The organism is Flavonifractor sp. An306 (assembly GCF_002159455.1).
GTDB lineage: Bacteria > Bacillota > Clostridia > Oscillospirales > Oscillospiraceae > Flavonifractor.
This window is the reverse complement of record NZ_NFIQ01000022.1, coordinates 1-52450: the sequence shown is the minus strand read 5'-3', so window position 1 is coordinate 52450 and position 52450 is coordinate 1. Positions and strand designations below refer to the sequence as shown.

Below are 52450 nucleotides of genomic sequence, written 5' to 3'. Positions count from 1 at the left end.
ACGGTACACATGGCCCGCTCCCCCAGCTCGATGGCCGCCCCCGCCCCCTGGCGGGTAACGGTGAAGCGGAGTCTGGTGGCCTCCAGCCACTCCACGTTCCAGAACAAAATCCCCCGCTGGGCGCACAGGTTGAGCAGCCGCTCGGGGAAGGCCCCCTCCACCTCCAGCCGCACCTTGCCCCGCAGGGCGTTGGTCAGTCGATTCAGCATGGCCCGGCCCTCAGCACAGTTCCACGCCCTGGATGGTCCCGGTGATGAACAGCTGCCCGGCGTTCATGGCCCGCAGCTCCAGCCCCCGGCCCCGCACCGTGATCTCCAGCTTTCCCCCGGAAATGCGGATCTCCTCCTCGCCGTAGGCCAGTATCCCCTTGTGGTTCTCCATCCGCAGCTCCCGGTTGCCCGTCAGCTCGATGTGGGGCAGACCGGCCAACACATCTCCCGGCAGATCCAGAGCCTCCGCCGTCCGTTCCAGCAGTCCGCGCCGATATTCTTCCATGGTCCTCCCCCCTTGTCTCCCATGCTTATGAGAGTGAGGGGCCGTTTTTGCCTGTCCCACGGGATTTTTCCACCAGCTCCAGCAGCTTCTCTCGGGTATTGTCCGCCGGATGGGCCAGAATATGGGCCGCCAATTCCCGCTGAACCGCTCCGATCTCCTTCCCTTTCAGCCCCAGGGCGGCCAGCTGGCCGCCCGACAGGGCCAAATCCTTTACAGCTTCCCGCTCGGGGTGGAGCACCCCCTGCCGCAAAGCCCGCTCCACCGGCAGGCGCTCAATGGGGAAGCCGGTTTCCCGGCAAAACCCCCGCCAGCGGGGGACGGGCTCAGGGGGCAGCTCCCGCAGCCGGGTCAGGTCGGGACAGGTTGTTTCTGGGTAAAGGTGGGCCAGCAGCCCCAGCCGCACCGCCTCCCCCGCCCACTCCGGCCGGGGGGAGAGGAGGGTCTTTTCCAGCTCTATTTTGATGCGCTCCCCCGACACCAGAGCGGCCCGGCGGGCGTTGCGGCCGATGGCGGCCAGGGTATTTTCCTCCACGGCGAAGCCCAGCTGGGCGGCAAACCGGAGGGCCCGGAGCATCCGCAGTGCGTCCTCGGCAAAGCGGGTGTCCGGGTCCCCCACGCAGCGGAGCACCCCCGCTTTCAAATCAGCCTGCCCTCCAAAGAGGTCGATGACCTCCCCTGCCGGGTCCAGGGCCATGGCGTTGACGGTGAAGTCCCGCCGGGCCAGATCCTCCCGCAGCCCCACGTCAAAGGCCACCCCGTCCGGGTGGCGGCCGTCGGCGTAGCCCCCCTCCCGTCGGAAGGTGGTGACCTCCACCGGCCCGTCCCCGGTCAGCACGGTGACGGTGCCGTGCTTCAGGCCGGTGGGGACGGTCCGGGGAAACAGGGCCATGGTCTGCTCCGGCCGGGCGGAGGTACACAGGTCAAAGTCCCCCGGCGTCCGGCCCAGCAGCAGGTCCCGGACGCAGCCCCCCACCGGGTGGGCGGCAAACCCCGCTCCCCGGAGCACCTCCAGGCAGCCCGCCACCCCCTCCGGCAGGACCCAATTCCCCATTTTCTCCACCTCCCAGGGTATTTTTTCCTTGCTATTCGCCTATAATGGTTTATAATATAATGTTACTGTTATGGCATTCATTATAATCTGAAGTAAAGGGTGTGTAAACCCCATGGCAGAGGCCAATATTCACGACTACATCGCCCCCGGACGCCGGGCCCACCTGGCGGGCATCGGCGGGGTGTCCATGTCCCCCCTGGCGGAGGTGCTCCACAAGATGGGCATGGTGATCACCGGCTCGGACATGCACGAGAGCGCCACGGTGGACCACCTGCGGTCCCTGGGCATCCCGGTGGCCATCGGACACCGGGCGGAGAACGTGGGCGACGCGGAGCTGGTGATCCGCACCGCCGCCATTCACGACGAAAACCCCGAGATCGCCGCCGCCCGGGCCAGGGGCATCCCGGTCTTTGAGCGGGCCCAGGCCTGGGGCTCCATCATGCGGGGGTACAAAAACGCCCTGTGTATCTCGGGCACCCACGGCAAGACCACCACCACCTCCATGTGTACCCACATCATCATGGCCGCCCAGCTGGACCCCACGGTGATGATCGGCGGCACCCTGCCCCTGCTGGGCTCGGGCTACCGGGTGGGCCACGGCGACACCATCATTCTGGAGAGCTGCGAATACTGCAACTCCTTCCTGTCCTTCTTCCCCACGGTGGCGGTGATCCTCAACATTGAGGCCGACCACCTGGACTTCTTCAAGGATCTGGAGGATGTGGAGCACTCCTTCCGTGCCTTTGCCGACCGGGTGCCGGAAAACGGCCTTATCGTGGCCAACGCCGACGACGCCAACACCATGCACACCCTGGAGGGGGAGACGCGGCCGGTGCTCACCTTTGGCCTGGAGCAAGGTGACGTCCACGCCGCCAACCTGACCTGGCACAACGGTCTGCCCTCCTTCGATGTGATCTACCGGGGCGAGGTGTTCACCCATGTGGACCTGCGGGTGCCGGGAGAGCACAACGTGAAAAACGCCCTGGCCGCCGCCGCGGCCTCCATTGCCCTGGCGGTCTCCCCCCAGGCGGTGAGCGAGGGCCTGAACGCCTTCCGGGGCGCCGGCCGCCGGTTTGAGCACAAGGGCACCTTCCACGGGGCGGAGATCTATGACGACTACGCCCACCACCCCGGCGAGCTGCAGGCCCTGCTGTCCGCCGCCCGGGCTCTGGGGTATGAGCGGATCATCTGCGCCTTCCAGCCCCACACCTACACCAGAACCCACGCCCTGTTTGACGATTTTGTGGAGGTGCTGAAGGAGCCGGACCTCACCATTCTGGCGGAAATCTTCGCCGCCCGGGAGGTCAATGAGCTGGGCATCTCCTCCAAAGACCTGGCCCAGCGGATCCCCGGCAGTGAATATTATTCCACCCTGCCGGAGGTGACCCAGCGGCTGCGGGAGCTGGCGAAGCCCGGCGACCTGATCCTCACCGTGGGGGCCGGGGACATCTATACCGTGGGGGAGGCCCTGGCAAAGGGCTGAGGCCTCCTTCTCCGCAGAAAATAAGCGGCGCACTGCGTCCGCCAAGGAAAGGAACTTGATTGTCTATGGTCGAAATCATTTTTAAGCCCACCCTGCACCAGTTCCGGACCTGCCTGGAATTCGCGGAGGAATTTCAGCTGACCGCCCAGGACCTGATCCTGACCAACGAGTACATCTACCAGCCCTATTTTGGGCAGACGAACCTGGGCTGTCACGTACTCTTTCAGGAGAAATACGGCTCCGGCGAGCCCACCGACGTGATGGTGGACGCCATTCTGGCCGACGCGGCCAGGACTGGCTGCAGGCGGGTGGTTGCCATCGGCGGCGGCACGGTGATCGACATCGCCAAGGTGCTGGCGGTATCCGACGGCGAGGGTGTGGACGCCCTCTATGACAAGGCTCCCAACCTGGAGAAAAAGCGGGAGCTGGTTATCCTCCCCACCACCTGCGGCACCGGCAGCGAGGTCACCAACATCTCCATCATGGCCCGCACCCGGCTGGGCACCAAGCTGGGACTGGTGAGCCCCGCCATGTACGCCGACCACGCGGTGCTGATTCCCCAGCTGCTGGAGGGTCTGCCCTTCGGCGTGTTCGCCGCCAGCTCCATCGACGCGCTGGTCCACGCGGTGGAGTCCGCCCTGTCTCCCAAGGCCACCCCCTATACCAAGCTTTTCGGCTACAAGGCCATTGAAATGATCATCCGGGGCTATCAGAAGATCGCCGCCGAGGGCCGGGAGGCCCGCATCCCGCTGCTGGAGGATTTCCTGCTGGCCTCCAACTATGCCGGGCTGGCCTTCGGCACCGCCGGCTGCGCGGCGGTCCACGCCACCAGCTACCCTCTGGGCAGCAAGTACCACGTGCCCCACGGGGAGAGCAACTACGCCATGTTTACCGGCGTGCTGAAAGCCTACATGGAGCTCAAACAGGACGGGGAGATTGCGGTGATGAACCGCTATCTGGCGGACCTGCTGGGCTGCGGGGTGGAAGCGGTCTATGACAAGCTGGAGGAGCTGCTGGACCAGATCCTTCCCAAGAAGCCGCTGCACGAGTACGGGATGACAAAAGAGGATATCGACGAGTTTGCCCACAGCGTCATCACCAGCCAGGGCCGCCTGATGGCCAACAACTTCGTCCCCCTGGACGAGGACCGGGTGCGCAGGATCTACACCGAACTCTTTTAAGCCGCTCCTCTTTCTTTAGGTAAAGCAAAAGAGTGAAATTATAGCATAAATATCCGCAGTTGACAAGCCCCCAAAAGCGACGTACAATAGAGGCAGCCAATCTGTTTCCATTTTTGTGCTTATTCACAACATAAAATTGAGGAGTGGAATCGAAATGGACGAGAAGAAGTATACCTCGATGATCCGGCTGCGCATGTCTGCCAAGGACGCTCACTACGGCGGGAATCTGGTGGATGGCGCCCACATGGTCCATCTGTTCGGCGACGTGGCCACCGAGCTGCTGATCCAGTGTGACGGTGACGAGGGCCTGTTCTGCGCGTACAACAACATTGAGTTCAAGGCTCCCGTTTACGCCGGTGATTTCATTGAGGCATACGGCGAGATCACCCACATCGGCAACACCTCCCGCAAGATGCGCTTTGAGGCCCGCAAGGTGGCTATCCCCCGCCCCGACATCAGCGACTCTGCCGCCGATTTCCTGGACGAGCCCATCGTCGTGGCCATCGCCGAGGGCACCTGCGTCACCCCCAAGAAGTGCCAGCGGAAAGAGCATTAAGTACATAGGTAAAAAAATGTCCCGGAGCATGGCTCCGGGACGTTTTTTTATACAGTGGGACCGCCCGCCCGTTCCCGCAGGATCCTGGGGAAGAAGTGGAGGAACAGAATGGTGGTAACGGTGGCGGCCACCGCGTCGGCGATGGGCTCGGAGAGGAAAGTGGCCTCCGCCGACACCAGGGCGGGCAGCAGCAGCAGGCAGGCCAGAAACACCGACTTGCGGAACAGGGAGCAGAACAGGGCCAGCCGCACATGGCCCAGGGCGGTGGTCTCGTCCACCAGGGGATACTGCACCGCCAGGGGGAGGATCATGGCGGTAAACACCTTGATGTAACCCACCGACCGCTCCAGCACCTCGGTATTCTGGGTAAACAGCCGGACGAACAGTGGCGAGAGGGTGTGGGTGACAATCATCATAATGGCGCAGAAGGCGAGGCACAGCCCCACGATGGACTTGATGGCGGTCTTGATCCGCTTGGCGTCCCCCGCGCCGTAGTTGAAGCTGACCACCGGCTGGGTGCCCAGGGTCAGCCCACCCATGGGCATGGTGATGAGCAGCAGATAGCTCTGCACGATGGTGGCGCAGGTCACCAGCGTGTCCCCCAGCTCGGGGCCGCCGTACCGCTGGAGCACGGTGTTGAGCACGATGAGCAGCACGCTGTCGGTGGCGATGATGAGGAAGGGAGACAGGCCAAAGGTCACCACCTGCCGCATGATCCGGCTGCTGAAGCCCCCCCACCGCAGAGGAACGGGCATACGCTTGCGCAGCAGGGCGCACAAAACAAAGGCGCAGGAGGCCATCTGGGAGAGCACCGTGGCAATGGCCGCCCCCGCCACCCCCAGGCCCAGCAGGAAGATAAACACCGGATCCAGGGCGATATTCAGGGCCGCCCCCAGCATCACCGTGGCCATACCCAGTCCGGAGAAACCCTGAGCGATCAGAAAACTGTTCATCCCGGTGGCCATCAGGGCGAAAAAGGTGCCGGCGGTATAGATGGTGAGGTAGGTATTGGCGTAGCCGAAGGTGGCCGGGCTGGCCCCGAACCACCACAGCATATGCTCCTTCAGCAACAGGAACAGGGCGGTCAGGGCGGCGGAGAGCACCAGCAGCATGAGAAAGCTGTTGGACAGCACCCGGCTGGCCTCCTTCTGATTCCCCTCCCCCATGCGCATGGCCAGAATCGGCGAGCCGCCCAGGCCCACCAGGGTGGCGAAGGAGCCCAGCAACGTGACGATGGGGCCGCACACTCCCACCCCAGCCAGCGCCAGGTCCCCGATCTCCGGGATATTGCCGATATACATACGGTCCACAATACTATATAATACGCTGACCAGCTGGGCCAGCATGGTGGGAATGGCCAGGCGGCATACCAGGGGAAATACCCGGTCCCTGCCCAGGTCATTGGTCCGTGCCATACACATCCTCCTTCTCGATATCCTGGGCATTATACCTCTTTTTTCTGCCTTCGTAAACCCCCGTTATGATTTTAGCACTCTCAATTAAAAAGTGCTAATGTTTACAATTTGGACATAATTTGATGTATATTTGTTCACAGTCCAGCCCTATAATTTCAATCAGAAAACGAGATGAGCTTCGGGAAACCGAGGCGGAAAGAGGATGAGCGACATGCAATATCCGAGAAATTAGCAATACACAAGTTTGACTGCTAACCCCATTTCACCACAAAATTCTGATTTTACAAGGAGAGATTCTTTATGTTTGGTATGCTTCCTTTTGAGCGCAGCAACGACAACGTGTTCGATACCTTTGATAACTTCACCCGCAATTTCTTCCAGAGCAGCAACGCCAATCTGCCCGCCTTCCGCACCGACATCAAGGACGCCGGCGACAAGTTCGTGTTAGAAGCGGAGCTGCCCGGCTTCAACAAAGAGGACATCAAGCTGGATGTGAAGGACGGCATCCTGACCATCACCGCCGAGCACAAGGAACAGAACGACCAGAAGGACGAGAAGGGCTCCTACATCCGCCGGGAGCGGCGGTACGGTTCCTTCACCCGCTCCTTCGACATCACCGGCATTGATGAGGGCTCCATCACCGCCGCCTACCAGAACGGCATTCTGGAGCTGAATCTGCCCAAGGCCGTCCCCGTGGTTCCTGAGACCCGTCGGATCGCCATTGATTGACCTGGACACGCAGGAGCCGGTCAGCCTTGGCTGACCGGCTCCTCGCCATTTTTCACGGGAAAAGGCGCGCGCCGCGCGCCCATGAGAAAGGATGTGACGCGACATGAACGCGCAGAAATATACCCAGAAATCCCTGGAGGCGGTGCAGACCGCCCAAAGCCTGGCCACCGAGTACGGCAACCAGCAAATTGAGCAGCCCCATCTGCTGCTGGCCCTGCTGAGCGACGAGGCCGGCCTGATCCCCCAGCTGCTGGGGAATATGGGCATCACCGTGCCCTCCTTTGCCGCCGCCGCCAAGGCGGAGGTGGAAAAGCTGCCCCGTGTGTCCGGCTCCGGCCGGGAGCAGGGCAAGATCTACGTGGCCCAAGACGTGGACAAGTGTCTGAACACTGCCGAGTCCATCGCCGCCTCCATGAAAGACGAGTACGTGTCGGTGGAGCATTTGCTGCTCTCCCTCATTGACACGGCCAACAGTTCGCTGAAGGAGCTCTTCCGCACCTATAACATCACCAAGGAGGGCGTGCTCCAGGCCCTCACCGCCGTCCGGGGCAACCAGCGGGTGACCTCCGACAACCCGGAGGAGACCTACAACGCCCTGAAAAAGTACGGCTCCGACCTGGTGGAGCGGGCCCGGGCCAACAAGCTGGACCCGGTGATCGGCCGGGACGACGAGATCCGCAACGTCATCCGGATCCTGAGCCGCAAGAGCAAGAACAACCCCGTGCTCATCGGCGAGCCCGGCGTGGGCAAAACCGCCATCGCCGAGGGGCTGGCCCAGCGGATCGTGAAGGGCGACGTACCCGGCTCCCTGAAGAACAAGACCATCTTTGCCCTGGATATGGGCTCCCTGATTGCAGGCGCCAAGTACCGGGGCGAATTTGAGGAGCGGCTGAAAGCCGTCCTCAACGAGGTGAAGAAGTCCGAGGGCCGGATCATCCTCTTTATCGACGAGCTGCACACCATTGTAGGCGCCGGCAAGACCGAGGGCGCCATGGACGCCAGCAACCTGCTGAAACCTCTGCTGGCCCGGGGCGAGCTGCACTGCATCGGCGCCACCACCCTGAACGAGTACCGGCAGTATATCGAAAAGGACGCCGCCCTGGAGCGGCGGTTCCAGCCCGTCATGGTCAACGAGCCCACGGTGGAGGATACCATCGCCATCCTCCGTGGCCTGAAGGAGCGGTACGAGGTATTCCACGGGGTCAAAATTCAGGACGGCGCCATTATCGCCGCCGCCACCCTGTCCAACCGCTATATCACCGACCGGTTCCTGCCCGACAAGGCCATCGACCTAATCGACGAGGCCTGCGCCATGATCCGCACCGAGATCGACTCCATGCCCACCGAACTGGACGTGATCCAGCGCAAGATCATCCAGCACGAGATCGAGGAGGCCGCCCTCAAGAAGGAGGACGACGCCATCTCCCAGGAGCATCTGGCCGAGATCCAGAAAGAACTGGCCGAGATGCGGGACGAGTTCAACGCTAAGAAGGCCCAGTGGGAGAACGAGAAGAACGCCATCGGCAAGGTGCAGAAACTGCGAGAGGAGCTGGAGGCCGCCAACGCCGCCCTGGAGAAGGCCCAGCGGGAGTACGACCTGAACAAGGCCGCCGAGCTGCAGTACGGCAAGATTCCCGAACTGCGCAAGCAGCTGGAGGCAGAGGAGGCCATCGCCAACGAGGGCAAGGCCCGCTCCCTGCTGCGGGACAAGGTGACCGAGGAGGAGATCGCCCGGATCATCGAGCGGTGGACCGGCATCCCGGTGGCCAAGCTGATGGAGGGCGAGCGTGAGAAGCTGCTCCACCTGGAGGACATCCTCCACCAGCGGGTGGTGGGCCAGGACGAGGCCGTGCGCCTGGTGTCCGAGGCCATCCTGCGCTCCCGGGCTGGCATTGCCGACCCCGACCGGCCCATCGGCTCCTTCCTGTTCCTGGGCCCCACCGGCGTGGGCAAGACCGAGCTGGCCAAAACCCTGGCCGAGGCCCTGTTCGACTCCGAGAAAAACATGGTGCGCATCGACATGAGCGAGTATATGGAGAAGTTCTCCGTCTCCCGCCTGATCGGCGCCCCTCCGGGATACGTGGGCTATGAGGAGGGCGGCCAGCTCACCGAGGCCGTCCGCCGCCGCCCCTACTCCGTGGTCCTCTTCGACGAGGTGGAAAAGGCCCATCCCGACGTGTTTAACATTCTACTGCAAGTATTGGATGACGGCCGTATTACGGATAGTCAAGGCCGGACGGTGGATTTCAAGAACACCATCATCATCCTGACCTCCAACCTGGGCTCCCAGTACCTGCTGGACGGCATCGACCAAAACGGCGAGATCACCGAGGAGGCCAAGGGCCAGGTGCAGGAGCTGCTGCGCCACTCCTTCCGGCCGGAGTTCCTCAACCGTCTGGACGAGATCGTGTTCTACAAACCCCTGACCAAGGACAATATTACCCACATCATCGACCTGCTGGTGAACGAGCTCAACCAGCGGCTGAGCGAGAAGCAGCTCAAGGTGGTGCTCACCGACGCCGCCAAGCGGTATATCATCGACAGCGCCTACGATCCTGCCTTCGGCGCCCGGCCCCTGCGCCGGTTCGTGCAGCACGGGGTGGAGACCCTCATCAGCCGCAAGATCATCGGCGACCAGGTCCAGCCCGGCGACACCCTCACTGTGGACTGTGTGGACGGCGAGCTGACCGTGGAGGCCAAGACCGTCCTCACCGGCGAAATTGTGGAACAGTAAGACACAAGAAAACAGCGCCTGCCGCGTTTGCGGCAGGCGCTGTTTTTGTGCCCTTGTCCAGTCTTATTGGTTTTGCTCCAGCCACTTTTTCAGCTGTTCCGCCATGGCCGAGCTGCCCTGGTCCTCCTGCTGGGCCTGCTTCTGGAGGTAGCGGCGCACATCCCCCTTGCCGGCGGACTTTTCCGAGCGGCGCTTCTTGAAGTCGCTGAGCTTCTCCCGGTAGCCGCACACGCAGGCGAACATCTGCTTCTCCCCCTCGCCCCGCAGCTCCATCTTCTTGTGGCAGTTGGGACAGCGGGCGTTGGTGGTCTGCTTTACGCTGCGGCGGTAGCCGCACTCCCGGTCGGGACACACCAGCATCTCCCCCCGCTTGGTTTTCACCCGCAGCAGATACTTGCCGCAGTCGGGACAGGGAGAGCGGGTCTGGTTATCATGGCGGTAGGAGGCGTCGCTGGCCTTCACCTCGCTCACCAGACGGGAGGCAAAGTCCTTCATCTCCTCCACAAAGGAGGTCTCCTGCTCTTTGCCCTGGGCGATGTCCCCCAGCCGCTTCTCCCACCGGGCGGTGAGAGAGGCCGAGCGCAGGTCGGCGGGAGCCAGCCCCACCACCTGGATGCCCTTGGAGGTGGGCCACAGCTCCTTCCCCCGCCGCTCGATATAGAAGGCGGCGAACAGCTTTTCGATGATGTCCGCCCGGGTGGCGGGGGTGCCCAGGCCGCCGGTCTCCTCCAGGATCCGGCTCTGGTCCTTGTCCTTCACCTGGGCGGCAGGGTGCTCCATGGCGGTGAGCAGGGTGGCCTCGGTGTACCGCTTGGGGGGCGCCGTCTGGCCCGGCTGGGTGTTGGCCCACCGGACGGGCAGTTTATCCCCCTGCTTCAGCTCGGGGAGGGTCTGGTCCTTTTCCTCCTCCTCCCCCTCGTCCTCCTCCAGAGAGAAGGAGCGGTCATAGGCCGCCCTCCAGCCCTGCTCCTTCACGAGCTTCCCTTTGGCGTGGAGGATGTGCTCCCCCACCTGCACCTTCAGCGTCACTTCCTCATACTGGAAGGGGGGCAGCAGCACCGCTAGGAACCGCCGCACCACCAGGTCGTAGATGTTGCGCTCCGGGCCGGACAGCCGCCACAGCTCGGGCTGCTCCTCAGTGGGAATGATGGCGTGGTGGTCAGACACCTTGGCATTGTTCACCAGATACTTGGTCTGGAGGGGCCGGCTCAGCAGGATCTGCTGGGCCAGAGGCTTGTACTCCTCCACCAGCACGCTGCGCAGCCGCTCCGGCAGGGTGGGCACCACGTCGTCGGAGATATAGCGGGAGTCCGTCCGGGGGTAGGTCAGCAGCTTGTGGACCTCATAGAGGTTCTGCATGATGCTGAGGGTCTCCTTGGCGGAATAGGCGTACTTCTTGTTGGCGTCCCGCTGGAGCTCGGTGAGGTCGTAGGCCGCCGGAGGCGGGGTCTGTTTGGCGGTCTTTTTGACCTCGATGAGGGTCCCCGTGCCGCCGGTGAGGGCGGCGGCCACCTGCTGGGCCTGCTCCTGGTCAAAGGTGCGGGCCTGGCCGTTCTGGTCCCGCCAGGTAGCGGTGAAGCCGTCAAAGCCCGCCCGTACCGTCCAGAATTCCCGGGGCTTGAAGGAGCGGATCTCCTCCTCCCGGTCCACGATGAGGGCCAGGGTGGGGGTCTGCACCCGCCCGGCGGAGAGCTGGGCGTTGTGCTTGCAGGTGAGGGCCCGGGTGACGTTGAGGCCCACCACCCAGTCGGCCACGCTGCGGGCCCGGGCGGAGTGGTACAGGTTGTCGTAGTCGGCGGCGGGGCGCAAATGGGCAAAGCCGTCCTGAATGGCCTTGTCGGTCTGGGAGGAGATCCACAGCCGTTTGGCCGGCTTTTTCCACCCCGCCTTCTCCATGATCCACCGGGCCACCAGCTCCCCCTCCCGGCCGGCGTCGGTGGCGATCACCAGCTCGTCCACATCCCCCCGGCGCATGAGGGCCTGGACGGCTCGGAACTGCCGCCCGCTCTGGGGGATGACCACTGTTTTCATCTTGTCGGGCAGCATGGGCAGGGTGAGCATATCCCACTTGGCCCACGCTTTGTCGTAGTCCTCCGGCGGGGCCAGCTCCACCAGATGCCCCAGGGCCCAGGTGACGATGTACCGCTCCCCCTCCAGGCAGCCCTCCCCCGCCTTTTTACACCCCAGCACCCGGGCCAGTTCCCGGCCCACCGAGGGCTTTTCCGCTAAAACCAATGTCTTTGCCATATGCTCGCTCCTTCTCTCAGAGGGTCATGCTCCAGTCCCCCAGCTGGTCCAGAATGGGGATCAGCCGCTTGCAGGGCTCGGTGATGGCGTACTCCACCCGCACCGGCACCTCCAGATACTCCCGCCGGGTCACCAGCCGGTCCTCCTCCAGCTCCCGCAGGGCGTTGGCCAGCACTGTGTTGGATACCCCGTCCAGGGTCTTTTTCAGCTGGTTGTACCGGGTGGGGCCGTTGTTGTACAGGGAGCAGAGGATCTGCATCTTCCACTTCCCCCCGATGAGGCCCAGCGCCCGGTTCAGCGGACAGGCATCCATACAGGGGCAGTTGTCATGGGTAGGCTGCATGGTCAGTTCCTCCTTACCTGGTACGGAAATTCTGCGCTCTTGCACAATGGGCTATCAGGTACTATAATACTACCAGGTACAAAAAAAGAAAAGACTTTTTCTGGGAGGATTTTTTATGCCGCCATACTTACAGGGTCTCGGCATCGGCCTGGCCTACGTGGCCCCCATCGGGATGCAGAATCTGTTCGTGATCAACTCCGCCCTCACCCAGCCCCGGCACCGGGCGCTGCTCATCGCCCTTATCGTCATCTTCTTTGACATCACCCTGGCCCTGGCCTGCTTCTTCGGCGTGGGGGCCCTGATGGACCGGTTCACCTGGCTGAAGATGATTATTCTGCTGGCGGGCGGCGCCGTGGTCATCTGGATCGGCGTGGGACTGCTGAAGGACAAGCCCACCATGGACCACAGCGTGGATGTGAATGTGCCCCTGACCCAGGTGGCGGCCAAGGCCTGCGTGGTCACCTGGTTCAACCCCCAGGCCCTCATCGACGGCACCCTGCTGTTCGGCGGATTCCGGGCGGGCAACCCGGGCAGCGTGAGCACCCAGCTGATTCTGGGCTCCTCCTCCGCCTCCTTCCTGTGGTTTTTGGGCATCACCATTCTCATTTCCTTCTTCTCCGCCCGGTTCAACGACAAGATCCTCCGGGTCATCAACATCATCTGCGGCATCATTATCATTTTCTATGGCGCCAAGCTGCTCCTGCAGTTCTTCCAGATGATCCTTTAAAACAAGCGGGGCCGCTCCCGGTGGGAGCGGCCCCGCTTTCCTTTTTTCTTTACTGAGCGCGCACCAGATGGACCAGCACCTGGGCCATCTTCTCCAGAGCCTCCACCGGAATATACTCGTGGACGCCGTGGAAATTGAGCCCGCCGGTACACAAGTTGGGACAGGGCAGGCCCATGAAGCTGAGCCGGGCTCCGTCGGTGCCGCCCCGGATGGGCACCTCCACCGGGGTGATCCCCACTGCCTCCATGGCCGCCCGGGCCCGGTGGAGCAGATACATGTGGGGCTCGATCTTCTCCCGCATGTTGTAGTAGCTGTCCTTCAGGGTCAGCTCCACCGCACCCTTGCCGTACTTGGCGTTGAGATAGTCGCTGATCCGGCCCAGGCAGGCCTTGCGGGCCTGGAACTTGTCCATATCGTGATCCCGGATGATATAGTGCAGCTCCGCCTGGGTCTCATTGCCCTGCATGTCGTGCAGATGATAGAACCCCTCGTACCCCTCGGTATGAGCGGGGGTCTCCGCCGGAGGCAGCATATTGGCAAACTCCAGAGCGATGAGCAGGGCGTTTTTCATCTTGTTCTTGGCGGAGCCGGGATGGATATTGACCCCGTGGACCAGCACGCTGGCGCTGGCGGCGTTGAAGTTCTCATACTCCAGCTCCCCCAGCTCTCCGCCGTCCACAGTGTAGGCCACCGCCGCGCCGAAGCCGGCCACGTCGAAGTGGTCGGCGCCGCTGCCCACCTCCTCGTCGGGGGTGAAGCACACCGCAATGCGGCCGTGGGGAATCTCCGGGTGGGCGGTCAGATACTCCAGGGCAGTCATGATCTCGGCGATCCCCGCCTTGTCGTCCGCCCCCAGCAGGGTGGTGCCGTCGGTGACAATCAGCTCCTGTCCCACATATCTGGCCAGGCTCTCAAAATCGGCGGCCCCCATGACGATATTCCGCTCCTCATTGAGCACCAGGTCGCCCCCCTCGTAGCGGACCACCCGGGGCTGCACGTTTGCGCCGGAGGCATCGGGCGAGGTGTCCATATGGGCGATGAGCCCCACGCAGGGGACCCCCTCACACCCGGCGGAGGCGGGCAGCCAGGCGTATACATAACCGTATTCATCCATGTGGGCGTTGTACAGGCCCAGCCCGTTCAGCTCCTCCGCCAGGGCGGCTCCCAGCACCTTCTGCTTTTCGGTGGTAGGGGTGGTGTCACTGTGCTCGTCGGACTGGGTATCATAGCGCACGTACGTTAAAAAACGGTCAACGGCGTTCATGGCGATCTTCCTTTCTCTTGACGGATCCATGACCTTGGAATAGACTACAGACAGATCATTTTTTCTTATTTTACCACACATGGAGGCAGATTGCTATGGTTACCACACAGGAATTCACCTTTCCCTCCAGCGACGGGGTCCACAGCGTCTCCGCCGTCTGGTGGCGCCCGGAGGGACGCCCCCGGGGCGTGGTACAGCTGGTCCACGGCATCTCCGAGCATATGGGCCGCTACGACCCCTTCGCCCGGTTCTTGGCAGAGCACGGCTTCGCGGTGGTGGGCCACGACCACCTGGGCCACGGCAAGACCGCCAAGGACCCCTCGGAATACGGCTGGTTCGGGGACCGGAACGGCTGGAAGGACGTGGTAAAGGACGTGCGGGCCCTGCGGCAGCTGGCGGGGGAGGCATACCCCGGCCTGCCCTATTTCCTCATGGGCCACTCCATGGGCTCCTTTGTGGCCCGGGGCTATCTGATCTTCTGGCCGGGCACGGTGGACGGGGCCATTCTGTCCGGCACCGGCCAGGAGCCGCCGCTGACGGTGGCGGCGGGCCGGGTCCTCTCCGGCCTGCTCACCCGGCTGTCCGGCCCCCGGGCCCACAGCAAGCTGCTGGATTCCCTGTCCGTGGGGGCCTACAACAAGCAATTCAAGCCCAACCGCACCGGGGCGGACTGGATCTCCCGGGACCAGGCGGTGGTGGACGCCTACTGCGCCGACCCCCTGTGCCGCTTTCTGCCCACGGTGAGCATGTTCCACGATATGATGGTGGGGCTGCAGCTGCTGGCCAAGCGGGAAAACCTGCAAAAAATGGACCCGGACACCCCGGTGTACTTCTTCGCCGGGGACAAGGACCCGGTGGGGGCCTGCGGTAAGGGGGTCCGGAAGGTGGCGGGCTGGTTCAAAGAGGCGGGTGTCAAGGATGTGACCGTCAAGCTCTATCCAGAAGGCCGCCACGAGATGCTCAACGAGCTCAACCGGGACCAGGTGTTCCAGGACGTGCTGGCCTGGCTGGAGGGGCACATGCCTCCGCAATAACGGCACAGAGGGCCGGAGAGAAACACTCCCCGGCCCTCTGTTTTTCACAGCTGGTTGAAGAAATAGTGAAAGGGGTCCCGGCGCCACCGCCAGCGGCGGCTGCCGGGGTCGGCCCGCACTTCCACATTGGCCCCCGGCGGCAGACGGAGGAGCAGCTCCAGACATCCACCGCCGCCCCGCAGGGCCAGCACATACTCCCCCGGCGGCAGGCAGGCAAACCAGGCCCGCCGGCAGCAGGGCAGCTGACGGCTCCACCAGGCGCACCCTGTCCGGGGCCGCAGGCAGGCCTCCGCCGGGCCGGGAGCGCACAGGCTCACCCCCACCCCGCACAGCAGGTAGGGGGGCAGGGGGCACAGCCCCCCTGCCGCTCCTCGCCCGGTCCCAGACAGAAGGGCTCCCCCACCTGGAGCCAGCTTACTGCTCCAGCTTTGCCTTGACCAGATACTGGCCGGCCACTACGCCGCCGAACAGGTACATCCCCTGGGTGTTGGTCTTGGTGACGGCCACCAGGGTCTCGGTACGGGTTTCCCCCGTGCCGGTCACCTGGTACAGGCCCACAAAGCAGTCGGCCACCGCCATACCCATCTGATCCTGCACCACACCGCTGACGGTGCCGTTGTAGGTGCGCACATCCTGAGTCATGGCCACTCTCAGGTTGACGATGGAGCCCCCCGCCACGGTGGCCAGAACCGGCCCGGCGGTGAGATAGCCGTCGGCGGAAACCGTCATGGTATACACCCCGTCGGCCACATCGTAGAATACAAACTCGCCGTCAGCCACGGTATAGGTGGTGGCCACCACCGCCTTCAGCGCGTTGGTGAGGGTAACCTTGGCCCCCGCCAGGGGCACGCCGGTACCGGTGACGGTGACCATGCCGGCAATGGCGCCCAGAGCCAGGGTGGCCTCGGCGGTACAGATCAGGTTTACCTGGGTGGTGCCGCCGGTATTGACGGCCACACCCACCGAGGCGCTGAGGAGATAGCCCTCGGCCACGGCAGAAATGGTATAGCTGCCGGGAATCACGTCGTTCAGGGTATACTGGCCGGCGGCGTCGGTCAGGGTGTGCTGGAAGGGCGTGCCCGTGCTGTCAAACAGCTTGACGGTGGCGTTGGGAATGGGATCGGTGCCGTCGGTCACCACACCGGTAATGGTGGCGGACGGAGGCGGGGCGGGGGTCAGGTTCAGGTTGACCTCCGCCTCCTGGATCCCCTGCAGGGAAAAGCTGTCGCTATACTCCAGACCGTACAGGTCCTGCTTGATATCAGCCATAGAACAAGAAACCTCCGAATTGTCTCTTCTGCATACGGGCGCTCCGGCGGCGGTCCCTTTCGGGACCGCCGCCAGGCTTCAGTTGTCTGTGGGCGGCTGACCCCCTTGGGAGGGCAGGCCGATGAGAAAGCCCACGCAGCCCGACACAAAATCCCGGAACTGGGCCACCGTGGCGGTGGCCGAGTCAGACCTGACGACTGCCAGATCCTCCGGGGGCCGGTTGCGCAGAAGCAGCAGGGTCAGCAGGCAGAACAGCCCCACAGCGGCGGCGGCCGCCGTCAGAAAGCCGCTGCCCTCCCCCTGCCGGTGGTCCGGCCGCCCTCTGGCGCTGAGAAAATAGCCAAAAATGGCCGCCGAGGCGGTGCGGACAATCACGTCAATCTCCCTGGCTCCGGCCAGATTTTCCCCGCCGAAAAACAGGCTGTAAGCGGATTGCCCCAGCAGCACCGCCATAAACAGCACCAGATAGCGGTCGGTGGCCGGGATCCGGCCCAAGGTCTCTCTCAGCCGCCGCCAAACGGCGCGCAGCCCATGCATTGCAGACGCCTTCTCTCTGTGCGGCGGGGCTCCCGCCCCGCTCCACACGGCCCATACTATGCCGGGCCCGCGCTCCAGGTTCCCCGTTCCTTAAAAGAGCAGCCGTACCGCCCAGGCCGCCGCCAGAAAGCCCGCCAGGTCGGCGCACAGAGCAGCGGGGACGGCATAGCGGGTTTTCACGATTCCCGCCGCCCCGAAGTAGACGGCGATGGTATAGAAGGTGGTCTCGGTGGAGCCCAGCATCACCGCCGCGGTGCGGCCGATGAGGGAGTCCGGGCCGTAGGCGGCAATCAGCTCCGCCCCCACCCCCAGGGCGGCCGAGCCGCTGACCGGCCGCACCAGCATCAGACCCACCGTCTCCGGCGGGATGCCCACCACTTCCAGCAGAGGGGCCAGCACCCCAGCGGCCAGCTCCAGGGCCCCGGAGGCCCGGAGCATATACACCGCCGGCAGCAGGATCACCAGGGCGGGCACGATGCGCAGCAGCACCCCCAGCCCCTCCCTGGCTCCGGCCAGCAGGCCGTCGTACACGTCCACCCCTCTGGCCATGCCGTACAGGGCCACCCCCGCCAGCAGCAGGGGCACCACCATGTTGATCGCCAGCCCCATTCCCTACCTCCTCCACACTTTGCCCAGCAGCCAGGCCGCCGTGATCCCCACGCTCACCGACAGGGCGGAGGCCAGCCACACCGCCGGCAGGATGTCGAAGGGGGTGGCGCACCCCGCCGCCGCCCGCACCCCCGCCACGGTGGTGGGGATGAGCTGAATGGAGGCGGTGTTGCACACCACCAGCATGCAAAGCCCGTCGGAGGCCACCCCTGGAGAGCGGCGGCTCATCAGCCGGGCGGCCTCCATACCCAGCGGGGTGGCGGCGTTGCCCAGCCCCAGCAGGTTGGCGGACACGTTGGCGGAGATGTGGTCCATCACCGCCTTGTCCCGGGCAAATTCCGGGTAGAGCCGCCTGAGCAGGGGCCGCAGCAGCCTGGACAGCCCCTCCGACAGGCCGGAGCGGCGCATCACCTCCATCACCCCCATCCACAGGCAGAGTACCCCCGCCATGGACAGGCACAGCTCCACCGCCGCCCCCGCCCCCTCTACGGCCGCAGCCGCCACCTGGGGCCCGTTGCCCAGAGCCAGTCCACACAGGATGGACATCACCACCATCCCCGTCCAGATCACCGCCATCGCCATGGCCTTCCCCTCCTTTTCACCTCCCATCTATACGGGCTGTCCCCCTAAAACATGCCAGAATTTCCACACTCATGAGTTCACATAAAGTTTTGTTAACATTCCAGTTTTTTGATTGACAATTGAATACGATATGTTATAATGATGTCAGTTTCTTGCTAATGAAGGGAAATTATGGGAATCCATAGGGAAAGGAAGTATCTAACGTATGAAATCGACCGGCATTGTGCGCAAGGTGGACGAGCTGGGGCGGATTGTCCTGCCCATCGAACTGCGCCGTACCCTGGACATTGCGGAAAAGGACTCTCTGGAGATCTATGTGGACGGGTCCTCCATTGTGCTGAAAAAGTACCAGCCCGCCTGCATTTTCTGTGATGACGCCAAGGATGTCATCAACTTCAAGGGGAAGAACGTGTGCCCCAATTGCATCCGGGAACTGCAGTTAAAATAAGGTAACTTTTCAGGAAAAAACCCCTTGCCTTTTTGAAAAAGGCAAGGGGTTTTGTATGCTTTTATTCACTTTTTCAGTGAATATCTCCCGGATTATTCACTTTTCGTTATATTACGTTTCGTAATAATTTGTTCATAAATACGTACATTCTAGCCCTTCCCAACTGCCAGGTCGTAGAGCTGATTTTTGGGCAATCCGGTCTCCTTGGCGGCCAGCTTTACCGCATCCCGGAGGGAGCGGCCCTCCGCCCGCAGCCGGTCTACCAGGGCCAGGCCATCCTCCAGAGTAATGGCCTCCTCCACGCTCTCAGGGGCCCCCTCCACCACCAGCACGAACTCCCCACGGGGGGGATTTTCAGCGTACCACCGGACGGCCTCCCCCAGGGTGGTGCGGCGCACCTCCTCGTGGAGCTTGGTCAGCTCCCGGCACAGGGAGATCCGCCGGTCGGGACCAAAGGCCGCCGTCAGATCATCCAGGGTGGCGGTCAGCTTGTGGGGGGCCTCGTAGAAGATCATGGTCCGCCGCTCCCCAACCAGCTCCTCCAGGTGGGCCCGGCGGTTCTTCTTGTTCATGGCCAGAAATCCCTCGAAGGTAAACCGGCCGGTTGGCAGGCCGGAGGCCGCCAGGGCGGTGACCAGGGCGCAAGGACCGGGGATGGACACCACCTCCACCCCGTTCCGGGCGCACAGGGCCACCAGCTCCTCCCCCGGATCCGAGATGGCGGGAGTGCCCGCGTCGGTGACCAGGGCGCAGCTCTCCCCCGCCAGCAGACGGTCCAGCACCGCCTGGCCCCCCGCCTCGGTGTTGTGGCGGTAGTAGGAGATCAGAGGCTTTTTCAGCCCCAGGTGGTTGAGCAGCTTCAGGGTCACCCGGGTGTCCTCGGCGGCAATGAAGTCCACCTCCGCCAGCGTGTCCGCCATCCGCGCGGAAATGTCCCCCAGGTTGCCGATAGGGGTGGGCACTAAATATAAGATTCCGGCCATGTCAATTCCTCCGGTTCATCAAGTGTACGGGCAGCACCGTCAGCCCCGGCCTGCCCTGCCGCACCCCCTCCACCAGGGCGACGGAAGGGGGTTTATCCGGCCCGTGCTGCACCAGCTGGAGCCGCTTGGGCTCCATGCCGTGGGCGGTGAGGCATGCGAACAGCTCTGCCAGCCGCTCCGGCCGGCAGGTGAGCGCAAACCGGCCGCCATTTTTCAGCAGCCGCCCGGCGGCGGCGCACCAGGGCTCCAGGCCCTCCGCCCCCATCCGGGCCGGGCCGCCGGAGGCTCCCCGCCCCGCCTGAAAGTAGGGCGGGTTGCAGATCACCAGGGAGGCCGCCCCGGCAGGGAGGGCCAGCGCCCCGATATCCCCGGTGAGGATCTCCCCCGCCAGGCCGTTTTCCCGCAGATTCTCCCGAGCCAAAGCGCTGTCGTCGGGGGAGCGCTCCACCCCGGTGAGGGTAAGGTCCTGCTCCCGTCCGGCCAGCAGCAGGAGCAGCGCCCCCGCCCCGCAGCCCAGATCCCACACCTTCTCCCCCCGCCGCAGGGTGGCGAAGGCGGCCAGCAGCAGGCTGTCCTGCCCCAGGGGAAAGCAGGCGTCCGACTGGCGGTAGGTGTAGGGGCCCAACCGCTCCGGGGCTCTCACCCCATTTCCTCCAGCAGGCGGCGGGTGATCCGGCCAGTGAGGCCCCAGATGGGATGGTCCGGCCAGTCGTAAATGGGTACCGTTACCTTGCCTCCCCGCCAGCGGTAGCCCCTGGGAAAGCCCACCCGCTCATAGGGGAAATCCTCCCCCACCTGGGGCACCAGGTCGTAGCCGTACACCGTCGGTGGGTGGGCCAGCAGCCAGTCCACCGGCACGGTAAAGACCTCCTTTACCTCCGCCGGACTGGGGCACACCGCCGCCGCAGGGTCCACCACCCCCAGAAAGGGGTACATGACAAAGCCACCCTGGTGGGTAAGCAGATCCAGCGGAGCAATGAGCTCCACCGCCGACTGGGGGATGCCCAGCTCCTCCCAGGTCTCCCGGAGGGCGCAGGTTTCGGGGCTCTCTCCCGCCTCCACCCTGCCGCCGGGAAAGCACACCTCCCCCGGCTGGCGGCCCAGGGTGTCGGCCCGCACCTCGTACAGCAGACACAGCCCCTCCGGCCGCTCCACCAGGGGTACCAGCACCCCATAGCGGGCCTTCATATCCTGGATCCCGGGCACATGGCCCGTCCAACGACTGCGAAATTCTTCAAGGCTCGCCATGTCCGCCCTCCCGGCCCAGCAGGTAGTCGGTGGTTACATGAAAATAGTCTGCCAGAGCCATCAGCGTCAGCGAGGGAACGTTGATATACCCGTACTCCATCCGCTGATAGTGCCGGTCGGTGCAATTCAAAAAATGAGCCATATCCACCTGTCGAAGCTGCTCCCTCTCCCGCAGCTCTTTCAGCCGTTTTCCAAACGGCTCCATGATTTTTTCCATAGTTGCAATGCCCCCTTGACATGACATTTTATGTGGTGTATAATAAACACGACATAGGAGGTGGTGTTATTATGACCGACTTTATGGAATTCCTCTATCAACACTACATCCGGCCCTATGTGGAGGCTCAGCCCAAAGACGACGGGGATACCTTCCGGGCCTCGCTCTGCGAAAACAACCAGACTGCCGAAACCCGCAAGGACGTGGAGGCGGTGGTGGCCTTTGCCGCCACCCACGCCTTTTTGCTGGGTCTGCGCACCGGATCAGGACTGGCACAGTCTGGCCAGTAAGGCAGCGTGCCTCCGGCGGACCCCTTTCCACCGGCGGAAAGGGGTGAAAGGACGGCAGGGGGAGGGATTTCGATTTCCCTCCCCCTGCACCCCCTCCTTAAAACGACCAATCAGGGGGGCCTGCGGGCCCCCCTATTGGATGTACCCCCCGGGGAGGGCACTTGCGCCACCTGGCCAGTGCGGCGGGGCCGTTACGGAGTAAGGCCTCGCCGCCGGAAAGCAAGCAGGAGAGCAGCCTGGGGGAGATTCCAAAGATGGGGGAACCGCAGTTCCCCCTCTTTGGTCGTTTCAAGGGGTGGGGTGTCGGGGCGGGGGAAATCGAAATCCCCCGCCCTGACCCTTTCTTTCCCGCCGCTTTCTTTGGAAAGAAAGCGGTGCCGCCGGAGGCTACGACTCCGGCCGGACGAAATGGGCCAACGGATCAGGCCGGGACCAGAGGACCACCTTCCCGGCCTGTCTGCTCTGTTTCACGTCGATGAGCCGCTGGTTGGAGCTCCCACGGAACAGGGCCTCATAGGACCTTTCCGCCAGCAGGAAGGGCCCGTCCACCAGCACGTCGGTGAGCGCCAGCAGCTCCAGGGCGCCGGGCAGGTCTCCTTCCAGCAATCTCTCATAAGTATACCCCGTATACACCCACACGTTCAAGCCTTTTTCCCGGGCAATCCGGGCCAGGGCGGCACACTCCGCCCCCTGGCAGAAGGGCTCCCCGCCAGAGAGGGTGAGGCCGTCGGTGAGGGGATTTTTCCCCAGCTGTTCCGCCAGCTCAGCCACGCTCACCTCCCGGCCCCCCGCCGGATCATGGGTGTCCGGGTTGTGGCAGCCGGGGCAGTTGTGGGGACAGCCCTGGGTAAAGACGGTAAACCGCAGGCCGGGGCCGTCCACAATGGAGTCGGACACAGTATTGGCAATGCGCATCTTGAAAACCTGCCTTTTGAAAAAACGGGCTGCCTCGGCAGCCCGTTTTGTTTATTGGTCGTCCACCACCTGGAAGATGTAGAACTTCAGATAGAGGGACTGGTCGGCCCCCCACAGCACCGGATGGTCGGGGGACTGGGTGCGGTACTCCACCTGCCGCAGACGGCGCTTGGCGTCCCGGGCGGCCTCCCCGATGGTTTTGGTAAACAGCTCCGGGGTCATGAAGTGGGAGCAGGAACAGGTAGCCAGATAGCCGCCGTTTTTCACTAAGCGGATACCCCGCAGATTGATCTCCCGGTAGCCGGTGACCGCCTTTTTCACCGAGGCCCGGGATTTGGTAAAGGCGGGCGGGTCCAGGATCACCAGGTCGAACTGCTCCCCCCGCTTCTCCAGCTCAGGCAGCAGCTCGAACACGTCGTGGCACTCGAAGCGCACCCGGTCGCTCATGCCGTTCAATTCCGCGTTGCGGGTGGCCTGGTCCACCCCCAGCTGGGAGGCGTCCACCCCCAGCACCTCCTTCGCCCCGCCCTTGGCGGCGTTGAGGGCAAAGGCCCCGGTGTGGGTGAAGCAGTCCAGCACCTTCCCGCCTTTCGCCAGGGGCTGGATGGCCAGCCGGTTGTACTTCTGATCTAGGAAGAAGCCGGTCTTTTGCCCCTCGGCCACGTCCACCAGATAGCGCACCCCGTTTTCCACAATCTCCACCACCGGGTCAAAGGGGTCGGACAGAAAGCCCTTTACCCGCTCCATACCCTCCTTGAGGCGCACCTTGGCGTCGCTGCGCTCGTAGATGCCACGGATGGAAACGCCATCCTCCTCCAGAATATCCACCAGCAGCCTCAAAATGGTGGATTTCAGCCTGTCGATGCCCAGAGCCAGAGACTCCACCACCAGCACGTCGGCAAACTTGTCCACCACCAGGCCGGGAAGGAAGTCGGCCTCTCCGAAGATGATGCGGCAGGAGGAGGTGTCCACGGTGTCCTTCCGGTACTGCCACGCAGCCCGGACACGGCCTTTCAGAAAGGCCTCGTCAATGACGGTGCCCGCCTTCCGGGACAAAACCCGCACGGCGATGGTAGAGGCCCGGTTGAGGAAGCCCACCCCCAGGGGGTAGCCGTTGTAATCCTCAATGGCCACCACGTCCCCGTCGGTGGGGTCGCCCAGGATTTCACTGATTTCGTTGTCGTAGATCCAGGGGCCGCCGGCCTTGAAGGACCGGCCCTCTCCCCGCTTCAGACGGATGATTGATTCTGTCATGCGCTCCATCCCCTTATACACCGTGCTTGACCCGGTCATGCTCCTCCGCCCGCTTGGCGTTGTTGAACCGGTCCAGGGTCCCCACCAAGTAGCCGGTGATCCGCCGGATGCGCTCAAAGGGCACCCCGTCGGCTTCGGTGCGGCCGCAGCCGGGGCACTGGTCCCCGATGATGCCGGAGAAACCGCACACCGGGTCCCGGTCCACCGGATGGTTCACGCTGCCGTAGCCGATGCCGCTCTCCTTCATGCAGCGGATCACCTTCTCAAAGGCCTCCAGATTGTCGGTGGGGTCGCCGTCCATCTCGATATAGCTGATGTGTCCGGCGTTGGTGAGGGCGTGATAGGGGGCCTCAATTTTGATCTTGTCATAGGCGGAGATGGGGTAGTACACCGGCACATGGAAAGAGTTGGTATAATATTCCCGGTCGGTGATCCCCTCCATCACCCCATAGCGGGCCTTGTCCAGCTTGACGAACCGGCCGGACAGCCCCTCGGCGGGAGTGGCCAGCAACGAGAAGTTGAGGCCCCGCTTTTCGCTCTCGGCGTCCATGCGGGAGCGCATGTGGGAGATGATCTCCAGGCCCAGCACCCTGGCCTTCTCGCTCTCTCCATGGTGGACCCCGATGAGGGCTTTCAGGGTCTCGGCCAGGCCGATGAAGCCCACCGACAGGGTGCCGTGCTTGAGCACCTCCCGCACCTCGTCCTCCCAGTCCAGCTTGTCGCTGTCCAGCCACACCCCCTGGCCCATGAGGAAGGGGTAGTTGTAAACGTGCTTGCGGCACTGGATCTCAAACCGCTCCAGCAGCTGATCCACGCACAGGTCCATCATCCGGTCCAGGGACTCGAAGAAGGCGTCCACGTCTCCCCGGGCCTTGATGGCCAGCCGGGGCAGGTTGATGGTGGTAAAGCTCAGGTTGCCCCGGCCGTTGCAGACCTCCCGGCTGGGGTCGTACACGTTGCCGATGACCCGGGTGCGGCAGCCCATATAGGCGATCTCGGTCTCCGGGTGGCCGGGCTTATAGTACTGCAGGTTGAAGGGGGCGTCGATAAAGGAGAAGTTGGGGAACAGCCGCTTTGCGGAGCACCGCATGGCCAGCTGGAACAGATCGTAGTTGGGCTCCCCGGGGTTGTAGTTGACCCCCTCCTTCACCCGGAAAATCTGGATGGGGAAAATGGGGGTCTCCCCGCCCCCCAGGCCGGCCTCGGTGGCCAGCATCACATTTTTCATCACCATGCGGCCCTCAGGGGAGGTGTCCATGCCGTAGTTGATGGAGGAGAAGGGAGTCTGGGCGCCGGCGCGGGAATGCATGGTATTCAGGTTGTGGATCAGGGCCTCCATGGCCTGATAGGTGGCCCGGTCGGTCTCCTTCACCGCCCGCTTGTGGGCGAACTGCTGGGCCTTCGTCACGTCCCCGAAGGAGGCCTCCAGTGCCTCCCGCTCGGCGGCGGCGTAGGCGTCCCAGTCCTCCAGCGTAGGCACCAGGCCGGTGCGCTCCTGGATACCCGCCATGACCCCTTTCAGCTCGCTTTCCGGGTCCTCCCGGTCCTCCAGCAGGGTGAGGGCCCGGGCCAGGTTCTGCCGGTACAGGCGGGCAAAGGTCTTGCGCACCCCGTCGGCCATACCGTAGTCGAAGTTCACCACGCTCTGGCCGCCGTGCTGGTCGTTCTGGTTGGACTGGATGGCGATGCAGCACAGGGCGGCGTAGGAGGAGATGTCGTTGGGCTCCCGCAGGGTGCCGTGACCGGTGGAAAAGCCCCCCTCAAACAGCTTCTTGATGTCGATTTGGCAGCAGGTGGTGGTGAGGGTGAGGAAGTCCAGGTCGTGGATGTGGATATCCCCCTCCCGGTGGGAGCGGGCATGGTCGGGATTGAGCACGAACATGTCGTAAAACTGCTTGGCCCCCTCAGAGCCGAACTTCAGCATGGAGCCCATGGCGGTGTCCCCGTCGATGTTGGCGTTCTCCCGCTTCAGGTCGGACTCCTTGGCCGCGGAAAAAGTGATATCCTCATAGGTCTTCATCAGGCGGGTGTTCATCTCCCGGGCCCGGCTGCGCTCCTCCCGGTAGAGGATGTAGGCCTTGGCGGTCTGCACATACCCGTTGTCCATCAGCACCCGCTCCACCAGGTCCTGGATGTGCTCCACGTCGGGCTGGCCCTCCCCCTCCACCTCCAGGATGGAGAGCACCTCGTCGGCCAGGCGGCGGGCTACCTCCTCCTTGTCCGGCTTGTAGGTGGCCCGGAAGGCCTTGTTGATGGCCTGGGCAATTTTTTCCTCGTTAAACTCCGCCAAACGGCCGTCCCGCTTCCTGATCTTGCTGAGTGTCATCGCTTTTCCGTTCCTTTCCACGCCATTTATTCCACACAACATCTTGTGTTACCGTTTCTTTGCGTCCCACTCATGATACCGTATCTTGATATCCCCGTCAAGGCGCAAAACAAAAAGCGCGCCCCAAAAAGGGGGCGTGCTTTTTGGCGGTTTCGCTGATTTTGTCCATTCGACACTTCTCCTCTTGACGGAGGGTTACAGCAGGATCAGCCCGTACTTGTCGGCCATATTTCGCAGAAAATCCTCCTCCAGATCCCCCGTACCGTCCCAGAAGGCCCGGCCCTGGTAGATCCGCAGAGCCTTTTCCAGCAGCTCCGGCACGTCGGAGAAGAGACACAGGGCGTCCTTCACCGCGTACTGGTTCTCAGCAAAAATATCCAGGTCGTCCTCCTCCAGAATGGCGATCTTCAGCGCCCCCTGGGGAGAGACCTCCTCGGCCATTAGAATGTCCTCCAGCAAGTCGGGGGTACACTCGATGGTCTCCCCCACGTCCACGTCGGGGGTGATGAACCGGGCCTCCTTCTCGCTGGCGCAGGGGATCACGTCTGGGTCGTGCTCCACCGGGGGAAAGGCGGAAAAGCCAATCCCCTCCACCGCCGCTTTCACCGCCGCCAGGTGGTCCGGTCCGGCGCCGCAGCAGCCGCCGAAGATCCGGGCCCCGGCCCTGGCGTAGGCGGGCGCCTGGGCGGCCAGCTCCGCCGGGGTACAGTAGGCGCCGGGCAGGCCGGCGTTGGGCTTGGCAATGAGCGGAATGGCGGCATAGGGGGTGAGCCGCTCCAGCTGCTGGGCCGTCACCGCCGGGTCGGTGCAGTTGAGGCCGAAGGCGGCCGCTCCCATGCCCTGCATGACGATCATGGCGGCCAGCACGTCGGTGCCCGTGGGCGTGCGCCCCTCCTCGTCACAGGTAAAGGACACCCACACCGGCCTGTCCGATACGCTCCGGCAGGCCAGCACCGCCGCCCGGGCCTCCGCCATGGTGGTCATGGTCTCCACCACGAACAGGTCCACCCCAGCCGCCGCCAGGGCGGCGGCCTGCTCGGTGTACACCGCCACCAGCTCCTCAAAACCGCTCTCTCCAAAAGGAGGGAGGGACAGACCCATGGGTGCCAGATCTCCCGCCACCAGACACTTCCCCTCCGCCGCCTGCCGGGTAAGCTCCACCAGCCGGCGGTTGTAGTCCGCCACCTGATGGAAGGCCCCGCAGCGGCTCAGGCCCACCCGGTTTGCCCCGAAGGTGGGAGCCAGCAGCACCTGGCTGCCCGAGCGGACATAGGCCCGCTGCACCTCCAGCAGCACCTCCGGGTGGTCCAGCACCCACTGCTCGGTGGAGACCCCTTGGGGCATGCCCCGGGCCATCAGCTCTGTGCCCGTGGCCCCATCCATGACCACAGGTAAGGGAATGGTGTCCATAATCCGTCTGTTCCTCCTATTAAAAAATCCCAGGTAACATAAACAAGTGGTATTCATAAAAATAGCCACACCCCAAGGGGTGTGGCTATTTTTATGGTACGCCCGAAGGGACTCGAACCCCCAGCCTTCAGAACCGGAATCTGACGCTCTATCCAATTGCGCTACGGGCGCGCAGGGCACGTTTTCTTTCACGTGCCTGATTATTATAGCAACCTTTTCCCGGTTTGTAAAGAGTTTTTTTCATTTTCTTCAAACCCTATTCCAGCTCCCCGGGCAGGAAGGCCTGATAGGGCAGCACGCTGGCCAGCTCCACCAGCAGATCGGAGAAGCCCCCGGCCGGATCCCAGCCCATAGACGGGGTGCGCAGTTCCGCCTGTCCCGGGGTACGGATGGGCAGGGAGACCACCGCCCGGCAGCCCCGGTCCTCCCGCTGCTCAAACACAAGGACGCCGCCGTGGGCCTCCGCCGCCCGGCGGGCCACACGCAGGCCCAGCCCCAGCCCCGACGGCCGGTCCAGAAGGCCGGCGGGCTCGCTGTCCGGCGGCGGCAGTCCGGGCCCGTCGTCCCACACGGTGAGCACCGCCCGGTCCTGGCGCACCGCCAGCCGCAGGCCCGTCCGTCCGCCTTCCCCCGCCGCCTTCAGGGCGTTGGAAATCAGCTCCAGCAGCATGCGCCGCAGCAGCCGGCTGTCCCCCCGGGTGAGCAGGCTGCCCTTCTCCTCCTCATAAGAAAAGGATACCCCCACCAGCTCCGCCAGCGGAGTCACCTGGGCGGCCAGCTCCCGGCACAGCCCCGCCAGGTCCAGACTGCCCTGCAAGCGGTCCGGCCGGTCCCCTTCCTCCAGCTGCAGGAATTCCACATTGCCCAGCATCCGCATGATCCGGTACAGGCTCTGGTTCAGGATGGCCAGATAGGGGTCGTACTTCTCGCCCCCCTTTTCCCGCACCACAGGGCTGAGCAGCTGAATGGACGCCGACAAATTGTTCATCTGCTCCCGCAGCTGCTCCAGCAGCAGCGGGCCCAGGTCGCCCCGCTCCTCCAAAGCCGTCCCCTCCTTCCGCCGGTGTGCCTTCAGTTTGTCCCGGCGGGCGGCTCCTCTCCCGCCGGAAAATTGGTAAGTTAAAGTAAGTATATCAAACCCACCCTCCCCCCGCAAGAAAAAATGTCGAGTCATGTCGAAACTGCCACGTTTACCGATAATCCACCCGTAATTTTATACAGTTTCCCCACTAAGTTTTTCGTTTTTTCTCTTTTCATTCCGGAAAGATTAGTCTATAATGGAGACGCGCAAGGAAAGGACAAGTTAAGACGCTATTTAGAACAAAGGAGAGATTCATTATGAGCATTAAAGTTGGCATTAACGGCTTCGGCCGTATCGGTCGTCTGGTGTTCCGCGCTGGCATCAATCGGTCCGACATCGAGTTCGTGGGTATCAACGATCCCTTCATGACCCCCGACTACATGGCCTACATGCTCCGTTATGATACCATGCACGGCCAGTTCGACGGTACCATCGAGTACACCGACGACGCCATTATCGTCAACGGCAAGACCGTGAAGTTCTTTGCCTGCATGGACCCCAAGGACATCCCCTGGGGCGAGGTGGGCGCTGAGTACGTGGTGGAGTCCACCGGCGTGTTCCTGACCCAGGAGAAGGCCCAGGCTCACATCGACGCCGGCGCCAAGAAGGTTGTCATGTCCGCCCCTTCCAAGGACTCCACTCCCATGTTCGTCATGGGCGTGAACCACAACACCTACACCGCCGACATGAAGTTCGTGTCCAACGCCTCCTGCACCACCAACTGCCTGGCTCCCATCGCCAAGGTGCTGCACGACAACTGGGGCATCACCGATGGTCTGATGACTACCGTTCACTCCACCACCGCCACCCAGAAGACCGTTGACGGCCCCTCCAAGAAGGATTGGCGCGGCGGCCGTGCCGCTGCCGGCAACATCATCCCCTCCTCCACCGGCGCCGCCAAGGCCGTGGGCAAGGTCATCCCCGAGCTCAACGGCAAGCTGACCGGTATGTCCATGCGTGTTCCCACCCTGGACGTGTCCGTGGTTGACCTGACCGTGAACCTGGCCAAGCCCGCCAAGTACGACGAGATCTGCGCCGCCATGAAGAAGGCCTCCGAGGGTGAGCTGAAGGGCATCCTGGGCTACACCGAGGACGCTGTGGTTTCCTCCGACTTCCTGGGCGACGCCCGCACCTCCATCTTCGACGCCGGCGCCGGTATCGCTCTGACCGACACCTTCGTGAAGGTTGTCTCCTGGTACGACAACGAGTGGGGTTACTCCAACAAGGTGCTGGACCTCATCGCTCATATGTATTCCGTGGATCACAAGTAAGTGACAGTCCCACAACCCCAAAAACACCCTGCGCCCGGTCCTTTTGGACCGGGCGCCTTTTTGTCTCCTCACTCCAGACCACCGGCTCAACGTTTTAGCGTGTAAAATTTTTGGCTTTATATGCAGTTTTCCCGGTTAAATGGGCAGGCGTTTCTTTGCTGCCGCTGGATCCACCTCATTAAAAATCAATTTTTATGCGCTTTATTGTATTTTCATTCCACTCAGACTGTGCTATAATAACCCTATTGTCCCGGTATCCACGGCCAGGACAGGAGAGTTGAAGTAAAAAGGAGTGTGTTTTCATGACCACCGCACAAATCCTGATCCTGCTGGCCATCGTGGTCTACCTGCTGTTCATGCTGTGGATCGGCTGGATCTGTGCCAAGAAAAACGAGTCCGTTGACGACTTCTATCTGGGGGGGCGGAAGCTGGGTCCCTTTGTCACCGCCATGAGCGCCGAGGCCAGCGATATGTCCTCCTGGCTGCTGATGGGGCTGCCCGGCGTGGCCTACCTCACCGGCCTGGCGGAGGCCAGCTGGACCGCCATCGGACTGGTTGTCGGTACTTACCTGAACTGGCTCATCGTAGCCAAGCGCATCCGCCGCTACTCTCACCGGCTGGACGCCATCACCGTGCCCCAGTTTTTCTCCAAGCGCTGGGGGGATGACCGGTGCCTGCTGTCCGCCATTTCCGCCCTGGTCATCATCATCTTTTTCATCCCCTACACCGCCTCCGGTTTCTCCGCCTGCGGCAAGCTGTTTTCCACCCTGTTCGGCATGGACTATGTCACCGCTATGCTCATTTCCGCCGCCGTCATCGTCATCTACACCGTCATGGGCGGCTTCCTGGCCGCCTCCTTCACCGACCTGATCCAGTCCATCATTATGACGGTGGCCCTGATCATGGTGCTGGGCTTCGGGGTAACCCAGGCCGGCGGCGTGGGGGCGGTGATGGAAAACGCCCGCTCCATGGCGGGATACCTGTCCCTGGACCGCATCTACGACCCCGCCACCGGCGGCTCCAACCCCTATAGCCTGCTCACCATCTGCTCCCTGCTGGCCTGGGGCCTGGGCTACTTCGGCATGCCCCACATCCTGGTGCGCTTTATGGCCATTGAGGAGGAGGCTAAGCTGAAGCTCTCCCGCCGGGTGGCCTCCTCCTGGGTGGTCATCTCCATGGGCGTGGCCATCGTCATCGGCCTGGTGGGCAACGCCATGACCAGCGCCGGCGCTCTGGAGCAGCTGGCCGACTCCGAGACCATTATTGTGCGCATTGCCAGCCTCATCAGCCAGTTCGGCGCTCTGCCCGCTCTGCTGGCCGGCGTGATCCTGGCGGGCATCCTGGCGGCCACCATGTCCACCGCCGACAGCCAGCTACTGGCCGCCTCCTCCTCCATTTCCCAGGACCTGGGCAATGATTTTCTCAAGCGCAACTTCAGCGGCAAGCGGGGTATGGTGGTGGCCCGGTCCGTGATGATCGCCATTGCCCTCATCGCCGCCTTTTTGGCCCGTGACCCCAACAGCTCTGTGTTTCGGGTGGTCTCCTTTGCCTGGGCCGGCTTTGGCGCTGCCTTCGGCCCCACCATGCTGATGGCCCTGTTCTGGAAGCGCTCCAACAAGTGGGGCGCGCTGGCTGGTATGATTACCGGCGGCGTCATGGTTTTTGTGTGGAAATTCCTCATCGCCCCCATGGGCGGCGCCTGGGCCATTTACGAGCTGCTGCCCGCCTTCCTCTGCGCGCTGGTCGCCATTGTGGTGGTCTCCCTGCTCACCCCTGCCCCCGAACGGCAGATTGTAGAGGTCTTTGAAGAAGTAAAACGATAACAACAAGGGCCCCCGGAACGATGTTCCGGGGGCCCAAAATATTCGCTTTGTTCGGGATTAGTACATACCGCCCATGTCGGGAGCAGCGGAGCGGGAGGAGCGGGCTCCTTCTTGTCGGCCCTCCCCAAGAAATCAGAGATTTCTTGGGGACCCCTATAATTTGATCTGCTCGGGCGGAGTGAATCCGCCCGGCATCAAGGTTTTGCCTCCGGCAAAACGCTTGTGACTGGTGGCCGACAAGAAGGGCCCCCGGAACGCTGTTCCGGGGGCCCAAAATTTGCGCTTTGTTTAGGATTAGTACATACCACCCATGTCGGGAGCAGCGGGAGCGGGAGGAGTGGGCTCCTTCTTGTCGGCCACCAGAGACTCGGTGGTCAGCAGGACGGAGGCGATGGAGGCGGCGTTCTCCAGAGCGGAGCGGGTCACCTTGGTGGGATCCACGATACCGGCGGAAATCATGTCCACATAGGTCTCGTTGTAGGCGTCGAAGCCATAGCCCACCTTGTCGGCCTTCTTCACGTTCTCCAGCACCACGGAGCCGTCGATGCCGGCGTTGGTGGCGATCTGGCGCATGGGCTCGGTCAGAGCCTTGGCAATGATGCGCACGCCGGTCTTCTCGTCGCCCTCGGCGCTCTCCAGCAGCTTCTCCACGGCGGGCACGGCGTTCACATAGGCGGTACCGCCGCCGGCCACGATGCCTTCCTCAACGGCGGCGCGGGTGGCGTTCAGGGCGTCCTCGATGCGGAGCTTCTTCTCCTTCATCTCTACCTCAGTGGCGGCGCCCACGCGGATGATGGCCACACCGCCGGCCATCTTGGCCAGCCGCTCCTGCAGCTTCTCCCGGTCGTAGTCGGAGGTGGTGGTCTCGATCTGGCTGCGGATCTGGTTGGTGCGGTTCTTGATGGCCTCAGAGCTGCCGGCGCCATCCACGATGATGGTGTTCTCCTTGGAGACCTTCACCTGGCGGGCGCGGCCCAGCATATCCATGGTGGCTTCCTTCAGCTCATAGCCCATATCAGCGGTGATGACGGTGCCGCCGGTCAGCACGGCGATATCCTCCAGCATCTCCTTGCGGCGGTCGCCGAAACCGGGGGCCTTGACGCACACCACGTTCAGGGTGCCGCGCAGCTTGTTGACGATCAGGGTGGACAGAGCCTCGCCCTCCACGTCCTCAGCGATGACCAGCAGCTTCTTGCCGGACTGCACCACCTGCTCCAGGATGGGCAGCAGCTCCTGAATGTTGGAGATCTTCTTGTCGGTGATCAGGATGAGGGCGTCGTCCAGAACCGCCTCCATCTTCTCGGTGTCGGTGACCATATAGGGGGTGATGTAGCCCCGGTCAAACTGCATACCTTCCACGACCTCGGAATAGGTCTCGGCGGTCTTGGACTCTTCCACAGTGATAACGCCGTCGTGGGAGACCTTCTCCATGGCCTCGGCAATCAGCTTGCCCACGGTCTCGTCGCCGGAGGACACGGTGCCGACACGGGCGATGTCGTCGGAGCCGTTCACCTTCTGGCTGTTGGCCTTGATGGCCTCAATGGCGGCGTTGGTGGCCTTGGAAATGCCCTTCTTCATCACCATGGGGTTGGCGCCGGCGGCCAGGTTCTTCAGGCCCTCCCGGATGATGGCCTGAGCCAGCAGGGTGGCGGTGGTGGTGCCGTCGCCGGCCACGTCGTTGGTCTTGGTGGAGACCTCCTTCACCAGCTGAGCGCCCATGTTCTCAAAGGGATCGTCCAGCTCGATCTCCTTGGCGATGGTCACGCCGTCGTTGGTGATCAGGGGAGCGCCGAACTTCTTGTCCAGCACCACGTTGCGGCCCTTGGGGCCCATGGTGATCTTCACGGTGTCGGCCAGCTGGTTGACGCCCCGCTCCAGAGCGTGGCGGGCCTCCTCGCCGTAGCAGATAATCTTAGCCATAATACATTACCTCCAATTTGAGTCGGGCGGGCTCCGCCCGGAAATCAGTTTGTTGACAGCAGGGGACGATTACTCCACAATGGCGAGAATGTCGCTCTGACGGACGATGGTGTACTCCTCGCCGTCCACCTTCACCTCGGTGCCGGAGTACTTGCTGGTGATGACCTTGTCGCCCACCTTCACGGTCATGGTGACTTCCTTGCCGTCCACCAGACCGCCGGGGCCCACCTCGATGACTTCGGCCACTTCGGGCTTCTCCTTGGCGGCGCCGGTCAGGATGATGCCGCTCTTGGTCTTCTCTTCCGCTTCCACCAGCTTGATAACCACACGGTCGGCAAGAGGCTTGAGTTTCATAATGGGTTCCTCCTTACATGTATCTTGATTTTCTTATTAGCAATTCATTAGGTTAGCACTCATTTTACCGGAGTGCTAACCACATGTAAGATAATACCCCTACCGGCCAAAAAAATCAACCCCCTTTTTTGAGAAAAGGGGGTTGATTTTCAAAAAATTCAAGTTTTGTTCACAAACAGCACTCCGGAGTGCTAACCCCAGGTGGCGCCGGCGGGATAAATAAAGTTCACCTTCTTCTCCGACAGGCGGGCTGTCAGCTGTGCGCCGTCCACCCGCTCGCCGTCCAGGTTGATCATACTCACCCGGTCGCAGGTCACTTTCATCTCCCTGCCCTGCCGGAGGAGCACGCCGGGGATCTCCCCCGCCTCCCCCCGGGCGAACTTCTGGATCAGGGCCAGCACGGTAAACCGGGAGACGGCGGGAATGATCAGGAAATTCAGCAGGCCGTCGTCCGGCATGGCGTCGGGGCTGGGGTTGAAGCCGCCGCCGTAGTACCGGCCATTGCAGACACAGATGAGGGTAAAGGCCTCCCCCGGCAGCGTCTCCCCATCCACCTCTACCCGGTAAGGCCGGTGGATACCCTGGACAATGGTGCGCAGGGCGGAGAGCTGGTAGGCCATGGTGCCGCTGACCAAAGGCAGCTTCTTGAAATCGGCGGCCCCCAGGCCGATGCGGGCATCAAACCCGATGGAGCAGACGTTCAGGGCCAGCCTGCCGTTACATTCGATCAGATCCATGGGGGTCTGGGGCCCGTCCAGCAGCTCCTTCAGATCATAAAACCGGCAGGCGTCCGGGCCGAACATCCGCAAAAAGTCGTTGCCTGAGCCCATGGGATAGTGGGTCACCGCCACATGCGCATACCCGGCGGCGCCGTTTACCGCCTCGTTGAGGGTACCGTCGCCGCCGCAGGCGTACACCCGCAGGAGCTCTCCCTGTTCCGCCGCCGAACGCACCAGCTCCACCCCGTGACCGGGATACTGGGTCACCGCCACCTCCCAGGGGTCCTCCCGTCCCGCCAGGACGGTACGCAGCTTCTCCCGCACCTCCTGGGTGCGGTCATATTTACCGGCATAGGGGTTAATGAGGAACAGATGCTTCACAGCCCCGCCTCCTTCTCTCTTTCTTACTTCACCAGCTGGGCGCTGTCGTAGCTTCCCCAGAGGGCAATGCGCTGCTCGGCCCGGGCGATCCGGGCGGCCAGGGCGGCGGCCTCCGCCCGGGTCATGGTTCCCGTGGGGTTGAAGGTCAGACTGCTGTCCACCCCGGACAGAATCCCCTTCTCATACAGGGCGTACACCGACTCCGCCCCGGTGCTGCCGCTCTTGACGTCTGGGATGGAGGAGCGCACCCGGCTGGCGGTGTTCAGGGTGGGCATATCCTTCACCGGGCTGGTGGCCGCGAAGATCTGAGCCATCTCCAGCCGGGTGATGGGGCGGGTATAGTCGCTCTGGGAGAACTGACCGCTGCGGATCACGCCGCTGGCAATGCAGTAGTTCACCGCCCCGGTGTACCAGTTGGGGCCGGTCTGGGTGCTGGTGTGGAAGCTGTCGTCCCGGTACCGGCTCTCAATGGTGGCGGCCAGCTGGATGGCCTCGGCCACGGTGATGGTGCCGTTGGGGTTAAAGCGATTGTTGCCTACACCGGACACCAGACCCACATTATAGGCCACGTCCACCCACAGGGCGTACCAGTCCTTCTGAGACACGTCGGAGAAGCTGGGCAACTTCCCCCGGGTCAGGGGGAACTGGGCGGAGGGCACGCCCTTCCGCACCAGCAGGGCAGGCAGATCAAAGACCGGTACCCGGGTCACAGCCCCCTCCCCGTCCTTGAGGGTGAGCACCCGGGTCCCCCCCTGCTCCTCCACCGTTACGCTGTCATATGTCAGGTCGTAAATCACGTTGGTGACATTCCCGCGCCCATCGGTATAGGGCAGGATACTCACCACGCCCCAGCCGCCCCCTTTTTGGGCGATGTACAAGCCGCAGTCGATGGGCATGAGGGTGTCATACTCCGGCTGGAGCAGATAGGCGCCGTCCTGCCGGATCACGCCCAGCTTGCCCCCCAGATTCACCGCCGCCACCCCCAGGGAGAAGGAGACGATGCTGTCGTACTGCAGGGGGATGACCACTTCTTTTTTCCCGTTGACATAGCCCCATTTGCCGTTCAGCTCACACTGGGCCAAGCCCTCGCTGTACCCCCAAATCGTGGCGCCCGCCGGGGCGGCCAGAGCCCCGCCGCCCAGGGTCAGGCACAGGACCAAAACCACGGCCAGCAGCCGATATCCTCCGCTTCGCTTCATTTCAACACCCTCATTTTTTGATTCCGTAGAGAAACAGGTCGCATTTCAACATGCCGTTGTACAGCTTCCGCTTCTTGTCCGCTGTTCTGCCAAAGGTCCGCTCAAATTCTGTGTGGGAGGAGAGCACCCCAATCTGCCAGCCCGGCGGCAGGCCCCGCGCCGCCTGGCCAAAGGCACGGTAGAGCTCCTCCGCCTCCTTCTTCTCCATCAGCCGCTCTCCGTAGGGCGGGTTGGTGACGATCCGGCCGGAAGGCTCCTCCCGATGAAACCTTGCCGCGTCGGCCACCTCAAAGCGGACACAGTCCTCCACATCCGCCTTTTCCGCGTTGCTTCTGGCAATGGCCACCGCTTTGGGGTCAATATCTCCGCCCCAGATCTCATACCGGCCGTGGTATTCCTTGTCCATGGCCTCATCTCCTGCCTGGAGCCACGCTCCGCCCCCCAGCCACTTCCACTTCTGGGCAGAAAAGCTCCGGTTCAGGCCGGGGGCCCGGTTCTTGGCGATAAGGGCGGCCTCAATGGCAATGGTACCCGAACCGCAGAAGGGGTCGCAGAAGGGGTCCTTCCCCCGGTAGCGGGACAGGAGCACCATGGCCGCCGCCAAGGTCTCTCGCAGGGGGGCGGCCACTCCCACCGCCCGGTAGCCCCGCTTGTGGAGCCCCGGACCGGTGGTGTCCAGCATCAGGGTCACCTGGTCGTGCATGATGGAGAACTGCACCTGATACAGCGCCCCGGTCTCCGGCAGGGTTGCCAGGCCGTATTTCTCCCCCAGCCGGGCGGCCAGCGCCTTTTTCAGGATGGACTGGCAGGCGGGCACCGCGTGGAGCTGGGAATTTAAGGAGTGCCCCTTCACCGGGAAGGCCCCGTCCCTGGGAATATAGTCCTCCCAGGGCAGGGCCCTGGCCCCTTCAAACAGGGCGTCAAAGTCCCTGGCGTCGTACCGGCCCACCACCAGCAGCACCCGCTCGCCAGTGCGCAGGTTCAGATTCACCCGGGGAATATCCGACAGCCGGGCGCCGCAGCGCACCCGGCCGTTCTCCGCCTCCACCCAGGGCAGCTCCAGCCGCCGCAGCTCGTTGGCGCACAGCCCCTCCAGGCCGAACAGGGTGGGGATCAGCAGTTCCAAATCTCTCATAGATGACTTCCTCGTCTCTCCAGTTGACAGTGGTTTCCTTCAGTATACCCTATTTCCCGCAGGATGGCAAATGCGGAAGTGAATTTTACTTTCCTTTTGGATAGAAATATGCTAGGATAACAGTATGAAAGGAGGCATGCCTATGCCCATTGACAGCATTCTCTGGCTGGCAGCCCTTATCATCCTGCTGGTGGTGGAGGCCCTCACCGTCACCCTGGTGTCCCTGTGGTTCGCCCTGGGGGCCCTGGCCGCCCTGCTCACCTCCCTGTTTGTGGACAACATCTGGGTGCAGTTCGGGGTATTTCTGGCGGTGTCTCTGGTGACGCTGCTGGCCATCCGGCCTCTGGCCCGCCGCTATGTCACCCCCAAACAGGTGGCCACCAACGCCGACCAGGCTGTGGGGGCGGAGGGACTGGTCACTCAGACCATCGACAATCTGAACGCCTCCGGGCAGGTCTCCGTTAAGGGGGCCGTCTGGACCGCCCGCACCGAGGATGAGTCCGTCATTCCCGCGGGAGCCACGGTAAAGGTGCTGCGCATCGAGGGGGTCAAGCTCATTGTGGCGCCCCTGTCCGCCGCCGCCCGTACCCTCTGAGGATTGCCTGAAAGCCGAGGAAATGGAGGAAGTATTATGCCTGATATTCCCTTTGTACCCATTATCATCATTGTTCTGATCGCCCTGATCATCCTGGTGCTGGCCACCAACCTGAAGATCGTCCAGCAGTCCAAGGCCTACGTCATCGAGCGGATGGGCGCCTTCCATGCCGTGTGGGGCGTGGGGGTCCACTTCAAGGTGCCCTTCATCGAGCGGGTGGCCAAGGCGGTCTCCCTGAAGGAGCAGGTGGTGGACTTTGCTCCCCAGCCCGTCATCACCAAGGACAACGTCACCATGCAGATCGACACGGTGCTCTACTTCCAGATCACCGACCCCAAGCTGTACACCTACGGGGTGGAGCACCCCATGAGCGCCATTGAAAACCTGACCGCCACCACCCTGCGCAACATCATCGGCGACCTGGAGCTGGACCAGTCCCTCACCAGCCGGGACATCATCAACTCCAAGATGCGCTCCATCCTGGACGAGGCCACCGACCCCTGGGGCATCAAGGTCAACCGGGTGGAGCTGAAGAACATCATCCCGCCCCGGGAGATCCAGGACGCCATGGAGAAGCAGATGAAGGCCGAGCGGGAGCGTCGGGAGGCCATCCTCCAGGCCGAGGGCCAGAAGCAGAGCCAGATTCTGGTGGCCGAGGGCGAGAAGCAGTCCGTGATCCTCCGGGCCGACGCCGCCAAGCAGGCCGCCATCATGAAGGCCGAGGGCGAGGCCGAGGCCATTCTGAAGGTGCAGCAGGCCACCGCCGAGGCCCTCAAGCTCCTCAACGAGGCCGACCCCACCGATGCGGTGCTGAAGATCAAGGCCCTGGAGGCCTTCCAGGCCGCCGCCAACGGCCAGGCCACCAAGCTGATCATCCCCTCGGAGATCCAGGGGCTGGCGGGGCTGTGCGCCTCCGCCAAGGCCGCCTTTGAGACAGGGAACGACGGCAAGAAAGCCTGAGGCAGACGCAGAACAGCGCCCGTACCAGATGGTACGGGCGCTGTTTTCATTTCTTGGATATGGGCGGCGGGATCACAGGAGCGTCGTGTTCAAAGGCGTCGAAGTAATCCTCGTTCTGCAGTTCCGGCTTGCGGTGCCGGATGGCCTCGGAAATAACGGGATAAATGACAATGGCCAGCAGACCGCCGGAGAAGCCGTTGTTGTAAAGGTTGAAGCCCTCCACCGGCGTCCCCGCCCGGAGGACCACCGAGGAGTGGAGGAACCCGGCCAGCACCCCAAAGGGCCAGCCGAAATACCCCGAAATGGGGGCCAGGGTGGTACCGAACAGCAGGGCCAGCTGCACCGCGCTGTCGTTGATGCTCCAGTGCATGAACACGCCCCCCAACACCACCCCCGCCATAATGGGGATAATATTGCGGGTGTGCTTGCCAAAGGCGGAAAAGCCCATGATGGTAAAGATACCCCCCAGGGTGGGCCCGTTCAGGTCGCCGCCGGTGGCCAGGATAAAGGCCATGCCGATGAGCCCGTTGACCCCGATATTGATGAGGGTGGGGGCAGCGCCGAACATACGCAGGTAGTCGCTGGGGGCCCGGCCGGTGGTGAGCAGAAGCCGCCGGTATCCCGCCCAGGCCGCCCAGACCGGCCGGCCGCTGAACAGAAATCCCGCTATGATCAGCCCTACGCACAGGATGCTCAGAAAGATCCCCAGCTGGACGTTATAGCCGGTGGCCCAGTGGTGGGCCACTGTGGGGTCTGCCCCCAGGGAAGTCATCACCGGCACCAGAATGGTGGCCAGCAGACCGCAGGCAAACCCCATATTGTACAGGTTCATACCGTTTTGGATCTTGTATGTATAGGCGCTGAGGGGGGGCAGCACGAAGCCGATCACCGCCCCGATGAGAATGGCCCACCAGATATTGCCCCAACCGTTGTCCAGGGCCACATAGCTGACCACCGGCGACAGGGCGGTGGCCAGCAGGGACACTGAGGCGTACTTGCCGAACTCCTCCCGCCGCAGCTTGGCGTACAGGAAGGTGCCCCCGATGATAGGCCAGATATTGGCGATGTTCTTGCCGAAGAGGGCAAAGCCCGCCATCAGCCCGATCTCCACCAGGGTGTAGCCGTTGAGCGGGTCCTTACTCAGCCGGAGAATGCCCAGGCTGATGAGGGTCACCAGGGCGGCGTTGACAAAGGCTGCGCCGATTCCGGCGATCTTCACATAGTCGGTGATCAGGGCGTCCTCTGTCATAATAATTATCCACAGCCCCGGCAGAATCTGTCGGGGCTCGCCCAGGATGATCCCAATGGCGACGAGGTAGGCGCAAAAGCAAATGGCCGCGGGATAGATCTTGTGATAGCGCATGTCATGTCCCCTTTCGTCCGGCTGCCCTTGTATTACCGGGCGTTGAAATAGGCTCTGGTCTGTTCCGCGTTGTGCATGACCTCTTCCTTCAGGGCCTCCAGGGAGTCAAACTTCCGCTCCCCCCGCAGCCGCCTGTAAAACTCCATCCGCACCGTCTGGCCGTACAGGTCCCCGCAGAAGTCCAGGATGAAGCCCTCCACCGTCACCTTGTCTCCGTCGTCCACCGTGGGGCGCACCCCGATGTTGGTCACCGCCGGACGGCTCTCCCCGTTTTCAAACCACACCTTTGTGGCGTATACCCCGTGGGCGGGCACCAGCACCCCCGGCTGGAACCGGAGATTCACAGTGGGAAAGCCCAGGGTGGAACCCAGCTTCTTCCCGTGGGCCACCGTGTCGGTGAGGGTATGGGGGTGGCCCAGAAACTCATTAGCCCGCTCCATCTCTCCCTGGGCCACCAGGGTGCGGATATAGGTGGAGGAAATGGTGATGTGATCCCGCTCCACCTTGGGGATGATGTCGCAGCCAATCCCCAGCTCTCCGCACAGCTCCCGCAGGCGCTCCGGGTTGCCCTCCCCCTTATAGCCGAAGTGGAAGTCGTGGCCCGCCACCAGGTAGACCGCCCCGTTCTCCCCCACCAGATAGTCGGTGACAAATTCCCGCCAGGGCATGTGCATCATCCGCTCGTCAAAGTGGGCCACGATCACGTCCCGGATGCCGTAGTACCGCCGCATCAGCTCCGCCCGGTCCAGGGGAGAGCTGAGCAGAGGCACCGTGGGCACCTTCAGGATCAGATTCTCCGGATGGGTGTCAAAGGTCACCGCCGCCGGCACCGCGCCCAGCCGGTCTGCCATCTCCCCCACCCGGCGGAGCAGGGCCCCGTGGCCCAGATGGACCCCGTCGAAAAATCCCAGGGCAATGACCCGTTTCTCTTGCTGCATCTTCCTACACCTCGAAAAAACTTTTGATGGTGGTCAGTCTGTTCCCCTCCACCCGGCTCAGAGCCAGAAAGGTTTTATCCGCCCCGTATACCCGGTATTCTCCGTCTCCCGGAGGGGCGGGCAGAGTGAGCGCCATACCGTTGCGCACCTTCCGCTCCGCCTGGGCACTTTTGAGGAGCAATACGGGCCGGCCAGCAAAGCAGCTGTCCACCGGCATCAGCAGCGCCGCCGGCTCGGGGGCCTCCTGGACTTCTTCCAGGGTTACCGCCCCCTCCAGGGTGTAGTCCCCCACCCGGGTGCGCCGCAGGGCGGACATACATCCGCCGCAGCCCAGGGTCTCTCCGATGTCGTGGCACAGGGTACGCACATAGGTACCCTTGGAGCACACCACCCGCAGATACCAGGTATGTTCCTCCTCCGGGAACCCTTCCGGGGGCTGGGTCAGCAGCTCCAGCCGGTGGATGGTCACCGCCCTGGGAGCCCGCTCCACCTCTTTGCCCGACCGGGCCAGCTCATAGAGCTTTTTCCCCTTCACCTTGATGGCGGAGTACATGGGCGGGATCTGCTGGATCTCCCCCCGGAACCGGTCCAGAACCCCCTCTAGGGCCGCCTGGTCCACGGCCACCGGCCACTCCTCCACCACCTGGCCGGTGGTATCCTGGGTATTTGTGATAACGCCTAGTTTTAAAGCGGCCAGATATTCCTTTTCGCCCTCCACGGCGAACTCCACCGCCCGGGTGGCCCGGCCCACGAACACCGGCAGCACCCCGGTGGCCATGGGGTCCAGAGTCCCGCCGTGGCCGATCCGCTTCTCCCGCAAAATCCCCCGGAGCTTGGCGCACACGTCCATACTGGTCCACTCCTGGGGCTTGTCGATGATGAGAACGCCGTTAGCCATCCCGTTCCACCTGCCGGATGGCGGCGAGGATCTGCTCCTCCGCCTCTTTCAGGCCCATATCCACGGTACACCCGGCGGCGGCGGCGTGACCGCCGCCCCCCAGAATGGCGCACACCTTGGTGGCATTCAGCCCGCCGCTGGTGCGAACAGACAGCTTGCAGCCCCCATCCGCCAGCTCCCGGATGGTGATGGAGGTCTCCACCCCTTCGATCTGGCCCAAAAAGGCGGCGATGTCCTCCATGTCCTCCTCGGTGGCGCCCGCCTCGTCCAGCAGGGACAGGGACACGGGGGCCACGGCAATCTTGCCCTCCTCATACCGGTGCATGCGCTCCACGATAAGCCGCTCCACCTGGAGCCGGGCCCAGGTCTTGGTGCGGAAGTGCCGCTTGTTCAGGGGGAACACGTCCAGCCCGGTATCCATCAGGGCGGCGGCTACCCGGTGGGTGTCGGCGGTGGTGTTGCCGTACTGGAAACAGCCGGTGTCGGTGGACACCGCCACATACAGGGGAAGAGCGGTCTCGGCGTTCACCTGGCCCAGCTCTTGCAGAATCTCGTAAATAATCTCCCCGCAGGCCGCCCGGGAGGCGTCCAGGCAGGTCTCTTTGGCAAAAAACTCCTGGGAGGGGTGGTGGTCGATGGCCAGGTCAATCCCCCGCTCCAGCCAGGGCTTGCCGGTGTCGGTGAACAGCCCCCGGGCGGCGATGTCCACGCTCACCACGGTCTCCGGCTGAAAGCCCTCGGGGGCCAGCAGCCCCTCCAGGTAAGGGGTGAACAGGTGGGTCTCCCCGGTGCCGGGGCAGATATGGGCGGTCTTGCCCAGACCCCGCAGGCCCCGGCACAGGGCGGCGGCACAGCCGATGGTGTCCCCGTCGGGGCGTTTGTGGGTCAGGATCAGATAGCGGTCGTGGCTGCCCAGCCAGGCCGCGGCTTCCTTTATCGTCATGCCCTCACTCCTCCTCGTCCAGGTCGATGTGGGCGTTGGCGGGGTTGGCGGGCTTCACCACCTCCGGGTCCCGCAGCATGCTGAGGATGTGGGCCCCCTGGCCGATGGAGTCGTCCTCCACAAACTGCAGCTCGGGGGTATAGCGCAGCTTCAGCGCCGCCCCCAGCTCCCGCCGCAGGTAGCCCCCGGCGGACTTCAGGCCCTTGACCACCTCGCTCACGTCGCTCTTGTCCAGCACGCTGACATAGATCTTGCTGTAGCGCAGGTCAGAGGTGGTGTCCACCGCCGTGATGGACACCAGGCCGTGGACCCGGGGGTCCTTCACCGTGCGGATCAGGGCGGACAGCTCCCGCTGGATCTCCTCGTTGATGCGTCCAATTCGATTACTTGCCATGGTTTTCTCCTATCATGCAATACAGACCCGTCCCCTCCTCAAATGACTTGGGGACGGAACGGGTCTGATTTTATTTTTTATGATTATACCTCGATCTGCTCCATCAGGTAGGCTTCGATCACGTCGCCTTCCTTGATGTCCTGGAACTTCTCAAAGGTAATGCCGCACTCGTAGCCCTGGGCGACCTCCTTCACGCTGTCCTTGAAGCGCTGGAGGGAGGCGATGGAGCCGTCGTAGATGACGATGTTGTCCCGCAGCAGCCGCATCTGGGCGCCCCGCTGCATCTTGCCCTCGGTGACGTAGCAGCCGGCCACCATGCCCACGCCGGTGATGCGGAACACGTTGCGCACCTCGGCCTGGCCCAGATCCACTTCCTTGAATTTGGGGGCCAGCATGCCCTTCATGGCGGTCTCGATCTCGTTGATGCAGTCGTAGATCACCCGGTACATCCGCATATCCACCTTGTTGCGGGTGGCGGTCTCCTTGGCGTTGTTGTCCGGGCGGACGTTGAAGCCCACGATGATGGCGTTGGAGGTGGTGGCCAGCATGACGTCGGACTCGTTGATGGCGCCCACGGCGCAGTGGATCACCCGCACCCGCACCTCGTCGTTGGAGATCTTCTCCAGAGAGGCCTTGACCGCCTCGGCGGAGCCCTGGACGTCGGCCTTGACGATGATGTTCAGGTCCTTCATCTCGCCCTGCTTGATCTGGCTGAACAGATCCTCCAGGCTCACCTTGCCCACCGGGCTGGAGGAGGCCATCTTCTGCTCGTGCTTGCGCTGCTCCACCAGCTCACGGGCCATGCGCTCGTCGGCCACGGCGTGGAAGTCGTCTCCGGCGCCGGGCACCTCGCCCATACCGATGATCTCCACGGGGACGGAGGGACCGGCCTCGGTGACCTTCTCGCCCTTGGCGTTGGTCATGGCCCGGACACGGCCCACGGCGGTGCCGGCAATGATCACGTCGCCCTGGTGGAGGGTACCGTTCTGCACCAGCAGGGTGGCCACGGGGCCCCGGCCCTTATCCAGCCGGGCCTCAATGACGGCGCCGTGGGCGGAGCGGTTGGGGTTGGCCTTCAGCTCCTGCATCTCGGCGGTCAGGTTGACCATCTCCAGCAGGTTGTCGATACCCTCGCCGGTCTTGGCGGAAATGGGGCAGATAATGGTGTCGCCGCCCCACTCCTCGGGCACCAGCTCGTACTTGGTGAGCTGCTCCTTGATGCGCTCGGGGTTGGCCTCCGGCTTATCCATCTTGTTGATGGCCACAATAATGGGAATCTTGGCGGCCTTGGCGTGGTTGATGGACTCCACGGTCTGGGGCATGATGCCGTCGTCGGCGGCCACCACCAGGATGGCCACGTCGGTGATCATGGCGCCGCGGGCCCGCATGGCGGTAAAGGCCTCATGGCCGGGGGTGTCCAGGAAGGTAATGAGCTTGCCGCCCACCTCCACCTGATAGGCACCGATATGCTGGGTAATGCCGCCGGCCTCGCCGGCCGCCACGTGGGAGTCCCGGATATAGTCCAGCAGAGAGGTCTTGCCGTGGTCCACGTGACCCATGACCACCACCACGGGAGCCCGGGGGAGCAGATCCTCCTCCTTGTCCTCGGCGGTGTCGATGAGCTTCTCCTCAATGGTGACGATGATCTCCTTCTCCACCTTGCAGCCCAGCTCCTCGGCAATGATGGCGGCGGTGTCGAAGTCGATGACGTCGGACAGGGAGGCCATAACCCCGTTCTTCATCAGGGTCTTGACCACCTCGGCGCCGGTCTTTTTCATCCGGCTGGCCAGCTCGCCCACGCCGATCTCGTCGGGGATCTTCACGGTGAGGGGGGTCTTTTTGGCGATCTCCAGCTGGAGCCGGCGCATCTTCTCCTGCTCCTCCTGGCGGCGCTTGTTGCCGCCCTGGAAATTGCCCTTGCGCTGGTTGCGGCCCTGGAACTTCTGCTTGCCGCCCTGCATCTGCTTGGTCTTGCCGGCAGCCAGGTTCTCCAGCCGCTCGTCGTACTTCTCCAGGTTGACGTTGCCGCCCTTGCGGGTATCCACCACCTTTTTCTCGGGGATACGGGCGCCGGGACGGTTGGGCTGCTGGGTCTGAGCCTGGGCCTGCTGCTTGGGGGCCTCCGCCGGAGCGGCGCCCTTGGCGGCGCCGCCGCCGTTCTGGGCGGGCTTGGCGCTCTGCTGCTGGGGCTGCTGCTTGGGCTTCTCCTCCTTGGCCTCCGCCTTGGGGGCGGGGGCGGGCTTGGGCTCCCGGTACACGTCGGCGTAGATGCTCTCGATGCTCTCCACCTGGTTGTGCTGGGTGAGATACTCAAAGATCAGGGACAGCTCCCGGTCGCTCAGGGGCTGCATGTGATTCTTCGGGGTCGTCGCGTATTGGGTCAGGATATCGGTGATCTCCTTGGAGTTCCGATTGAGATCCTTGGCCACCTCATGAACTCGATACTTGTTGTTCAGCAATATAAGCCACCTCCAACTGGGCCGGCTTGCGCCAATAGGAAAACGCGGCGGAGCCGCTGCGCTTTCTTATTGGAACAAGCGGGCATGTTCCAATGCGTGCGCGCCATGTCTGTTCATGGCTTCTTCTTGATGGTCAGCTTGCCCCTTGGGGCAAAGGGTTTCTTCTCTACAGGAGCCTTGGGCGCCGGCTTCTCCTCCTTGGGGGGAGGCGCCCAGGGCTTGCGCTGCTTGCGCTGCAGGTTCTTCTCGTGGGCCCGGCGCTCCTTCTGACGCTGGAGGGCCTTGCCCGCCTGGAGCTTCAGCTCCTCCGCCGGGCCGCCGCAGCGCTCCGGGTCGGCCTGGGCCAGCTTTTCCGCGATGGCGGCGGCCAGACCGATGTCGGTGAGGGCCAGCATGGTGCAGGCGCTCCGCCCCACCGCGCCCCCCAGCTCCCCCTTGGTGTAGGGGGTGGGCAGAGCCTGGACCTTCCCCGCCTCGGCAAAGTGGGCCGCGCGGCGGATGCTGTTGTCCGCCCCATCGGCGGCGGTGAGGATCACCTTGGCCTGATGGGCCCGGGCGGCGGCTCCCACCGGCTCCTCCCCCACCTCCACGCGGCCCGCCTTCCGGGCTACGCCCAGCAGGCGCAGGACGCTATCCATCCCCGTCACCCGCCTTCATCTGCTCCTCCAGAGCCTCATACACCTCGTCGGGCAGAGGGGCGGAAAAGGCCCGCTCCAGCGCCCGGGACTTCCGGGCCTTTTTCAGGCACTCCGCCTGGGGACACACGTAGGCCCCCCGGCCGGGCTTCTTCCCCCGGAAATCCAGGGAGACCTCCCCCTCCGGGCTCTTCACCACCCGAATGAGCTCCGGCTTGGGCTTCATCTCCCGGCAGCCCACACACTGGCGCAGGGGTATCTTCTTGGGCATCTCCTCTGCCCCCTTTCCCTTGTGATCTTCCGGCCGCCGGGCTTACGCCTCGAAATCGGCCTCGTCCTCGATCACCACGTCCTCCTCGTCCTCCACCTCGTCCTCAGCGGGGGCGGACTCGGGCTTGATGTCGATTTTCCAGCCGGTGAGCTTGGCGGCCAGACGGGCGTTCTGGCCCTCCTTGCCGATGGCCAGAGAGAGCTGGTCGTCGGGCACCACCACACGGCAGCTCTTGCCCTCCTCATGGACGTCCACGCTCACCACATCGGCGGGAGACAGGGCGGCGGCAATGTAGGCGGCCGGGTCCTCCGACCACTTGACGATGTCCACCTTCTCCCCCTTCAGCTCCTCCACGATGTTGTTCACCCGCTGGCCCCGGGGACCCACGCAGGCGCCGATGGGGTCCACGTTGGGGTCGGCGGACCAGACGGCCAGCTTGGTGCGGGAGCCTGCCTCCCGGGCAATGGACTTGACCTCCACGGTGCCGTCGTAGATCTCGGGCACCTCCAGCTCGAACAGGCGCTTCACCAGGCCGGGGTGGGTGCGGGAAATGAGCACCTGGGGGCCCTTGGTGGACCGGCGGACCTCCACCACATACACCCGCAGGCGCATACCCTCGGTATAGGTCTCCCCCTTCACCTGCTCGCCGGGGGCCAGGAAGGCCTCGGTGGCCTCGTTGCCCGAGCCGATGCGCAGGCTGGCCGCGCCGGAGCGGGGGTCGATGCGGGTGACCACGCCGGTGAGGATCTCGTGCTCCTTGGAGGAGAACTCATCATAAATCATGCCCCGCTCGGCCTCCCGCATACCTTGAATAATCACCTGGCGGGCGGTCTGGGCGGCAATGCGGCCGAAATCCCGGGTCTTGATCTCGATGCGGATCACGTCCCCCAGCTGGGCCTGGGGCAGCTTGCTGCGGGCCATCTCCAGACTCATCTCGGTGCAGGGGTTGTCAACCTCCTCCACCACGTCCTTCTTGACGAACATGCGCACGGTGCCAGCCTCCTCGTCGGCCTCCACGCTCACGTTGTCCCCGGCTCCCTCGTGGTCCCGCTTGTAGGCGGACACCAGGGCCTGGGTGATCTTATCCAGCATATAGGCCTTGGGGATGCCCTTCTCCTTCTCGATGAGGTCGATGGCGGCGAAAAACTCTCTCCCGTCCAGCTCGTTGGTCTTCTGCACTTTGGCATTTTTCTTCGGCATAATCGTTCTCCTTATTCTCCACACGGGCGGACCCGCCGCCCCCACATCTTAAAACCGCACGTACAGCCGCACCTGGGCCACGTCTTTCTTCAAAAAGGTCTGGGGCCCGGCGGCGGTCTCGATGGTCACGTCGCCGTTGTCATAGCCCTTCAGCACGCCCACGTGGTCCTTCCGGCCCTCCATGGCCCGGTAGAGGCGCACCTCCACCTCGGCGCCCAGGAACTTCTCAAAGTGCTCCGGCTTCTTCAGGGGCCGGTCCGCCCCGGCGGAGGACACCTCCAGCACGTAGCTGCCCTCGATGGGGTCGGCCTGATCCAGGGCGTCGGACAGGGGGCGGCTTACCGCCTCGCAGTCGTCGATGGACACCCCGCCCTCCTTATCAATATACACCCGCAGGAACCACTCGCCCGCCTCACGGACATACTCCACGTCCCACAGAGAGCAGCCCGCTGCCTCCACAAAGGGAGCCGCCAGGTCGCTGACCAAATCGGTGATCTTCGCCATTGGGGACCTCCTCGCCGGGGCATTTCCAGAAATTTGCTGCCCCCGTTTTTTCAATAAGAAAGAGCGGAGCCGCAACCCCACTCTCACCATACACCTTCTACTATCGTATGTACTATATCACAAAACGCCCCCCAATGCAAGGGTTTGCCGGGATTTTTTGTTGACAGGGCGGGATGCTTTGGTACAATAGTGTCATAGCGCAAAGGAGGACGGACCATGAGCGGAAACAGCGTGATTCAGGATATTTTGACCGAAGTGAAAAAAGCGGTGGTGGGCAAGGACCAGGTGCTGGCCAAGGTACTGCTGGCCATTCTGGCCCGGGGCCACATCCTGCTGGAGGATATTCCCGGCGTAGGCAAGACCACCATGGCGCTGGCCTTTTCCAGGGCCCTGAGCCTGCAATACAACCGGGTACAGTTCACCCCAGACGTGATGCCCTCGGACATCACGGGCTTTTCCATGCTGAACAAGGAGACCGGCAAGATGGAGTACCAGCCCGGCGCGGTGCTGTGCAACCTGTTTTTGGCGGACGAGCTCAACCGGGCCACCAGCCGCACCCAGTCCGCCCTACTGGAGGCCATGGAGGAGGGCCAGGTGACGGTGGACGGGGTGAGCCATCCGGTGCCCCAGCCCTTCCTGGTCATCGCCACCCAGAACCCGGCGGGGGCCTCGGGTACCCAGCTGCTCCCCGATTCCCAGATGGACCGGTTCATGGTGCGGCTGTCCATCGGCTACCCCGCCCCGGCGGACGAGGTTGCCATGGTGCGCCGCCGGCAGGGGGCCAACCCCCTGAACCAGGTGGGGCAGGTGCTGGACCTGGAGGGCCTGCGGGAGCTGCGGGACCGGGCCGACCGAGTGTACGTGTCCGACGAGGTGCTGGACTACGTGATCCGGCTGGTGAACGCCACCCGCACCCACCCCATGATCGTCCAGGGAGCCAGCCCCCGGGCCTCCCTGGCCCTGACCGCCATGAGCAAGGCCACCGCCCTGGCGGTGGGCCGGGACTACGTCAATCCCGAGGATGTGGCGGCGGTGTTTGCCGACGTCATCACCCACCGGCTCATTCTCTCCCCCCGGGCCCAGGCCGAGGGAGGCTTCCACCCGGCGGCGGAGATCCTGCGGCAGGTCCCCGCCCCCACCGTCCGGTAAGGCCATGCTGCACCGGCGCATCTCTTACGCCGCCCTGCTGTTGGCGGCGGTGGCCTTTCAGATCTTCTTCCGGTACTACCTGTCCACCTTCACCCTGGTGCTGGTGGTCCTGCTGCCGGTCCTGGCGGTGCTGCTCAGCCTACCGGGTACTTTGGGCACCGCCCTGACCCTCTTCCCCGGACCGGCGGTACCCCGGGGAGAGCAGGCCCGCTTTACCCTGCGGCTCACCCAGCGGGCCGGGTTCCCCCTGCCGCCGGTGAAGGTGACCCTGCACTGGACCAACCAGCTCACCGGGGAGAGCGGCCGTACCCTGTGTACCCTCCGGCCCCAGGGCGGGGAAACCGACTTCACCCTCCAGCTCCCCACCCCCCACTGCGGGCGGCTGGTCTGCCGGGTGGAGGGGGCCCGCTGCTGCGACCTGCTGGGGCTGTTCCCCCTGCCCCTGCCAGGGAAACCCCAGGCCGCCCTGCTCTCCCTCCCCCTGCCCACGGAGGCGCTGCTGCCGGAGGAGCTGGACTCCCCCCGTACCGGCGGGGTGGTCTTGAAACCCCGGCCCGGCGGCGGTCCCGGCGAGGATTACGACCTGCGGGACTACCGCCCCGGCGACCCGCTGCGGTCGGTCCACTGGAAGCTGTCCTCCAAAAAGGACGAGCTGGTGGTGCGTGAGACCCTGGAGCCCCGGCAGGCGGAGGTGGTCCTCACCTACGACCACTTCGGGCCGCCGGAGGCGCTGGATCAGGTCTTTGACCGGCTGTGCGCCCTGTCCCGGCTGCTGTTGGAGAAGGGCCGGGCCCACCATATCCAGTGGGCCGCTCCCGCCAGCGGCGCGGTGGAGGACCGGGCGGTGGACTCGGAGCGGGCTCTGCTGGCCTGCCTGGAGATGGCCTTCTCCCTGCCCGCCCCGGAGACCGGCCATTCCATTCTGGATGGGGCCCTCCAGGTCCCCGGCGGCGTGGGCCAGCCCCTCCACTTCCACATTACCCCGGCGGACGGGAAAGGAGGCCGGACATGAAAAAGCGGAAAGACCGGCCCAGGCGTCCCCCCTTCCGGCCCACCCCCGTTTCCCTGCTGGGGGACGGGATGCTGCTGTTTCTCGCCGTATCAGGAGCCCTGTTCTCCTTCTGCACCGCCTTTTCCGTGGAACTCCGGGCCGACCTGCTGCTGGCGGGCTGCGGAGCCTTCACCCTGGTGGGGCTGCTGATCTGGTCCCTGCCCAGGCTGTGGTGGACCCTTCCCCTGGCGGGGGCGGCGGGTCTGTGGGGCTGGGGGCTGTGGCGGCTGTGGGACTACCTGGTGCTGGGGGAGATCACCCTGCGCTGCTCAGTGGTCAACACCTTCTGCACCAGCCTGCAGCTGGACGGCTTCATCCAGCCCATCGCTGAGCTGCCCGATGAGGTGTGGGCCCTGTCGGCCACCCTGCTGGTGCTGGCCGCCGCCCTTCCCCTCAGCCTGCTGCTGGGCCTGGCCATTCTCCGGGCCCGCTCCTTCTGGTTCACCTTCTGGGTCACCTTTCCCTTTCCCCTGGCCCCGATCTGCATCTCAGTGACCCCCGCCTGGCTGCCCCTGATGGCCCTGGTGCTGGCCTGGAGCGTGCTGGGCCTCACCTCCCTGGTGGGGCGGCGGGACCGGAACGGGAGCGCCCGGCTCACCCTGCTGGCCCTCCCCGCCGCCGCCCTGCTGCTGGCCCTGCTCACCGCTGCCATGCCCCAGGACAGCTACCAGCGGCCGGTCTGGGCGGACGATGCCCTGGACAGCTTCACCAACTGGGCCGCCCGGCAGAATTTCGCCCTCTTTGAGGGGAACGGCCCCTTCGGCCTGTTCGGCGGGGGCGGCGGGCTGGCCAACGCCGACGGCGAGGTGGACCTGTCCAAGGCCGGGCCCCTGCGGTTCTCCGGCCGGACGGTACTGAAGGTAGAGACCGACCTGCGGGGGCGCATCTACCTGCGTGGCTTCTCCGGCGCGGTGTACGACGGGGGCAGCTGGGCCCCGCTGGAACAGGAGGTCTACGACCAGGAGCTCCGATGGGAGTCCGACCTGTCCTCCAGCCGCTACCTCCCTTCCCTGAGCGGTTATCAGCCCATGAACTTCCCCGCCCTGGCGGACCGGGAGACCTTCCCCGCCAAGGACTACGCCAAGATCATCGTCCGCAACGTGGGGGCGGATCCGGGCTATGTGTACACCCCCTACCACATTCTCTCCCAGCCCAAGGAGCTGGCGGGCGCCTCCTTTGTCAACGACTCCTACATCGCCCGGATGGAGGACGTGTGGACCCACACCCTGTATATCCAGCCCGGCTGTGATCCCCTTTCGGGGGCCAGGCTGCCGGAGGAGGCGGAGGGCGCGGAGCGCAACTACAGCTACTTTGTGTATACGAATTACATGGATGTACCGGAGGAGAGCTGGGCGGCTCTGGACAGGGCAGTGCAGGAAATCTCCGCCGAGATGATGTCCGGCGACACGGAGGTTCCCGCCTATCAGCGGTATATGCAAATGATGAACAGCACCTCCGTGTCCAATTGGGGGCAGGTACACCTCCTCATGGCCGACGTGGTGGCCGCCTACCTGAACGAGACGGCGGAGTACAACCCGGACACCCCCGTCACCCCGGAGGGGGAGGATTTTGTGTCCTACTTCCTCACCGAGAGCCATGAGGGCTACTGTATGCACTTCGCCTCCGCCGCCACCCTGATGCTGCGCTACCTGGGCGTGCCCGCCCGGTATGTGGCGGGCTATGTGGCCAACGTGCCCTCCTCCGGCAAGGTGGACGTGCCCGACTCCGCCGCCCACGCCTGGGTGGAAATCTACCTGGATGGCTACGGCTGGGAACCCATCGAGGTCACCCCCGCCTACGAGGGGGGCCGTCCGGGCTACACCGCCACAGCGGAGGTCACCCCCACCCCCACGGCCACCC

General features: G+C 63.7%; 52 protein-coding genes and 1 tRNA gene. 16 read left to right on the top strand and 37 right to left on the bottom strand.

From position 1 onward, the window contains the following. From B5F88_RS07545 to B5F88_RS07535, 3 genes are all read right to left on the bottom strand, one after another. A partial coding sequence (locus B5F88_RS07545; RefSeq protein ID WP_204246213.1) for a sporulation protein YqfD occupies positions 1-209 on the bottom strand: 209 nt, incomplete at its 3' end. A gap of 10 nt (positions 210-219) precedes the next feature. After that, positions 220-495, bottom strand: a complete 276-nt coding sequence (locus tag B5F88_RS07540; protein ID WP_087343774.1) for a YabP/YqfC family sporulation protein — start codon at positions 493-495, stop codon at positions 220-222. A 25-nt stretch (positions 496-520) separates the two neighbouring features. Then, on the bottom strand, positions 521-1546 hold the full coding sequence (locus B5F88_RS07535) for a tRNA nucleotidyltransferase (RefSeq protein WP_087343771.1): 1026 nt from the start codon (positions 1544-1546) through the stop codon (positions 521-523). Between the two features lie 112 nt (positions 1547-1658). Between B5F88_RS07535 and murC the strand changes: the two genes are divergently transcribed. The 3 genes from murC (at position 1659) to B5F88_RS07520 (ending at position 4766) form a co-directional block, all read left to right on the top strand. Beyond that, the gene (gene murC / locus B5F88_RS07530; protein ID WP_087343769.1) at positions 1659-3029 is read left to right on the top strand and encodes a UDP-N-acetylmuramate--L-alanine ligase; all 1371 of its coding nucleotides are present in this window, start codon (positions 1659-1661) and stop codon (positions 3027-3029) included. A 65-nt stretch (positions 3030-3094) separates the two neighbouring features. Then, positions 3095-4210 (top strand): 4-hydroxybutyrate dehydrogenase, encoded by a 1116-nt coding sequence (locus tag B5F88_RS07525; protein WP_087343767.1) that lies wholly within the window; start codon positions 3095-3097, stop codon positions 4208-4210. A 154-nt stretch (positions 4211-4364) separates the two neighbouring features. Further along, positions 4365-4766 carry a hotdog fold domain-containing protein gene (locus B5F88_RS07520; protein WP_087343764.1) on the top strand — a complete coding sequence of 134 codons (402 nt, stop codon included), beginning with the start codon at positions 4365-4367 and terminating at the stop codon, positions 4764-4766. 47 nt (positions 4767-4813) lie between these two features. Here the strand turns inward: B5F88_RS07520 and B5F88_RS07515 are convergent, their stop codons facing one another. Beyond that, positions 4814-6181 carry an MATE family efflux transporter gene (locus B5F88_RS07515; RefSeq protein ID WP_087343761.1) on the bottom strand — a complete coding sequence of 456 codons (1368 nt, stop codon included), beginning with the start codon at positions 6179-6181 and terminating at the stop codon, positions 4814-4816. Positions 6182-6481: 300 nt separating this feature from the next. On the opposite strand from B5F88_RS07515, the gene B5F88_RS07510 reads away from it, so the two are divergent. Continuing rightward, on the top strand, positions 6482-6910 hold the full coding sequence (locus B5F88_RS07510; RefSeq protein ID WP_087343759.1) for an Hsp20/alpha crystallin family protein: 429 nt from the start codon (positions 6482-6484) through the stop codon (positions 6908-6910). Between the two features lie 103 nt (positions 6911-7013). After that, positions 7014-9644: an ATP-dependent chaperone ClpB gene (gene clpB, locus B5F88_RS07505; protein WP_087343756.1), complete on the top strand. Its 2631-nt coding sequence runs from the start codon at positions 7014-7016 to the stop codon at positions 9642-9644. Positions 9645-9707: 63 nt separating this feature from the next. Here clpB and B5F88_RS07500 read toward each other — a convergent pair whose 3' ends face one another. Beyond that, on the bottom strand, positions 9708-11891 hold the full coding sequence (locus tag B5F88_RS07500) for a DNA topoisomerase III (protein WP_087343753.1): 2184 nt from the start codon (positions 11889-11891) through the stop codon (positions 9708-9710). A gap of 16 nt (positions 11892-11907) precedes the next feature. Beyond that, entirely contained in the window at positions 11908-12234 is a 327-nt protein-coding gene (locus B5F88_RS07495; protein ID WP_087343750.1) for a helix-turn-helix domain-containing protein, read from the bottom strand. A 115-nt stretch (positions 12235-12349) separates the two neighbouring features. Here B5F88_RS07495 and B5F88_RS07490 point away from each other — a divergent pair, with 115 nt between their 5' ends. Further along, a complete protein-coding gene (locus B5F88_RS07490) occupies positions 12350-12961 on the top strand; it encodes a LysE family transporter (protein ID WP_087343748.1) in 612 nt (203 codons plus the stop codon). A gap of 49 nt (positions 12962-13010) precedes the next feature. Here B5F88_RS07490 and pepT read toward each other — a convergent pair whose 3' ends face one another. Next, a complete protein-coding gene (gene pepT, locus B5F88_RS07485; RefSeq protein WP_087343745.1) occupies positions 13011-14225 on the bottom strand; it encodes a peptidase T in 1215 nt (404 codons plus the stop codon). 95 nt (positions 14226-14320) lie between these two features. On the opposite strand from pepT, the gene B5F88_RS07480 reads away from it, so the two are divergent. Continuing rightward, positions 14321-15259, top strand: coding sequence for an alpha/beta hydrolase (locus tag B5F88_RS07480; protein WP_087343742.1), 939 nt, complete (start codon positions 14321-14323; stop codon positions 15257-15259). A 44-nt stretch (positions 15260-15303) separates the two neighbouring features. Here the strand turns inward: B5F88_RS07480 and B5F88_RS07475 are convergent, their stop codons facing one another. From B5F88_RS07475 to B5F88_RS07455, 5 genes are all read right to left on the bottom strand, one after another. Next, positions 15304-15576, bottom strand: a complete 273-nt coding sequence (locus B5F88_RS07475; protein ID WP_140402074.1) for a hypothetical protein — start codon at positions 15574-15576, stop codon at positions 15304-15306. Positions 15577-15673: 97 nt separating this feature from the next. Continuing rightward, positions 15674-16528 carry a carboxypeptidase-like regulatory domain-containing protein gene (locus B5F88_RS07470; RefSeq protein ID WP_087343737.1) on the bottom strand — a complete coding sequence of 285 codons (855 nt, stop codon included), beginning with the start codon at positions 16526-16528 and terminating at the stop codon, positions 15674-15676. Between the two features lie 78 nt (positions 16529-16606). Continuing rightward, positions 16607-17065 (bottom strand): hypothetical protein, encoded by a 459-nt coding sequence (locus tag B5F88_RS07465; RefSeq protein WP_087343734.1) that lies wholly within the window; start codon positions 17063-17065, stop codon positions 16607-16609. 90 nt (positions 17066-17155) lie between these two features. Continuing rightward, a complete protein-coding gene (locus tag B5F88_RS07460) occupies positions 17156-17674 on the bottom strand; it encodes a nucleoside recognition domain-containing protein (protein ID WP_087343731.1) in 519 nt (172 codons plus the stop codon). 3 nt (positions 17675-17677) lie between these two features. Continuing rightward, a complete protein-coding gene (locus tag B5F88_RS07455; RefSeq protein ID WP_242959679.1) occupies positions 17678-18283 on the bottom strand; it encodes a spore maturation protein A in 606 nt (201 codons plus the stop codon). 178 nt (positions 18284-18461) lie between these two features. On the opposite strand from B5F88_RS07455, the gene B5F88_RS07450 reads away from it, so the two are divergent. After that, on the top strand, positions 18462-18704 hold the full coding sequence (locus B5F88_RS07450) for an AbrB/MazE/SpoVT family DNA-binding domain-containing protein (protein WP_087343726.1): 243 nt from the start codon (positions 18462-18464) through the stop codon (positions 18702-18704). A gap of 149 nt (positions 18705-18853) precedes the next feature. Here B5F88_RS07450 and rsmI read toward each other — a convergent pair whose 3' ends face one another. The 4 genes from rsmI to B5F88_RS07430 are packed head-to-tail and all read right to left on the bottom strand — an operon-like array spanning position 18854 to position 21152. Beyond that, positions 18854-19687, bottom strand: a complete 834-nt coding sequence (gene rsmI, locus B5F88_RS07445; protein WP_087343723.1) for a 16S rRNA (cytidine(1402)-2'-O)-methyltransferase — start codon at positions 19685-19687, stop codon at positions 18854-18856. Position 19688: 1 nt separating this feature from the next. After that, positions 19689-20330: a methyltransferase gene (locus tag B5F88_RS07440; RefSeq protein WP_087343721.1), complete on the bottom strand. Its 642-nt coding sequence runs from the start codon at positions 20328-20330 to the stop codon at positions 19689-19691. Beyond that, the gene (locus tag B5F88_RS07435; RefSeq protein WP_087343718.1) at positions 20327-20935 is read right to left on the bottom strand and encodes a CoA pyrophosphatase; all 609 of its coding nucleotides are present in this window, start codon (positions 20933-20935) and stop codon (positions 20327-20329) included. The genes B5F88_RS07440 and B5F88_RS07435 overlap by 4 nt, the downstream gene beginning before the upstream one ends. Next, the gene (locus B5F88_RS07430; RefSeq protein ID WP_087343715.1) at positions 20922-21152 is read right to left on the bottom strand and encodes a helix-turn-helix transcriptional regulator; all 231 of its coding nucleotides are present in this window, start codon (positions 21150-21152) and stop codon (positions 20922-20924) included. The genes B5F88_RS07435 and B5F88_RS07430 overlap by 14 nt, the downstream gene beginning before the upstream one ends. 71 nt (positions 21153-21223) lie before the next feature. Here B5F88_RS07430 and B5F88_RS07425 point away from each other — a divergent pair, with 71 nt between their 5' ends. Beyond that, positions 21224-21442, top strand: coding sequence for a hypothetical protein (locus tag B5F88_RS07425; RefSeq protein WP_087343712.1), 219 nt, complete (start codon positions 21224-21226; stop codon positions 21440-21442). A 387-nt stretch (positions 21443-21829) separates the two neighbouring features. On the opposite strand, the gene nrdG is transcribed toward B5F88_RS07425, so the two are convergent. The 6 genes from nrdG to B5F88_RS07395 form a co-directional block, all read right to left on the bottom strand. Beyond that, positions 21830-22357 (bottom strand): anaerobic ribonucleoside-triphosphate reductase activating protein, encoded by a 528-nt coding sequence (gene nrdG, locus B5F88_RS07420; RefSeq protein WP_087343709.1) that lies wholly within the window; start codon positions 22355-22357, stop codon positions 21830-21832. Positions 22358-22408: 51 nt separating this feature from the next. Next, positions 22409-23611 carry a class I SAM-dependent rRNA methyltransferase gene (locus B5F88_RS07415; protein ID WP_087343780.1) on the bottom strand — a complete coding sequence of 401 codons (1203 nt, stop codon included), beginning with the start codon at positions 23609-23611 and terminating at the stop codon, positions 22409-22411. A gap of 13 nt (positions 23612-23624) precedes the next feature. After that, positions 23625-25937 carry an anaerobic ribonucleoside triphosphate reductase gene (locus tag B5F88_RS07410; RefSeq protein ID WP_087343706.1) on the bottom strand — a complete coding sequence of 771 codons (2313 nt, stop codon included), beginning with the start codon at positions 25935-25937 and terminating at the stop codon, positions 23625-23627. A 195-nt stretch (positions 25938-26132) separates the two neighbouring features. Further along, positions 26133-27347 carry a homocysteine S-methyltransferase family protein gene (locus B5F88_RS07405; RefSeq protein WP_162612138.1) on the bottom strand — a complete coding sequence of 405 codons (1215 nt, stop codon included), beginning with the start codon at positions 27345-27347 and terminating at the stop codon, positions 26133-26135. A gap of 94 nt (positions 27348-27441) precedes the next feature. Further along, positions 27442-27518 (bottom strand) — tRNA-Arg (locus B5F88_RS07400). 85 nt (positions 27519-27603) lie between these two features. Beyond that, positions 27604-28389, bottom strand: coding sequence for a HAMP domain-containing sensor histidine kinase (locus B5F88_RS07395; RefSeq protein ID WP_140402073.1), 786 nt, complete (start codon positions 28387-28389; stop codon positions 27604-27606). 296 nt (positions 28390-28685) lie between these two features. Between B5F88_RS07395 and gap the strand changes: the two genes are divergently transcribed. Continuing rightward, the gene (gene gap, locus B5F88_RS07390; RefSeq protein WP_087343697.1) at positions 28686-29699 is read left to right on the top strand and encodes a type I glyceraldehyde-3-phosphate dehydrogenase; all 1014 of its coding nucleotides are present in this window, start codon (positions 28686-28688) and stop codon (positions 29697-29699) included. A 302-nt stretch (positions 29700-30001) separates the two neighbouring features. Continuing rightward, positions 30002-31522: a sodium/proline symporter PutP gene (gene putP / locus B5F88_RS07385; RefSeq protein WP_087343694.1), complete on the top strand. Its 1521-nt coding sequence runs from the start codon at positions 30002-30004 to the stop codon at positions 31520-31522. A 294-nt stretch (positions 31523-31816) separates the two neighbouring features. Here the strand turns inward: putP and groL are convergent, their stop codons facing one another. The 5 genes from groL to B5F88_RS07360 form a co-directional block, all read right to left on the bottom strand. Further along, positions 31817-33442 (bottom strand): chaperonin GroEL, encoded by a 1626-nt coding sequence (gene groL, locus B5F88_RS07380; RefSeq protein WP_087343691.1) that lies wholly within the window; start codon positions 33440-33442, stop codon positions 31817-31819. 69 nt (positions 33443-33511) lie between these two features. Then, positions 33512-33796, bottom strand: coding sequence for a co-chaperone GroES (locus B5F88_RS07375; RefSeq protein ID WP_087343688.1), 285 nt, complete (start codon positions 33794-33796; stop codon positions 33512-33514). A gap of 191 nt (positions 33797-33987) precedes the next feature. Further along, positions 33988-34896, bottom strand: a complete 909-nt coding sequence (locus tag B5F88_RS07370) for a diacylglycerol kinase family protein (protein ID WP_087343685.1) — start codon at positions 34894-34896, stop codon at positions 33988-33990. Between the two features lie 23 nt (positions 34897-34919). After that, positions 34920-36095 carry an S-layer homology domain-containing protein gene (locus B5F88_RS07365; RefSeq protein WP_087343681.1) on the bottom strand — a complete coding sequence of 392 codons (1176 nt, stop codon included), beginning with the start codon at positions 36093-36095 and terminating at the stop codon, positions 34920-34922. 10 nt (positions 36096-36105) lie between these two features. Next, on the bottom strand, positions 36106-37230 hold the full coding sequence (locus B5F88_RS07360) for a class I SAM-dependent RNA methyltransferase (RefSeq protein ID WP_087343678.1): 1125 nt from the start codon (positions 37228-37230) through the stop codon (positions 36106-36108). A gap of 142 nt (positions 37231-37372) precedes the next feature. On the opposite strand from B5F88_RS07360, the gene B5F88_RS07355 reads away from it, so the two are divergent. Continuing rightward, positions 37373-37825: an NfeD family protein gene (locus tag B5F88_RS07355; protein WP_087343675.1), complete on the top strand. Its 453-nt coding sequence runs from the start codon at positions 37373-37375 to the stop codon at positions 37823-37825. Positions 37826-37861: 36 nt separating this feature from the next. After that, positions 37862-38785: an SPFH domain-containing protein gene (locus B5F88_RS07350; protein ID WP_191396523.1), complete on the top strand. Its 924-nt coding sequence runs from the start codon at positions 37862-37864 to the stop codon at positions 38783-38785. A gap of 46 nt (positions 38786-38831) precedes the next feature. Here B5F88_RS07350 and B5F88_RS07345 read toward each other — a convergent pair whose 3' ends face one another. The 10 genes from B5F88_RS07345 to rimP form a co-directional block, all read right to left on the bottom strand. Further along, positions 38832-40148, bottom strand: a complete 1317-nt coding sequence (locus B5F88_RS07345) for a DUF1576 domain-containing protein (protein ID WP_087343672.1) — start codon at positions 40146-40148, stop codon at positions 38832-38834. Positions 40149-40180: 32 nt separating this feature from the next. Beyond that, entirely contained in the window at positions 40181-41086 is a 906-nt protein-coding gene (gene ribF / locus B5F88_RS07340) for a riboflavin biosynthesis protein RibF (protein ID WP_087343669.1), read from the bottom strand. A 4-nt stretch (positions 41087-41090) separates the two neighbouring features. Continuing rightward, a complete protein-coding gene (truB, locus tag B5F88_RS07335; protein WP_087343666.1) occupies positions 41091-41984 on the bottom strand; it encodes a tRNA pseudouridine(55) synthase TruB in 894 nt (297 codons plus the stop codon). After that, positions 41977-42927 (bottom strand): DHH family phosphoesterase, encoded by a 951-nt coding sequence (locus tag B5F88_RS07330; protein WP_087343664.1) that lies wholly within the window; start codon positions 42925-42927, stop codon positions 41977-41979. Before B5F88_RS07330 ends, truB begins: the two co-directional genes overlap by 8 nt. A 4-nt stretch (positions 42928-42931) precedes the next feature. Next, complete coding sequence (rbfA, locus tag B5F88_RS07325; RefSeq protein WP_087343660.1) at positions 42932-43321, bottom strand: 30S ribosome-binding factor RbfA; 390 nt, start codon at positions 43319-43321, stop codon at positions 42932-42934. 83 nt (positions 43322-43404) lie between these two features. Further along, a complete protein-coding gene (gene infB, locus B5F88_RS07320; protein ID WP_343286458.1) occupies positions 43405-45777 on the bottom strand; it encodes a translation initiation factor IF-2 in 2373 nt (790 codons plus the stop codon). A 116-nt stretch (positions 45778-45893) separates the two neighbouring features. Beyond that, positions 45894-46418 (bottom strand): 50S ribosomal protein L7, encoded by a 525-nt coding sequence (locus B5F88_RS07315; RefSeq protein ID WP_087343655.1) that lies wholly within the window; start codon positions 46416-46418, stop codon positions 45894-45896. Further along, a complete protein-coding gene (locus B5F88_RS07310) occupies positions 46411-46686 on the bottom strand; it encodes a YlxR family protein (RefSeq protein WP_087343652.1) in 276 nt (91 codons plus the stop codon). The genes B5F88_RS07315 and B5F88_RS07310 overlap by 8 nt, the downstream gene beginning before the upstream one ends. Positions 46687-46728: 42 nt before the next feature. After that, positions 46729-47886 carry a transcription termination factor NusA gene (gene nusA / locus B5F88_RS07305; RefSeq protein ID WP_087343649.1) on the bottom strand — a complete coding sequence of 386 codons (1158 nt, stop codon included), beginning with the start codon at positions 47884-47886 and terminating at the stop codon, positions 46729-46731. Positions 47887-47934: 48 nt separating this feature from the next. Further along, on the bottom strand, positions 47935-48390 hold the full coding sequence (rimP, locus tag B5F88_RS07300; RefSeq protein ID WP_087343646.1) for a ribosome maturation factor RimP: 456 nt from the start codon (positions 48388-48390) through the stop codon (positions 47935-47937). A gap of 216 nt (positions 48391-48606) precedes the next feature. Here rimP and B5F88_RS07295 point away from each other — a divergent pair, with 216 nt between their 5' ends. From B5F88_RS07295 to B5F88_RS07285, 3 genes are all read left to right on the top strand, one after another. After that, entirely contained in the window at positions 48607-49539 is a 933-nt protein-coding gene (locus tag B5F88_RS07295) for a MoxR family ATPase (RefSeq protein WP_087343643.1), read from the top strand. Positions 49540-49543: 4 nt separating this feature from the next. Continuing rightward, entirely contained in the window at positions 49544-50551 is a 1008-nt protein-coding gene (locus B5F88_RS07290) for a DUF58 domain-containing protein (protein ID WP_087343641.1), read from the top strand. Next, a partial coding sequence (locus B5F88_RS07285; RefSeq protein WP_140402072.1) for a transglutaminase-like domain-containing protein occupies positions 50548-52450 on the top strand: 1903 nt, incomplete at its 3' end. The genes B5F88_RS07290 and B5F88_RS07285, both read left to right, overlap by 4 nt.

Bases quoted from the DNA above. Each gene is read 5' to 3' on its own strand.
- B5F88_RS07365 (WP_087343681.1), bottom strand. From the start codon at position 36,095: ATGAAGCGAAGCGGAGGATATCGGCTGCTGGCCGTGGTTTTGGTCCTG.
- B5F88_RS07410 (WP_087343706.1), bottom strand. From the start codon at position 25,937: ATGACACTCAGCAAGATCAGGAAGCGGGACGGCCGTTTGGCGGAGTTT.
- B5F88_RS07315 (WP_087343655.1), bottom strand. From the start codon at position 46,418: ATGGATAGCGTCCTGCGCCTGCTGGGCGTAGCCCGGAAGGCGGGCCGC.
- rimP (WP_087343646.1), bottom strand. From the start codon at position 48,390: ATGGCGAAGATCACCGATTTGGTCAGCGACCTGGCGGCTCCCTTTGTG.
- B5F88_RS07490 (WP_087343748.1), top strand. From the start codon at position 12,350: ATGCCGCCATACTTACAGGGTCTCGGCATCGGCCTGGCCTACGTGGCC.
- B5F88_RS07430 (WP_087343715.1), bottom strand. From the start codon at position 21,152: ATGGAAAAAATCATGGAGCCGTTTGGAAAACGGCTGAAAGAGCTGCGG.
- B5F88_RS07290 (WP_087343641.1), top strand. From the start codon at position 49,544: ATGCTGCACCGGCGCATCTCTTACGCCGCCCTGCTGTTGGCGGCGGTG.
- B5F88_RS07460 (WP_087343731.1), bottom strand. From the start codon at position 17,674: ATGGGGCTGGCGATCAACATGGTGGTGCCCCTGCTGCTGGCGGGGGTG.
- B5F88_RS07405 (WP_162612138.1), bottom strand. From the start codon at position 27,347: ATGGACACCATTCCCTTACCTGTGGTCATGGATGGGGCCACGGGCACA.
- B5F88_RS07510 (WP_087343759.1), top strand. From the start codon at position 6,482: ATGTTTGGTATGCTTCCTTTTGAGCGCAGCAACGACAACGTGTTCGAT.
- putP (WP_087343694.1), top strand. From the start codon at position 30,002: ATGACCACCGCACAAATCCTGATCCTGCTGGCCATCGTGGTCTACCTG.
- B5F88_RS07470 (WP_087343737.1), bottom strand. From the start codon at position 16,528: ATGGCTGATATCAAGCAGGACCTGTACGGTCTGGAGTATAGCGACAGC.
- pepT (WP_087343745.1), bottom strand. From the start codon at position 14,225: ATGAACGCCGTTGACCGTTTTTTAACGTACGTGCGCTATGATACCCAG.
- B5F88_RS07455 (WP_242959679.1), bottom strand. From the start codon at position 18,283: ATGGGAGGTGAAAAGGAGGGGAAGGCCATGGCGATGGCGGTGATCTGG.
- rbfA (WP_087343660.1), bottom strand. From the start codon at position 43,321: ATGGCAAGTAATCGAATTGGACGCATCAACGAGGAGATCCAGCGGGAG.
- murC (WP_087343769.1), top strand. From the start codon at position 1,659: ATGGCAGAGGCCAATATTCACGACTACATCGCCCCCGGACGCCGGGCC.
- B5F88_RS07535 (WP_087343771.1), bottom strand. From the start codon at position 1,546: ATGGGGAATTGGGTCCTGCCGGAGGGGGTGGCGGGCTGCCTGGAGGTG.
- B5F88_RS07425 (WP_087343712.1), top strand. From the start codon at position 21,224: ATGACCGACTTTATGGAATTCCTCTATCAACACTACATCCGGCCCTAT.
- nusA (WP_087343649.1), bottom strand. From the start codon at position 47,886: ATGCCGAAGAAAAATGCCAAAGTGCAGAAGACCAACGAGCTGGACGGG.
- B5F88_RS07515 (WP_087343761.1), bottom strand. From the start codon at position 6,181: ATGGCACGGACCAATGACCTGGGCAGGGACCGGGTATTTCCCCTGGTA.
- B5F88_RS07480 (WP_087343742.1), top strand. From the start codon at position 14,321: ATGGTTACCACACAGGAATTCACCTTTCCCTCCAGCGACGGGGTCCAC.
- B5F88_RS07540 (WP_087343774.1), bottom strand. From the start codon at position 495: ATGGAAGAATATCGGCGCGGACTGCTGGAACGGACGGCGGAGGCTCTG.
- ribF (WP_087343669.1), bottom strand. From the start codon at position 41,086: ATGCAGCAAGAGAAACGGGTCATTGCCCTGGGATTTTTCGACGGGGTC.
- truB (WP_087343666.1), bottom strand. From the start codon at position 41,984: ATGGCTAACGGCGTTCTCATCATCGACAAGCCCCAGGAGTGGACCAGT.
- B5F88_RS07450 (WP_087343726.1), top strand. From the start codon at position 18,462: ATGAAATCGACCGGCATTGTGCGCAAGGTGGACGAGCTGGGGCGGATT.
- groL (WP_087343691.1), bottom strand. From the start codon at position 33,442: ATGGCTAAGATTATCTGCTACGGCGAGGAGGCCCGCCACGCTCTGGAG.
- nrdG (WP_087343709.1), bottom strand. From the start codon at position 22,357: ATGCGCATTGCCAATACTGTGTCCGACTCCATTGTGGACGGCCCCGGC.
- gap (WP_087343697.1), top strand. From the start codon at position 28,686: ATGAGCATTAAAGTTGGCATTAACGGCTTCGGCCGTATCGGTCGTCTG.
- B5F88_RS07295 (WP_087343643.1), top strand. From the start codon at position 48,607: ATGAGCGGAAACAGCGTGATTCAGGATATTTTGACCGAAGTGAAAAAA.
- B5F88_RS07465 (WP_087343734.1), bottom strand. From the start codon at position 17,065: ATGCATGGGCTGCGCGCCGTTTGGCGGCGGCTGAGAGAGACCTTGGGC.
- rsmI (WP_087343723.1), bottom strand. From the start codon at position 19,687: ATGGCCGGAATCTTATATTTAGTGCCCACCCCTATCGGCAACCTGGGG.
- B5F88_RS07415 (WP_087343780.1), bottom strand. From the start codon at position 23,611: ATGACAGAATCAATCATCCGTCTGAAGCGGGGAGAGGGCCGGTCCTTC.
- B5F88_RS07500 (WP_087343753.1), bottom strand. From the start codon at position 11,891: ATGGCAAAGACATTGGTTTTAGCGGAAAAGCCCTCGGTGGGCCGGGAA.
- B5F88_RS07350 (WP_191396523.1), top strand. From the start codon at position 37,862: ATGCCTGATATTCCCTTTGTACCCATTATCATCATTGTTCTGATCGCC.
- B5F88_RS07375 (WP_087343688.1), bottom strand. From the start codon at position 33,796: ATGAAACTCAAGCCTCTTGCCGACCGTGTGGTTATCAAGCTGGTGGAA.
- B5F88_RS07355 (WP_087343675.1), top strand. From the start codon at position 37,373: ATGCCCATTGACAGCATTCTCTGGCTGGCAGCCCTTATCATCCTGCTG.
- B5F88_RS07520 (WP_087343764.1), top strand. From the start codon at position 4,365: ATGGACGAGAAGAAGTATACCTCGATGATCCGGCTGCGCATGTCTGCC.
- B5F88_RS07360 (WP_087343678.1), bottom strand. From the start codon at position 37,230: ATGAGAGATTTGGAACTGCTGATCCCCACCCTGTTCGGCCTGGAGGGG.
- clpB (WP_087343756.1), top strand. From the start codon at position 7,014: ATGAACGCGCAGAAATATACCCAGAAATCCCTGGAGGCGGTGCAGACC.
- B5F88_RS07345 (WP_087343672.1), bottom strand. From the start codon at position 40,148: ATGCGCTATCACAAGATCTATCCCGCGGCCATTTGCTTTTGCGCCTAC.
- B5F88_RS07310 (WP_087343652.1), bottom strand. From the start codon at position 46,686: ATGCCCAAGAAGATACCCCTGCGCCAGTGTGTGGGCTGCCGGGAGATG.
- B5F88_RS07435 (WP_087343718.1), bottom strand. From the start codon at position 20,935: ATGGCGAGCCTTGAAGAATTTCGCAGTCGTTGGACGGGCCATGTGCCC.
- B5F88_RS07495 (WP_087343750.1), bottom strand. From the start codon at position 12,234: ATGCAGCCTACCCATGACAACTGCCCCTGTATGGATGCCTGTCCGCTG.
- B5F88_RS07330 (WP_087343664.1), bottom strand. From the start codon at position 42,927: ATGACGATAAAGGAAGCCGCGGCCTGGCTGGGCAGCCACGACCGCTAT.
- B5F88_RS07525 (WP_087343767.1), top strand. From the start codon at position 3,095: ATGGTCGAAATCATTTTTAAGCCCACCCTGCACCAGTTCCGGACCTGC.